The following is a 42500-nucleotide window of genomic DNA, read 5'->3' as shown; positions in this document are numbered from 1 at the left end:
TTTCGGCTAACGCCGACGGCCGGTCGGCCTTGCGAACCCTTCGGGTTCGAGGGTTGCTTGTTGTCTGGGTAAGGGGCCTTAGCTCAGCTGGGAGAGCGGTTGCTTTGCAAGCATCAGGTCATCGGTTCGATCCCGATAGGCTCCACCAGGCAAGTATTTCCAGAGATGAAGAGAAAGCGGATCCCGCCTTGGCGGGTAGGCAACACTGGTTGCCGTCTTTGACATTGTGAATGGGTTTTTAAATCGATGCCGCGAGGTGTCGTCGTGCTGGCAAGGCCTTTGGGTCTGGTCCAGTCGATGGCAAATCGCAAATCAATCAAATTGATTATCTGGCTGAGATAATTCCTCCGCGCCATTGTATCGGCAAGCGTTATGCAGACTTGTCGTTGATGGTGTGGATTCTCAAGCGTGAGGTAAGAGCATTTGGTGGATGCCTTGGCATGTACAGGCTATGAAGGACGTGGCACGCTGCGATAAGCGTCGGGGAGCTGTGAGCAAGCTTCGATCCGGCGATTTCCGAATGGGGAAACCCACCCTCACCATTTCCTCTGTGATCCCTTTGGGGATTGTAGAAGAGGTGGATAGGGTATCACCTTGCTGAATATATAGGCTTGGTGAAGCTAACCCGGGGAACTGAAACATCTCAGTACCTGGAGGAAAAGACATCAACCGAGATTCCCGTAGTAGTGGCGAGCGAACCGGGACCAGGCCAGTGCCTTCATTTCAACTAGCAGAACACTCTGGAAAGTGTGGCCATAGCGGGTGACAGCCCCGTATGCGAAAGTGATGATGAAGGACTTGAGTAGGGCGGGACACGTGAAATCCTGTCTGAACATGGGGGGACCACCCTCCAAGCCTAAATACTCGTACATGACCGATAGCGAACACAGTACCGTGAGGGAAAGGTGAAAAGCACCCCGATTAGGGGAGTGAAACAGTACCTGAAACCGAATGCTTACAATCAGTTGGAGCCCCATAGGGGGTGACAGCGTACCTCTTGCATAATGGGTCAGTGACTTAATCTAGCAAGCAAGCTTAAGCCGTTAGGTGTAGGCGCAGCGAAAGCGAGTCTGAATAGGGCGAATGAGTTTGTTGGATTAGACCCGAACCCCGGCGATCTAGGCATGAGCAGGCTGAAGGTGCGGTAACACGCACTGGAGGGCCGAACCGTTGCACGTTGAAAAGTGCTCGGATGACTTGTGTTTAGGGGTGAAAGGCCAATCAAGCCGGGAAATAGCTGGTTCTCCGCGAAATCTATTGAGGTAGAGCGTCAGATGTATGCCGATGGGGGTAGAGCACTGGATGGGCTAGGGCTGCGCGAGCGGTACCAAACCTAACCAAACTCCGAATACCATCGAGTCTTGTCTGGCAGACAGACGGCGGGTGCTAAGGTCCGTCGTCAAAAGGGAAACAGCCCTAACCTACAGCTAAGGTCCCCAAGTAATACCTAAGTGCGAAAGCATGTGGGAATCCCAAAACAACCAGGAGGTTGGCTTAGAAGCAGCCATCCTTTAAAGAAAGCGTAACAGCTCACTGGTCTAAATAAGGGTTCCTGCGGCGAAGATGTAACGGGACTAAAGGTATTCACCGAAGCTTAGGGTTCAGAACTTTGTTCTGAGCGGTAGCGGAGCGTTCCGTAAGCGAGCGAAGGAGAAGGGTAACCGACTCTGGACGTATCGGAAGTGCGAATGCTGACATGAGTAGCGATAAAGAGGGTGAGATGCCCTCTCGCCGAAAGACCAAGGGTTCCTGCGCAACGCTAATCGGCGCAGGGTAAGCCGGCCCCTAAGACGAGCCCGAAGGGGGTAGTCGATGGGAACCACGTTAATATTCGTGGGCCTGGTGGTGTGTGACGGATGGCGGAAGTAGTTCACTCTTATCGGATTGAGTGGGCTGCCAAGTTGTCCCGGGAAATAGCCCCACCGTATAGACCGTACCCGAAACCGACACAGGTGGTCAGGTAGAGTATACCAAGGCGCTTGAGTGAAGTATCCTGAAGGAACTCGGCAAATTGCCTCCGTACCTTCGGAAGAAGGAGGCCCCATCTTAAGGCAACTTTTGGTGGGGGGCACAGGCCAGGGGGTAGCGACTGTTTATCAAAAACACAGGACTCTGCTAAGTCGGCTTCAAGACGACGTATAGGGTCTGACGCCTGCCCGGTGCTCGAAGGTTAAGAGGAGGAGTGCAAGCTCCGAATTGAAGCCCGAGTAAACGGCGGCCGTAACTATAACGGTCCTAAGGTAGCGAAATTCCTTGTCGGGTAAGTTCCGACCTGCACGAATGGCGTAACGACTTCCCCACTGTCTCCAGGATATGCTCAGCGAAATTGAAGTTCCCGTGAAGATGCGGGATACCCGCGGTTAGACGGAAAGACCCCGTGCACCTTTACTGCAGCTTCAGAGTGGCATTAGGAAAGAGTTGTGTAGCATAGGTGGGAGGCTTTGAAACTTGGGCGCCAGTCCGAGTGGAGCCATAGGTGAAATACCACCCTGCTGTTTTCTGATGTCTAACTAACTACCGTTATCCGGTAGTAGGACCCTCTGTGGCGGGTAGTTTGACTGGGGCGGTCGCCTCCTAAAGAGTAACGGAGGCGCGCGATGGTAGGCTCAGGCCGGTTGGAAACCGGCTGCAAGAGTGCAATGGCATAAGCCTGCCTGACTGCGAGACTGACGAGTCGAGCAGAGACGAAAGTCGGTCATAGTGATCCGGTGGTCCCTCGTGGAAGGGCCATCGCTCAACGGATAAAAGGTACGCCGGGGATAACAGGCTGATACTGCCCAAGAGCTCATATCGACGGCAGTGTTTGGCACCTCGATGTCGGCTCATCACATCCTGGGGCTGGAGCAGGTCCCAAGGGTTTGGCTGTTCGCCAATTAAAGTGGTACGTGAGCTGGGTTCAGAACGTCGCGAGACAGTTTGGTCCCTATCTGCCGTGGGCGTCGATTGTTGAGAGGAGTTGCCCCTAGTACGAGAGGACCGGGGTGAACATACCTCTGGTGTACCTGTCATCGCGCCAGCGGTGCAGCAGGGTAGCTATGTATGGACGGGATAACCGCTGAAAGCATCTAAGCGGGAAGCCTCCCTCAAGATTAGCAATCATCGAACCGTGATAGACCATCACGTTGATAGGCCAGGTGTGGAAGCGCAGTAATGTGTGGAGCTAACTGGTCCTAATCGTTCAGATCATGCTTGGTGAATCCCACCATCAACGTCAGGGCTGCAAAGCTCTGGCCTCGGAGGATCATCCAGCCAGATACGACGCCTAACAAACAACACACCGATTGGTGCATCGATTTAAAAACCTTGTCCCGCCCGCCTGCTTCATTGCTTGGTGGTCATGGCACCTGTGACCCACCCGATCCCATCTCGAACTCGGCCGTGAAACCAGGTAGCGCCGATGGTACTGTGTCTTAAGGCACGGAAGAGTAGGTCGCCGCCAGGCATTGTAGCAGGCGGGAAGGCAAGGTTCATACCCATTCACATAGTCATAGGGCTGTCCCAAAAGGGCGGCCCTTTTGGCGTCTCTGGCGATCCGATGATCTCCTTCGACGCCAAATCCCTCCCGGGGTCATGTCCCGGAAGGTCCGGTTCGCTCTCCTCCCATGGCTGGCGAACCATCGACCCCAAAGGGGTCGCAAGCGCGACCGCGCGCCCGCACCCCGGACTTGTCCGGGGGAGGATAGCCAAGGGGCCGCATGGCCCCGCCGGCGCCTGAGGCAAATCGGTAACGCGGGGTGGAGCAGCCCGGTAGCTCGTCAGGCTCATAACCTGAAGGTCGTTGGTTCAAATCCAACCCCCGCAACCATCTCTACTCGCAAAAAGCCCCGCCCAACAGGCGGGGCTTTTTGCGTTCGGCGCCGCTTCACGGAGCGGACCATCGTCAACCCCGGCAAAATAGGCTATGTGCGTCTCATGGCTGGCCAACACGAAGAGTCCGTCGCAGAGGTTTTGCACTCCTCATCGAGTGCGGCGCAGTCGTTCGTCGCCGCCAGCTGGTGTCGTTCGGGGCTGAAGCACGGGCTTGATGTCAGTGCCGAGCGGGTGCCCGAACTGGTCTCAGGTTGCGATCTCACTCAGCGTCGGCAGCAGCATGAGCTGATGCTGGAGGTGGCGCGTCCGCTGCTCGATCAGCTGTTTCAGACCGTTTCCGCCACCGGCTGTGCGATCATGCTGTCGGACAATGATGGCGTTATCCTCGAAGCGCGGAGCAATGCCGGCGATCGGGCGATGTTCGACCAGATCGGGCTCACCGCCGGTGGGGTCTGGAGCGAGAGCCGCGAGGGAACCAATGGGATCGGCACCTGTCTCGTGGAGGGGCGGGCGGTCATGATCCACCGCGACGAGCATTTCGCCAGTCGCAATATCGGCATCAGCTGTATGGATGCGCCCGTGCGCGATGCCGCGGGGCGGCTTGTCGGGGCGCTCGATATTTCCAACTGCCGCGACGATCACACCGCCGCAACCGGCGCCCTGATCCAGAAGATCGTGCAGGACGCGGCGCGTAGAATCGAGAGCGGCGTCTTTCGCGAGTTCTTCAAACGGCACCGCATCATCGATGCAAACCTTCCCGGCGGCGATACGGCTTTGCTCGCGGTCGATCGGGACGATCTCGTGATCGGTGCCACCCACGCCGCGCGCCATCGCTTCAAGCTTACCGACGCCTGCCTGACCGGTTCGCGCACCGCTGCCGAGATCCTCGGCGGCGAGGCTGCGGTATCGTTTCACGACTCCGAGCGTGCGGTGTTGCGCCGCGCGCTTGCACAGGCCAACGGCAATGCAACTCAGGCGGCAAAGGCGCTCGGGATCGGCCGGGCCACGCTTTATCGCCGCATGGAAAAGGTCGGGCTTTCGCGCGGCTGACACGGCGTGTCTCGATTTGTCTCGATAGTGAGACAGTTCCACGCTCCGATCGGATGCCGCCTCTTTCCTGCGGCACTCTTTCGCGAGACCATCATCCTCAAGACCGGGCGAGTCCGGCGATCGTGAAGAGGATGAACTGATGGATATGCAAACCAATCCGGCTGCGGCCATGACCGCGCCCTTTGCCGAAAAGTACGACAACTTCATTGGCGGCAAGTGGGTCGCGCCCAGGGATGGGCGCTATTTCGACAATATCTCGTCAATCACCGGCAAGTCGGTCGGCAAGGTTGCGCGCAGCCAGGCGGCGGACATCGAGGCCGCGCTCGATGCAGCTCATGCGGCGAAGGACGCCTGGGGTCGCACCAGCGCGGGCGAGCGGGCGCTGATCCTCAACCGGATCGCCGACCGGATGGAGGAGAACCTCGAAAAGATCGCCGTGGCCGAGACCTGGGACAACGGCAAGCCGCTGCGCGAGACCATGGCCGCCGACATTCCGCTCGCGATCGACCACTTTCGCTATTTCGCGGGCTGCATCCGCGCGCAGGAAGGCGGCATTTCGGAAATCGACCACGATACGGTCGCCTACCATTTCCACGAGCCGCTGGGCGTGGTCGGTCAGATCATTCCGTGGAACTTCCCGATCCTGATGGCGGTGTGGAAGCTCGCTCCGGCGCTGGCGGCAGGCAACTGCGTGGTGCTGAAACCTGCCGAGCAGACCCCGGCCTCGATCATGGTGCTGGTCGAGCTGATCGGCGATCTGTTGCCCGCCGGCGTGCTCAACGTGGTCAACGGGTTCGGCGTGGAAGCGGGCAAGCCGCTCGCCAGCAGCAGCCGGATCGCCAAGATCGCCTTTACCGGCGAGACCACCACCGGTCGCCTCATCATGCAATATGCCAGCGAGAACCTGATCCCGGTCACGCTGGAACTGGGCGGCAAGAGCCCGAACATCTTTTTCGAGGACGTGTGCCGCGAGGACGATGACTATCTCGACAAGGCAATCGAGGGCTTCGTGATGTTCGCGCTCAATCAGGGGGAGGTCTGCACCTGCCCCAGCCGCGCGCTGATCCACGAGAGCATCTACGACCGCTTCATGGAACGGGCGATCAGGCGCGTCGAGGCGATCAAGGCCGGTAATCCGCTCGACATCGAGACCATGATCGGGGCGCAGGCCTCGTCCGAGCAACAGCAGAAGATCCTCTCCTATATCGACATCGGCAAACAGGAAGGCGCCGAGCTGCTGACCGGCGGCGAGGCCGCGCGGTTCGAGGGTGAAATCGCAGGCGGCTATTACGTCAAGCCGACCGTGTTCCGGGGCAACAACCGGATGCGCATCTTCCAGGAGGAAATCTTCGGCCCGGTCGTCTCGGTCACCACCTTCAAGGACCATGACGAGGCGTTGGAGATCGCCAACGACACGCTCTATGGCCTGGGCGCAGGCGTGTGGAGCCGCGATGCCAACACCTGCTACCGCTTCGGCCGCGCAATCAAGGCCGGGCGCGTGTGGACCAACTGCTATCACGCCTATCCCGCCCATGCGGCGTTCGGCGGCTACAAGCAGTCGGGCATCGGTCGCGAAAACCATCGCATGATGCTCGATCATTATCAGCAGACCAAGAACATGCTGGTCAGCTACAGCCCGAAGAAGCTCGGCTTCTTCTAAGGCGCGCCCCTCTCCCTCCCCCCCTCGGGCGCTGCGGCGGATGCCCGTTGCAGCGCCCTCCAGAAGTGAAGACTCAGGAGAATTGTCATGAGCAAGACCATGAAAGCCGCGGTCGTCCGCGCCTTTGGCGAGCCGCTACGGATCGAGGAAGTGCCGGTGCCCGAAGTGCAGCCGGGCATGATTCAGGTGGCTATTCAGGCCTCGGGCGTGTGCCACACCGATCTGCATGCCGCCGAAGGCGACTGGCCGGTCAAGCCCGAGCCGCCGTTCATTCCCGGCCACGAAGGCGTGGGCTTCGTCTCCGCCGTGGGCAAGGGCGTCACCCATGTGAAGGAGGGCGACCGGGTCGGCGTGCCCTGGCTCTACACCGCCTGCGGCCACTGCACCCACTGCCTCGGCGGGTGGGAAACGCTGTGCGAGAGCCAGCTCAACACCGGCTATTCGGTCAATGGCGGGTTTGCCGACTATGTGCTGGCTGACCCCAACTATGTCGGCCACCTGCCCGACAATGTGGGCTTCAACGAGATCGCGCCGGTGCTGTGCGCGGGCGTGACGGTCTACAAGGGCCTGAAGATGACCGACACCAAGCCGGGCGATGCGGTGGTCATCTCGGGCATTGGCGGGCTTGGCCACATGGCGGTGCAATATGCGGTGGCCATGGGCATGAACGTGGTCGCGGTCGATGTCGACGATGCCAAGCTCGATCTCGCGCGCAAGCTCGGCGCGGTCGAAACGGTCAATGCCCGCACCGAGGCGGACCCTGCCGCAGTGGTCAAGCGGCTGACCGGCGGCGGCGCGCGCGGCGCGCTGGTGACGGCGGTGAGCGAGAAGGCCTTCGAACAGGCGGTCGGCATGATCGGGCGCGGCGGCACCGTAGCGCTCAATGGCCTGCCGCCGGGCGATTTTCCGCTCAACATCTTCGGCATGGTGCTGAACGGGATCACCGTGCGCGGCTCCATCGTCGGCACGCGCCTCGACCTGCAGGAGTCGCTTGATTTCGCGGGTGACGGCAAGGTCAAGGCGACGATCTCCACCGCGAAGATCGACGACATCAACTCGGTGTTCGACAAGATGCGCCAGGGGCAGATCGAAGGACGCATCGTCCTCGACCTGACGCAGTAATGCAGTGCGCCGCCCCGCAGGCAGGGGCGGTCAGCCCGGAGGCCCTGCCGGTCGACCGGGTGATCGCCACCGATATGGCGGCGGCGCTACTGGCCGAAATCGTGGATCAGCACGGCCCCGTGCTGATCCACCAGTCGGGCGGGTGCTGCGATGGCTCCAGCCCGATGGTTTACCCGCGCGACGAATTTCGGTTGGGCGGGGCCGACGTGCTGCTGGGCACGATCGGCACCACACCGGTCTATATCGGCCAGGCGCAGTTCGCCGCCTGGAAGCACACGCAGCTGATCCTCGACGTGGTGGAGGGGCGTGGAGGCATGTTCAGTCTGGATAATGGAACGGGCAAGCGCTTCCTCGTGAGAAGCCGTGCCTATGGGGAGAGAGAACTTACCATGTTGCACAGGGCAGATCGCCTGCGCGCGATGCAGGCATCGCTGGACCGTGACGCCGATGGCTTCTGGCTGGCGCAGGCGCGCCGCCTCGACTGGAGCGTCTTTCCGACCAGGGCGGACGAGAGCAGCTTTGCCAAGGCCGATTTCGGCATCCGCTGGTTTGCCGATGGCGAACTGAACGTCTCGGTCAATTGCCTCGACCGCCATCTCGAGACGCGCGGCGAGCAAACGGCGATCGTGTTCGAAGGCGACGAGCCCGGCGAAGGGCGCAGCCTCACCTATCGCGCGTTGCACGGCGAGGTCTGTCGCTTCGCCAATGTGTTGAAAGCCCGCGGCATCGGCAAGGGCGACCGGGTGGCCATCTATATGCCGATGGTGCCCGAAGCGGCGATTGCGATGCTGGCCTGCGCCCGGATCGGCGCGGTGCACTCGGTGGTGTTCGGCGGCTTTTCGCCCGATAGTCTGGCGGACCGGATCATCGACTGCGATGCCACCTTGGTTGTCACCGCCGACGAGGGAACGCGCGGCGGCAAGCGCATTGCTCTCAAAGCCAATGTCGATCGCGCGCTGGAGCGGGCGAGCGGCGTCGCGACGGTGGTCGTCATGCGGCGAACCGGCGGCGCGGTGGCGATGCGCGACGGGCGCGACATCTGGTGGGACGAGGCCTGCGCCGCGGCCATCGCCGAGTGCGCACCCGAACCGATGAATGCCGAAGATCCGCTGTTCATTCTCTATACCTCGGGCTCGACCGGGAAGCCGAAGGGCGTGCTGCACACCACCGGCGGCTATCTGCTGTGGTCCGCACTGACCTATGAGCTGCTGTTCGGGCCGGAAGAGGGCAAGGACGTTGCTGACGACCTGTTCTGGTGCACCGCCGATGTGGGCTGGATCACCGGGCACACCTATGTCGTCTATGGCCCGCTTGCCAACGGGGCGAGCACGGTGATGTTCGATGGTGTGCCCAACTATCCCGATCCGGGCCGCTGGTGGGAAACGAGCCAGCGGCTGGGGGTGACGGTGTTCTACACCGCGCCGACGGCGATCCGCGCGCTGATGCGCGAAGGCGATCGGTGGGTGACGCGTCATGACCTGTCGGCGATCCGTCTGCTGGCGACGGTGGGCGAACCGATCAATCCCGAAGCCTGGGAATGGTATCACGATCACGTCGGGCGAGGGGAATGCCCGATCGTCGATACCTGGTGGCAGACGGAAACCGGCGGCGCGCTGATTGCCCCCGTTCCGGGCGTGACCAGAGCCAAGCCCGGCAGCGCGACCTTGCCGCTGCCCGGTGTCAGCCCTGCACTGGTCGATGGCGAAGGGCATGTGCTGGCCGGCGTGGCGGAGGGCAATCTGGTGCTGACGCGCAGCTGGCCGGGCCAGATGCGCACCGTCTATGGCGACCACGAGCGCTTCTTTCAGACCTATTTCAGCACCTTCCCCGGCACCTATTGCACGGGCGACGGCGCGCGCCGCGACGATGATGGCTATTACTGGATCACCGGCCGGGTCGACGATGTGATCAACGTATCGGGCCATCGCATGGGCACGGCCGAGGTGGAAAGCGCGCTCGATGTTCACCCGCTGGTAGCCGAGGCCGCGGTCGTGGGCATGCCGCACGATATCAAGGGGCAGGGCATCTATGCCTTTGTCACGCTCAACGCCGGGGAGGAAGGCAGCGACGCGCTGCGCCGGGAATTGCGCGATCTGGTGCGGAGCGAAATCGGGCCGATTGCCACGCCTGATATCATTCAGTTCGTGGCCAACTTGCCCCAAGACGCGGTCGGGCAAGATCATGCGGCGGGTGCTGCGCAAATTGGCCGAGGGACATCCCGAGCAGATCGGCGATATCTCCACGCTGGCCGATCCGTCGGTGGTGCAGCAGGTGCGCGACGGGATGGTTGCGCTGGATGGGCCGCTTCCGGCCAGATAGCGTTAGCCTCCAAGGCAGGGCGGGTCAGGCACAAGTTGTCGAGAGGTAATGCGGCCCGCAAACCAAATACTTTTCCCGATTGTGATTGAACAGAGTGCTGAGCAAAGGGTATAGACTTTTTGCAATAGCAATTTCTGACGGATCGTATGGCACAAACTACCCATCAGCCTCGCAGGCTCTTGCCGCTATGGGCAGGAATCCAGCGGGGCTGGCGGCCACGGTTCTTGTCATCAACATGAGCGATTTGGGCAGCGGCGCGAACTGCGCCTGGGCAAGGTCTGCGGCAAAAAAGGGGGGCGCCGTTCACGCCAGTGGCGCGGGGCCGTCGCATCCTTATCGCGGCCTGCAGCCCTACCAGTTCTGGAACCGCTCGATCTCGGCGGTCGAGCCGCATCTGGTGGACCCGGTGACCAATCCCCGCTTCACCATCGGTCGCGAGGCGCGTGTCGCCACGGCTGGCAGCTGCTTTGCGCAGCATATCTCCCGCAGCATCAGCCGGTCGGGATACAACTATTTCGTGACCGAGGATGGGGCTGACCTTTCCGAACAGGATAGAACGGCTGGCGGCTACGGGATCTTTCCGGCGCGCTTCGGCAACATCTACACCACGGTGCAGCTGCTGCAGCTGTTCGAGGAGGCGTTCGGGGAAAGAGAACCCGCGGCCCAGGCCTTGCAGCGGCCCGACGGCAGATATGTCGATCCGCTGCGGCAGCAGGTGGACGCCCGCGGTTTCGACAGCCCCGCGGCGGTGCGGGAGGACCGGGCGGGCCATCTTGCCTGCGTTCGGCGCATGTTTGCCGAGACCGATCTGTTCATCTTCACCCTCGGTCTGGCCGAAGCCTGGCAGTTGCGCAGCGATGGCACGGTATTCTCATCGGCTCCCGGCGTGGTCGGCGGTGCCTACGATCCCGAGCTGCACGCCTTCGCCAACTTCTCGCTGGAAGAGACCTATGGCGCGCTGCGTACATTTCTCGAAAAGTTTCATCGGCTTAATCCCGATGCCAAGGTCCTGCTGACCGTATCGCCGGTCCCGCTGATGGCTACCTACGAGGATCGCTCGGTCCTTTCGTCGACCACGCTGAGCAAGTCGGTCCTGCGCGTGGCGGCAGATATGGCGATCCGGGATCACGCATGGGTGGACTACTTTCCCGCCTACGAGATCATCACCGCAAGCGTCACCGGCGGCATGTATTACGAGGACGATCACCGCGGTATCAATGCGCTGGGCGTTGCGCATGCGGTGCGTTGCTTCATGGCCAACTATACCCGGGACGCAGACCGGCTCGATCACGCCGCGATGGACTTGTCCGTCGATCCTTCGGCAAGCCAGCGCGTGCTCTGCGACGAGGACATTCTGGCGATGGCGCGGCGCTGACCTGCATGGAGCGCTGGCTGGTCATGTCGAATTGCCAGACGGTCGGTCTGGCGAATTCTCTTCAGGCGCAGACAGGTGAGGTTGCGGTCGACGGGCTCGATCCCTCGCAGTTCAAGGCCAGGGCCTGGCGGGCAAATGCGCGGATGAAACGCTACGACAGGTTGCTGCTGGCGGATGCCGTCTGGCCCGAAGTGCCGAAAGCCAGACTTGAGCGGATCGGCGCCCATGTCCGGCTGCCGGTCATGACCTTTCGCGGCTATCACCCCGACCTCGTCTACATCTTCAACCGGGGCAAGCCGCTGTCCGGGCCGGTGAGCCATTACCATTCGGCCATCGCTTTCGCCTGCTTCCGCCAGGGTATCGCGCTGGCCGATGTGCCATCCTATTTCACCGGCGCCTTTTTCGAGAAGTGCGGCTATTTCGGTCTATGGGCGGGGGAGAGAGATCGCCTCCTCGCCGAGTTCCGTGGTTGCGGGCTCGAGATTGGGCCCTACTTCCGCAATTGGGGCCGCGGGGCGGCCTTCATGTATTCGTACAACCATCCGCGCATCCAGCCGCTTTACGACATGGCATCCACGATACTGGAAACGCTTGGCGTGACCCCGCAGAGGTCGGATTTGATCCCGCACGACAATCTGGCCAGCAGCGCGATCTTCCCCGTCTACCCCGAAGTCGGCGAGGCTACGGGCGTATCGGGCCAGTACATCTTCCGCACGACGGGCGACTACCGGCCGATCGGCCTGAGCGAATTCCTCGCCCGGTGTTATGACCTTTATGGCAGCATCCCGGCAGAGGATCTCGCACCCTTTCCGGAATTCCGCGATCAGGTGGAGCATATTTCCGGCCTGCTGTGACCGTCGCGGAAGGGTTGCCAAGGAAAAGGGGTGCCCGGCGAATTGCCGGACACCCCTTGCCTTATCGGTGAGCCGAGCGCCGAAAGGAGATTGGGCGCCGACGCTCCGAGCGGCCTAGAAGGTCATCTTCGCGCCGAGGTAGAAGCGCCGCCCGATCAGGTCGAAGAAATAGGGGTTGATCGGGTTCGAGCCGACCGCATTGGCAAGCCCGGTGGTTTCGGCATTGTATTCGACCAGCGGCGGTTTCCGGTTGAACAGGTTGTCGATGCCGAAGCGCAGGGTGACGTTGTCGGTTGCCGCAAGCGAGGCGCTCAGGTTGAACAGGTCGTAGGCCGGCGATCCGACGAAGGGGGTATCCTTGTTGAACGCATAGGTGATCGACTTCGCCGCCGGCTGATGCTGCCATTGCAGCGACACCGTCGCCGGGCCGACCGAATAGCCGATGGTGTTCAGCATCTTCCAGCGGAACGAGCCGGGGTTGAGCCCGTTCTCGGCCACACCGTTGCTGCCGGCCGGACCCAGCGTCCCGGCATATTCGACCAGGTCACCCGCCGGGCCCGCACTCGCCGGAAGCGGGGAGGACTTCATCGTGATCAGGTAGTTGAACACCGAGGTCAGCGACAGATCGCCCGGACCAACCGGCGCGCGCCAGTTGAGTTGCACATCGACCCCCTCGGTGCGGAAGCGGCCGTTGTTGAGGAAGGTCGTCTGCACGTTGCCCAGCGCGCCGTCGCCCGCCACGCGGCCGATGGCCTGACAGAACGGGTTGGCCGCCGCCGCTGCCGGATTGCTGGCGATATCCGGGTTGAAGGTCGGATCGAAACACGAGCGCTGTGCCGAATCCAGCGTTTGCGGGCCAATCGCGTCGTCGACCGCGATATTGTAGTAGTCGACCGACAGCCGCAGGTTGTTGAGCAGATCGCTGCCATGAAACGGCGAATCGATCACCGCGCCGATGGTCCAGGTCTTGGCCGTTTCCGGCTTTACGCTGGCATTGCCGACGAGCGTCGGGAAGGCAAAGGCCGGGCCGAGCGCGTTGTAGAACTGCGGGTTCGAATAGAAGGTATCCGCAGTGCCGGCAATGGACTGGTCCATGAGGATCCGGCACACCGCCTCGACGTTCGCCGCGTTGCTGTTGGTGTTCGGATTGGCCGAATAGGACAGCGTGTTGTTGAGCCGGCAGACATCGCCGCCGCCTGCTGCGGTGAAGGTCTGCTGCGGGGCGAGGAACAGTTCGGCCACGTTCGGCGCGCGTACCGCCTTGTTGAACCCGCCGCGCAGGCGCAGGAAGTCCGTCACCTCCCAGTCGGCCATGATCTTCCAGGTCGTGGCGGTGCCGGTCGTGTTGTAGTCCGAATGGCGCGCGCCCAGCGTCAGTTCGAGGCTCTCGATGGCGGGCAGATCCGACAGCAGCGGAATCAGCACTTCGCCATAGATATCGTGGACCTTGATGAAACCCTCGGAACTGCCCGAGGGATAGATGCCCACGGCCTGATCCTGGAACGAGATGCCCTGCGAGGTCAGGCTGTCATTGATGAACTCGTATTTGTTCTCGCGGTAGCTGGTGCCGAAGGCGGCGCGCACTTCGCCTGCGGGAAGCTCGAACAGCGGGCCCTGAACGTTGGCTTCGAACACGGTCTGACGCATTTTCGACCGGCTCTGCAAGGTGGCCGAAATGGCCTTGATGCAGTCTTCGGAGATCTGCAGGTCGAGATCGAACGGATCGAGGCCGCTGGTGCAGGTGGCGCTCGCCGCGCCGAAGCCGCCGAACGCGGCGTTGCCCTGTGCCGAGAAACCGCGGCCCCAGTCCGGGCTGGTCAGCACTTCGCGCAGGCGCGAGAGCGAGGCGATGCCGGTGATGACGGTCGAGGTCTGCGATTCGCCATGCTGGACGAAGGCTTCCCAGGTCCAGTCGGTGCCCGGTACGCTGCCTTCGAAGCCGCCGGTTACGTTGTAGGTCTGCACGTCGGTGCTGGCCTCGCGGTTGGCGTAGTCGAGGTAGTAGGTCAGCTGCCAGTTACAGCTTGCGCCGGAGCCCGGAACGCCCGGCGTGGCGGTGGGATCGCAGCCCAGCCCTTCGAGCGCGGCCTGCGAGGTGCCGACCGGAATGGTGCGGCTGTCGAGAATGGTGCGCAGCTCGTCGGGCACCGGGTTCGAGGCCGGAACCAGCGCCGACCACCCGTTGACCGAGGGGGAGGGCTGCTGGATCGTGTCGGTCCGCACCGTGGTGAAGTTCATCTGCGCGAAGGCGCCGATCCAGTCGTTGATCTCGTAGTTGCCGCGGGCATAGATGTTGTAGCGCGTCAGCGGCAGCACCACGAGAGCATCCTGGAAGTTCTGGCCGAGCGAACCGTCGTTCAGCAGTTTATACTTGGGATCGCTCAGGTCGCCCTTGAAGCGGGACGAGCCACCCGGAGGGCTCTGGAAAAAGCCGGTGAAGGCCGTGCCGTCCGGGTTGAAGTACAGCCGGCTGCCCGCGCTCACGTTGCCCGCACCGAACAGGCCATCGTAGACGGCCTGCGAAGGGTTGACCCCGCCGAGCGGCTGGAAGCCCGAGAAATCGGGGAAGAACTCGGTCCCGACGAAGCGCGGATCGTTCCAGGCGTCGATCTGATAGTCGCGGTCGCGCGCATAGGCGGATTCGCGGGTGTTGGTGGAAAAGCCGATGGTGACATTGCCGCGCCCGTCGGCAAAGTTCGTGCCCATCAGGCCGCTGAGCGAATATTCGAACCCGTCGCCTTCCTGCGAAATGCCGGCCGAGGCATCCAGTTCGAGGCCCTGAAAGTCCTTCTTCAGGATGAAGTTGACCACGCCGCCGATGGCGTCGGCACCATAGGTGGCCGAAGCGCCGCCGGTGATGATCTCCACCCGTTCGATCGCGGCGGAGGGGATGGTGTTGATGTCGACCACGCCCAGCGCGTTGGCGGGCGTCGCCCGGCGGCCGTCGACCAGCACCAGATTGCGGTTCGTACCCAGACCGCGCAGCGACACGGTGGCCGCGCCCGGCGTGCTGGTGGCGGTCGGCTGGACGTCGCCGCCGAGCGACGGGGTCTGCACCGGGGTGAAGGCGGGCAGTTTGTTGAGGCTGGTCTCGATGGCGGCGGTGGAGCTGTTTTCGAACAGATCCTCGCCCGCGGTCACGATCGGGCTGCTGGCCTCGAAATCGCGGCGCTGGATGCGCGAGCCGGTGACGACGATGCGCGATTCATCCTGGCTCTGCGCGGCCTCCGGCCCCTGCTGCGCGTGGACGATTTGTGTGCCCGCAAAAAGGTAGATCGCACTGGTACAGCCCAATGCGGCACGGACACACTTCGAGTGTCGTGAAGTCATAGCATACCTCCCATTTCGGCGGCCCATCCTTGTGGCGGGCTCACCCCTGTTCCGGGGCCTCTCACCCCGGCTGATAAGACTATGGTGAAATAGTTTGAATGTAAACAACCTTGGAAATCAAATGACCGTTTTAAGGGATTTGACTGAGAATAATGGTTGTAAATTGAACCTAATGCGTGCGGGTTATAGGCCGTGGGCGTGCCTATGCGACCGTTGCTCTCCCCGGATGCGCGGGCTGCGCTGCGCGGTTATGGGAGCGAGCGGGGCCTGGCGGCGGATCATCGGCAATGCGCCTGCGCGCTCCTGCCCACGCAGATCCGGGCGAGCATTCGCGAGAGATCGATGGCGGGGCTGGTGCTCATCTGTGCCTTGCACGGATTGCTTGCTCGCAGCGGCCGTGCCCCTGCGCGAAACGGCTTTCCAGCATCGCGAACTCTCCCGGCTGCGCGATCCGGCCAGACGACCGGAAATGGCGATCACTGTGGTGATTCTGATGCGGATCGTATGTGTAAATATAAACCGGGTCAATGCGGGCAGGTTGTCCAGATCATCCTTTCTGGCGCTACCCCTTCATGCCGAGTTCGCGCAGCAGGCTGTCGAAATCTCCGGCATAGTCGAGGTTGTTGGCCATCCGCGCGAGGTATCCCAGCAGGATCACCTTGTCGGTCTCCGAGAGGCCGTCGAGCAGGCGTTTCTCGCGTGCGAGCGATATCTTCACGATCCTTGCGTTCAGCTCGTAGCCCGCATCGGTGAGGGTGAGTTGTTGCTTGCGGCCCGTGCTGCCGGACTGGATCAGGCCCTTCTCCAGCAGGTCTCTGACGGTGCGGCTGACGATGGACTTGTTCATCACCAATGCCTCGCAAAGCCCTGTTGCGGTTAGGTTCGGGCAGTCGGCCAGCACCGAGATCACGCGAATCTCGTTCACGCCGGTGCCATAGGCTTCCAGGAAGAAGCGCGATTGCGACCAGATGAAATTGTTGGAAAGCACGCCCAGATAGTGCGGCACGAAGGTGTGCCGATTGATCGTCGGTTCCTGCTTGCGATCCTCAAGCGATGTCATTGGCTGCTCACGTCCTTGTTCATGCCATGTGCGCGGCGGCAGCCGAAGGCCGCTGCCCGCCCGCGTCATGGCTCCAAGCCGTCCCTGCCCATGATTGACATGTCAACCATTTTGACGGAGGTTTAGTTTATAAGTAAACGCAATTGACCTTGGCCGCATGTGCTGGCGCTCGTCTCCTGCGCCTGTCCCGGCTCAGTCCCAGCCGCGTTCGAGGAACCGCAGCGCGAAGCCCGCCATCAGCGCCGCGCCCTTGGGCAGCACGGCCTCATCGACGATCATGCGGGTGGAATGGAGGCCGCAGCAGGTCTGCCAGTCGCTGCCCTCTGCCGCCACGCCGAGGAAGAACATCGCGCCCGGCACCTGTTGCAGCACATAGGAGAAGTCTTCCGCCCCCATGGTCGGGTGGCTGCGCTCTTCCCATGCGCCTGCGCCGCCCAGTTCCATCGCCACCTGCTCGCCGAGGCGCGCGGCGCGCGGGTCGTTCACCGTTACCGGGAAGCCCTCGATGATGCGCACCGTGGCCGTGCAGCCATGGGCCAGCGCCACGTGCTCGGCCACTTGCGCGACCGCCGCGTGAAGATCGGCGCGGCGCTCCGCCGAAAGGGTGCGCATCGTGCCCAGCAGGTGCGCACTGTCGGGGATGACATTGTGCGCCGAGCCTGCCTCCATCTTGGCGATGGTAACCACCGTCGCCTCGCCAGCGTTGAAGCGGCGCGTGACCATCGTCTGCAAGGCGAGCACGATCTCCGCCGCGACCGGCACCGGGTCCACCGCATCGTGCGGCATCGAGGCATGGCCGCCCTTGCCCGTCACCGTGATTTCGAGCTGATCGGCCGAGGCCAGCATCGGTCCCGCGCGCCCGATCAGCACCCCGTGCGGCGCATTGGGCCAGACGTGCAGCGCGAAGGCGGCCTCGGGCAGCGGGTCGAGCAGGCCATCGTTGAGCATATGGCGCGCGCCGTGGAAGCCTTCTTCGCCCGGCTGGAACATGAAGCGCACCTCGCCAGCCAGGTCGCTCTGGCGTTCGGCCAGCAGCCGCGCCGCGCCCGCCAGCATCGCGGTGTGCGCATCGTGGCCGCAGGCGTGCATGCGCCCGGCGAGCTGCGAGGCGAAGGGCAGGCCGGTCTGCTCGCCCATCGGCAGCGCGTCCATATCGCCGCGCAGCAGCACACTGCGGCCTTCCCGCGCGCCCTTCAGCACCGCCACCGCGCCGGTGCAGGAGCCTCCCTCGCGCCATTCGAGCGGCAGATCGGCCAGATCGGCCTTGACCTTGGCGAGGGTCAGCGGGGTTTCGAGCCCCAGTTCCGGTTCGGAATGGATGTTTCGTCGCAGGGCCACGATGCGCTCGCGCAGGGCTGCGGCGCTGTCCATCAGGGTGTTGGTGAGCATGGTCTGTCTTTCGGCTGGAGAGCGGCGTTTGCGCCTTGCGGCCATTAAAGCGCAACTGGCGGGGCTGGGCAAATCGGCCGTCTGCGGCCACAGAAAGTCCACAGCGGATCAAACTGTTCGTGGATAAGAATTTGCCCTGAGCTTGTAGGGCGAATCACAGAACTATAACGATCAGAGGCAATCCATGCGTGACGTGCTCATCTCTCCCTCGATCCTCTCGGCTGACTTCGCTCGGCTTGGGGAAGAAGTGCGCGCGGTCGACGCGGCCGGCGCCGACTGGATTCACATCGATGTGATGGACGGGCACTATGTGCCCAACCTCACCATCGGGCCGGGCGTGGTGAAGGCCCTGCGCCCGCACACGCAGAAAACCTTCGATGTCCACCTGATGGTGTCCCCGGTGGACATGTGGATCGACGAGTTCGCGCAAGCTGGCGCCAATATCATCACCGTCCACCCCGAGGCCGGCCCGCATGTGCACCGCAGCGTGCAGGCGATCCGGGCTGCCGGGTGCAAGGCGGGGCTGTCGCTCAATCCGGGCACGCCGGCCAAGATGCTCGACTATCTCTATGAAGAGATCGATCTGGTGCTGGTGATGAGCGTCAACCCCGGTTTCGGCGGGCAGAGCTTCATCTCCAGCCAGCTGCGCAAGATCGAGGCCATCCGCCAGACCATCGACAAGCGGGGGCTTGAGGTGCTGATCGAGGTCGATGGCGGGGTCAACCAAGAGACCGCGCGCCAATGTATCGACGCCGGGGCCGACGTGCTGGTGGCAGGTTCGGCGACGTTCAAGGGTGGGCCAGCGCAATATGCCGCCAACATCCGTGCGCTGAGGGGAGAAACAGCGTGAATGTCCGTCCTGCCGAACTTTCCGATAGCACCAGGGACCGGCAGGCGAGGAACAGTGAGGCGCCAGGCGACAAGGCGCCGGCCCGCGCCATTCCGTTGCGCAACAACAGCAGCGAAGCGCTGGTGAGCAGCGAGAAGCCGGTGATCGAGCCGGCCGCGCAGCGCTCGCTGGTGGTTACGGATATTTCCGCCCCCGCCGTCACCGCGGGCGAGCGGCTGATGCGCATGGCCTACCGGCTCGGCATGTCGGGGCCGACGATCCTGTCGCCCTTCCGCAAGCCTGCCAAGCCGCGCCTGCTGGCGACGGTCGAATGCCCGCTCGATGGCGATCGGGTGGCGGGCATGGCGCTGCGGGCCGGGCACTTCCTCGTTTACGGGGTCAAGGCCCCGATCGCGCAGATCGATTTCTCGCCCGTCGCCAAGTTGACCCCGCCGTTCGAGCGGACCGTGCACGGCTTCTCGTGGCTGCGCGATCTCGAAAGCTGCGGCGCGCGGGCGCAATGCGCGCCGGTGGCCGAACGGGTGCTGGCGGCATGGCTCGACGCCAATGGTCAGTCGGGCAAGGGGGCGGCCTGGAAGGTCGAGAACGCCGGGCTGCGGCTCCTGGCCTGGCTGGTCCATGCGCCGCTGGTGATGAGCGGGCAGGACAAGGCGCTGCGCACCCGCACGCTCGAAGCCTGTGAGGAGACCGCACGCTGGCTTGATCGCCACGTTGGCCGCGCCGACGACCGGCTGGGCGAAGTGGCGGGCTGGTGTGCGATCACGGCGGCGGGGCTGCTGTTGCCCGATGGCAAGCCGCGCCGGTTGTTCGGTGAGGCGGGCCTCGTGCGCGCGCTGGGCGAGATGGTGGGCGACGACGGCGGCGTGCTTTCGCGCAGCCCGCAGGCCCAGATGCAGGCCATCGCCATGCTGATCGACCTGCGCGCCTGCTATCGCGCAACGCGGCGCGATCCGCCCTCGGCGATCGAGGCGATGCTGGCGATGCTGGTGCCGCCGCTGCTGGCGTTGATGCATTCGGACGGCGGGCTCGGCAGCTGGCAGGGCGCGCCTGCGGTTTCGGCGGAGCGGCTGGCCTCGCTGGTCGCGGCCAGCGGGGTGCGCACAAGGCCGCTGCGCGATGTGCGCGGCTGGGGCTATCAGCGCGTTTTTGCCAAGCCCGCCACGCTCCAGCTCGACGCGTCGCCGCCGCCGCTGGCCAAGCATGCCCGTAGCGGTTGCGCCTCGACGCTGGCCTTCGAGTTCTCCTATGGCGCGCATCGCCTGATCGTGAACTGCGGCGGGGCGGGGATCGCGGGCGGTCAGGTGCCGGTGCGGATCGAGCAGGGCCTGCGCGCCACCGCCGCCCATTCGACCATGGTGCTGGGCGATGCCAACTCCACAGCGGTGCTGATCAACGGCAAGCTCGGCGGCGGGGTGAATGAGGTCGAGATCGACCGCCGCACGATCGAGCTGGAATATGGCACGGCGACTCGGCTCGAGGCGAGCCACGATGGCTATGTCGCGCGGTTCGGGCTCGTTCATCGCCGTATCCTCACGCTGCGCGAAGATGGCTCCGAACTGCGCGGCGAAGATCTGCTCGTGCCAGCCGGGCGGCGCGGAAAGCGCGGAAAAGTGCCGTTCGCGATCCGCTTCCACCTCGGACCTCAAGTTGAGTTGAGGCCTTCGAGCAACAACCGCAGCGCGGGGCTGGTGTTGCCCGATGGCAGCTATTGGCAGTTTGTCAGCGCCGATGCCGAGATTGAGGTCGATGAAAGCCTCTGGGTCGATGGCATGGGGCACCTGCATCCTGTACAGCAGCTGGTGATTCAAGGACTCGCCTCGCGCGGCGGCGGCCACTTTGCGTGGCTGCTGAAGAAAATGGGATAGCTTTTCACATGACCGATGTTGCGATCAAACGGGCACTCCTCTCGGTGTCCGACAAGGAAGGCGTGGTTGATCTCGCGCGCAATCTGGCCGGGCGCGGCGTGGAGCTGGTGTCGACCGGCGGCACGGCCAAGGCGATCCGCGATGCGGGCTTGCCGGTGAAGGACATTTCCGAGCTGACCGGCTTTCCCGAGATGATGGATGGCCGCGTGAAGACGCTGCACCCGGTGGTCCACGGCGGGCTGCTGGCCGTGCGCGACAACGCCGAGCATGTCGCCGCGATGGAGGCCCACGGGATCGGCGCGATCGATCTGCTGGTGGTGAACCTCTACCCGTTTGAGCAGACGGTGGCCCGAGGCGGCACCCGCGAGGAGATCGTCGAGAACATCGACATCGGCGGCCCGGCCATGGTCCGCAGCTCGGCCAAGAACCATGATTTCGTCACCATCGTCACCGATCCTGCCGACTATGCCGAACTGCTCGCCGAGCTGGAGGCGCTGGACGGCAAGACCAGCCTCGCCTTCCGCACCCGCATGGCGGGCAAGGCCTATGCCCGCACCGCGGCTTACGATTCGGCGATTGCGACCTGGTTCGCGCAGGGCGATGCCTATACCAACCCGCTTGGGCCCGAGGCGCTGAAGGCCACGCCCTTCCCCGAGAGCATGACGCTCGCCTTCGCCAAGCAAGACGAGCTGCGCTACGGCGAGAACCCGCACCAGAGCGCGGCGGTCTACGTTCCGCGCGGGCCTTCGGCCATGGGCATTCCGCAGGCGCGGCAGGTGCAGGGCAAGGAGCTGTCGTACAACAATTTCAACGATGCCGATGCCGCGCTTGAACTGGTGAGCGAATTTGCCGGTGGCGATCCCGCGATCGCGATCATCAAGCATGCCAACCCCTGCGGCGTGGCCCAGGCACCGAGCCTGCTTGAGGCATGGCAACAGGCCCTCGCCTGCGACAGCGTCTCGGCCTTCGGCGGGATCGTGGCCTGCAACCGCGCGCTCGATGGCGCGACGGCGGAAGCGATCTGCGAGATCTTCACCGAGGTGGTGATTGCGCCCGGTGCCGACGATGCGGCGCTGGCGGCCTTCTCGGCCAAGAAGAACCTGCGGCTGCTGCTCATCGATGCGCTTCCGCAAGCCAATCGCCCCGGCATGCAGATGAAGACCATTGCCGGCGGCATGCTGCTGCAATCGCGCGACAATGGCGATATTGGCCTCGCTGACCTCAAGGTCGTGACCAAGCGCCAGCCGACCGAGCAGGAACTGGCCGACTGCCTGTTTGCCTGGAAGGTGGCCAAGCACGTGAAGTCGAATGCCATCGTCTTCGCGAAGGATGGGGCGACGGCGGGCATCGGGGCCGGGCAGATGAACCGCCGCGATTCGGGCCGCATCGCCAATGTCCGCGCGCAGGAAGCGGCAGAGATCGCGGGCTGGAGCGCCTCGCGCACGCAAGGCAGCGCCATGGCGTCTGACGCCTTCCTGCCCTTTGCCGACGGGATTGAGGTCGCGCTCGATGCCGGGGCGAGCGTGGTGATCCAGCCGGGCGGCGCGATGCGCGACGAAGAGGTGATCGCGGCGGCCGATGCGGCAGGCCTCGCCATGGTGTTCACCGGGATGCGCCATTTCCGCCACTAACAGGCGCTGCGATGAAGCGACGCCCGGTTGCGACCAAAACCGGGCGCGCTTCACCGCGTGGAAAGTTTGTGTGGGTTACACCTGCGGCAACGATTGAACGCAACTGAACCCCACGGACTGACCCATGGCCCTCTTCTCATCCGAACTCTATCGCAGCTTCCTTGCCGGCTTCGGGATTACTGCTATCATACTGGGAGCGCATATCCTGCCGCAGCTTGGAGGAGCCTGATGCACTGGAAAGCCCTGCTGATTGGCGCGGCCCTCGCGATGAGTGCCTGCACCGGCCCGGCGATTGCCGCCGAGCAGGTGTTCGATGCGCCGGTCGCCACCCGGCAGGCCAATGAGCGCGGGCTGCAGACCGCCATTCTCGCGGGCGGCTGTTTCTGGGGTATCGAGGCGGTGTTCAGCCACACGCGCGGGGTGACCAGCGTCATTTCGGGCTATCATGGCGGCAGCGCCGACGATGCGACCTACCGGCGCGTGTCGAGCGGGCGCACCGGCCATGCCGAATCGGTGAAGATCACCTACGACCCGACCGTCATCCGCTACGATCAGCTTCTGCAAATCCTGTTCTCGGTGGGTGCCGATCCGACGCTGTTGAACAATCAGGGGCCGGATCACGGCACCCAGTATCGCACCGCCATCGTGCCGACCACGGCCGAACAGCGCGCCGTCGCCACGTCCTATGTGCGCCAGATGAGCCAGTCGGGCGTGTGGGACGATCCGATCGTGGTGCAGGTCGAGCGCGAGCAGCGCTTCTACCCCGCCGAGGCCTATCATCAGGACTTCGCCGACAAGAACCCCGACAACGCCTATATCAAGCGCTGGGATGCGCCCAAGGTCGAGGCGCTGCGCGAGAACTTCCCCACCTTCTACCGCGCCAGCTTCCGCAAGGGCTGATTGCCGATGGCGCTGCGTGCGCCTATGTATAGCCCCATGGGAAAGCATGCGCACAAGGAACATAGCGGCGACCGGCTGATCGAGGAGGCCGGGCACGCCATCGTGAAAGCGGGCGAGCAGTGGACCGCGATGCGCGAAGACGTGTTCCGCGCACTCGCGGCGCAAAGCCGCCCCGCTTCGGCCTACGACATTGCCGAGCAGGTCGGCGCCATGCGCGGCAAACGGGTGGCGGCCAACAGCGTCTACCGCATTCTCGACCTGTTCGTGCGCACCAACCTTGCCAACCGGATCGAGAGCGCCAACGCCTATATCGTGAACAGCCATCCCGGCTGTCGCCACGATTGCATCTTCCTCATCTGCGACGACTGCGGCCTGGCCGATCACCTCGACGATGACAGCCTGACCGGGGCGCTGCGCGAGGCCGGGACGAGCGCGGGCTTCACGCAGGTGCGCCCGGTGGTGGAGCTGCGCGGCCTGTGCGCCGAGTGTTCCGGCTAAACCCAAGTGTTTGTTTGGTCGACTTGCCTTGTACTAGCAGCTAAGCCGTTTCGATGAGTAATCGTCCGCAAACGCCTCTGCTTGATACGGTCAATTCCCCGGCTGAGCTGCGCCAGCTGAAGCCCGCGCAGTTGCGCCAGCTCGCCGACGAGCTGCGGCTGGAGATGATCGATGCGGTCGGCTCCACCGGCGGGCATCTGGGTTCAGGGCTGGGCGTGGTCGAGCTGACGACGGCGATCCACTACGTGTTCAACACGCCCGAGGATCGGCTGATCTGGGATGTCGGCCATCAGGCCTATCCGCACAAGATCCTGACCGGGCGGCGCGACCGCATCCGCACCTTGCGTCAGGCTGGCGGGTTGTCGGGCTTCACCAAGCGTAGCGAGAGCGAATACGATCCGTTCGGCGCCGCGCACTCGTCGACCTCGATCAGCGCCGGACTGGGCTTTGCCGTGGCCAACAAGCTCTCGGGCCAGCCGGGCCGCGCCATCGCGGTGATTGGCGACGGCGCGATGAGCGCCGGGATGGCCTACGAGGCGATGAACAATGCCGAGCAGGCGGGCAACCGGCTGATCGTGATCCTCAACGATAATGACATGTCGATTGCTCCGCCGGTGGGCGGACTGTCGGCCTATCTCGCGCGGATGGTCTCCTCCAGCGAGTATCTGGGCTTGCGCTCGCTCGCTTCGAAGGTGGCGCGCCGGTTCTCGCGCCGGGTTCATCACGGGCTGGGCAAGGCCGAGGAATACGCGCGCGGCATGGCCACCGGCGGCACCCTGTTCGAGGAACTGGGCTTCTACTATGTCGGCCCCATCGACGGGCATAATCTCGACCACCTGATCCCCGTGCTCGAAAACGTGCGCGATTCGGAGCAGGGGCCGGTGCTGGTCCATGTCGTCACCCAGAAGGGCAAGGGTTACGAGCCCGCCGAAAACGCCGACGACAAGTATCACGGTGTGCCCAGGTTCAACGTCATCACCGGCGAGAAGGCCAAGAGCGCCGAAGGGCCGCCTGCCTACCAGAACGTGTTTGGCGAGACGCTGGCGAAGATCGCCGATAGCGATAAGACCATCGTGGCGATCACCGCCGCCATGCCTTCGGGCACCGGGGTCGACAAGTTTGCCAGGGCGCACCCGAAGCGCACTTTCGATGTCGGCATTGCCGAGCAGCACGCGGTGACCTTCGCCGCCGGCCTCGCTGCGCAGGGGATGCGGCCCTTCGCCGCGATCTATTCCACCTTTCTCCAGCGCGCCTACGATCAGGTGGTGCATGACGTGGCGATCCAGAACCTGCCCGTGCGCTTCGCCATCGACCGTGCCGGGCTGGTCGGCGCGGACGGGGCGACCCATGCCGGTTCGTTCGACGTGACCTATCTCGCCAGCCTGCCCAATTTCGTGGTCATGGCGGCGGCGGACGAGGCCGAGCTGGTCCACATGACCTACACCGCCGCGCTTTATGACGATGGTCCGATTGCCTTCCGCTATCCGCGCGGCAACGGCGTGGGCGTGGAAATGCCGGCGGAGCCGCAGCGGCTCGCAATCGGCAAGGGCCGGGTGGTGCGCGGAGGCGTGGACGGCGGCAAGGTGGCGATCCTGTCGCTCGGGCCGCGTCTGGCCGAGGCGCTCAAGGCAGCCGATCAGCTCGACGCGCGCGGCCTGCCGACCACGGTGGCCGACATGCGCTTCGTGAAGCCGCTGGATGAGGCGCTGATCCGCCAGCTGATCGCCACACACGAGGTGGTGCTGACGGTAGAAGAGGCGGCCTTCGGCGGCCTCGGCGCGCATGTGCTGACCATGGCGAGCGACGAGGGCCTGCTCGACGAGGGGCTGAAGATCCGCACCCTGCGTCTGCCCGATGTGTTCATCGACCATGATGCGCCGGAAAAGCAGTACGACGAGGCAGGGCTAAACGCGCCGCAGATCGTCGATACGGTGCTGAGCGCGCTGCGCCACAACAGCGCGGGTGTCGAAGAGGCGCGGGCTTAGGCGAGGCTTCTGGGTTCAAGATCCGCTCGCCCTGAGCCTGTCGGACTCGAAGAGGGGCCGCAGGCCCAACAGCTGCACTGACTTGCGAAGCGCGCAGACGGAAGAAGAGCAGTCCTTCGACAAGCTCAGGATGAGCGGGCGTGGGTTATAGGGTAGTGGTCGGCAGGTCTAAACCACCCAGCGCCAAATGCCTGCCGCCCAGCCGCTCGGGTGAATATGCGCGTAGGTGAAGGCGAGCCATAGCGCGAGGCCGATCAGCCACCACAGCCAGCCGACCGAAAACAGTCTGCCCAGCTTCGGCCAATAGCTGGTGCGAGCCTCCCACCCGGCCCAGGCCGCGCCCATCAGCGCTTCTTTCTTGCGGTCCTGCAAATGCGCGCCGACCAGCGCGAGAAAGCCCATCGCGCTCGCCACCACCAGTGTGCGCGCGGTGGGCGCGGCGATCAGGTGGGCGAGCGCCCACAGGCCAATCGCCCACATCATCGGATGGCGGGTCACGCGGAACACCCCGTGCGGCTCTTTCGCTGCCGCCTTGGCCGCGCCCGGTGCGGGCAGGGCGGGGTTGCCGACGAACGATCCTGCCAGCAGCACCATCGCCACCAGCGTGAGGAGCGAGGCCAGCGCCCAGCTCACATCGTCGAAACCGGGCCACAGCGGGACCGACGGCGGCACTGCCTTGAAGGCAAAGTAAATCCACACGAAGGCCGCCAAGCTCACCAGCGAATAGACCGCCTGAAAGCCCTTCTCGCCCAGCGCCGCCACCATCGGCGCGCGCAAGGGGTGCGACATGGCGAAGTGGCTGCCGACAAAGGTCACGCAGGCAGCCAGCAGTGAAGTAAGCGGGTCCATGGCCGGGGTCCTCCTGCGCGGACCCTAGCACATGTGACGCGCACCGACCGCTGAAATCAGCCGCGCCCTTCGGGGTGAACGCCTGCCGCCTGCGGCTCGCCGACTTCGCTGCCGCCGAGCAGGTCGTCGCCTGCCTTGTCGTCTACCAGCGTGTCGAGGTGCATCAGCTTCTTCACCAGCGGGCTCAGCAGCAGGACGGCCACGCCCACGCCAATGGCGACCCAGCCGACGTTGGAATAGACATCGAGCACCACCTGCTTGCCCGCTTCCTCGCCCACGCCTTCACCGCCGGTGGCAGCGGCGATCAGGCCAGCGGCGAAGTTGCCGGTGGCCGAGGCGAAGAACCAGGTGCCCATCACCAGCGAGGCCATGTGCGCCGGGCTCAGCCGGTTCATGGCCGAAAGGCCGACCGGCGACAGGCACAGCTCACCGGTGGTGTGCAGCAGATAGATGAGGAAGATGAGGATCACCGGAGTGGCGGCATTCACGCCGAAGGCCTGCGCGCCCCACACCAGCACCAGAAAGCCGAGGCCGACCTGGATCACGGCAAGGCCGAACTTCATCGGTGCCGAAGGCTCGAACCCGCGCCGGCCCAGCCACAGCCACAAGCCGGCGAAGATCGGGGCCAGCGTGACGATGTAGATCGCGTTCAGCGACTGGAACATGGCCGCCGTCGGCTCCCACCCGAAGATCGAACGATCCACATGGCGGTCGGTGAACAGGTTGAGGCTCGACCCGGCCTGTTCGAACAGCGCCCAGAAGATGATCGAGACGATGATGAGGAACAGAGCGGCAAAAATGCGGTCCCGCTCATCAAACGCCTTAACGAGTGACTGCTGGATCAACACACCAATCAACACGGCCAAACCGCCAAGCGCCAGCCAGATAGCCTCCACGCTGCCCGTCGCAGCCCGGACAATACCAAAGATCATTACCAAGGCTGCTAGGATGTAGACCAAGAACGGTCCGCGCGGCGCACGTCCATAAGAACCATAGGGCAGCTTGAAGGTGACGATCGCAAGTACATAGGTGATCAAGGCCCCGCCAAAGCCTCCTAGCATTACGCCGACCAGATCCTGATACTGCACGGCCACCCAGCACAGCGCCACCATGGCAAGCCCGGCTCCGTAGATGGCCCATTCCTTGCCGCCGGTCAGTGCGGCAGGGTCTTTCGGCTCGCCGCGGCCGAGCAGCAGCGGCTTGCCGAGGATGAACACGATCAGGCCCAGCAGCATGCCAACGCCGGCCGCGCCGAAGCCGTAGGACCAGCCATAGTCCGGGTGCATGCCGAGATAACCGCACAGCAGCGAGCCGAGCGCGGCGCCCACGTTAATGCCCATGTAGAAGATGGTGTAGGCCGGATCGCGGCGCACGTCGGTGCGCGGGTAGAGCTGGCCGACCATCACCGAGATGTTGGCCTTGAGGAAGCCCGAGCCCACGATGATCAGCGCCAGCGCCAGCCAGAACACGTTGATCGCCGAACCGGTCTGCCCGCCGTCGCCCTCGACGGCCATGAACGCATGGCCCAGCGTCAGCAGCACCGCGCCGAATAACACGGCCTTGCGCTGGCCGAGATAACGGTCGGCGAGATAGCCGCCCACCACCGGGGCGATATAAACAAGCGCCGTATAGGCGCCGTAAATGACCGATGCTTCGGAATCGGAGAACATCCAGTGCTGGATGAGGTAGAAGATCAGCAGCGCACGCATGCCGTAGTAGGAGAACCGCTCCCACATCTCGGCAAAGAACAGGACAAACAAGCCTTTGGGGTGGCCGAGGATGGTTCCCATCGAATCCCCGTCAGGTAGTGTTTGTGAAGCCATATATGTTCATCCCATCCATGTTCGGCGGCGCAGCCGGCGCCTGGCACAAGCGGACACCCTAGCGGCAGAATGGCGCATGGGAAACGCAAAAGGTTGCAATGGAAACGGATTTCTCGCAGCGCGCTTGACCTGCGCCGCTGTATTATGGCAGTGAGTCACCTGTCATGAGTGACAATCGTCCCGTCTATCTGCGCCTCCGCGATCGCATTGCCGCCGCCATTATCGACGGGGTCTATCGCGAGGGCGAGATGTTGCCGTCGGTGCGCGCTTTCGCCGCCGAACAGGGCGCCAATCCGCTGACCGTGGCCAAGGCCTATCAGCAGTTTCAGGCCGATGGTCTGGTCCGCGTGCAGCGCGGCGTGGGCATTTTCGTATGCGACGGCGCGGCAACCCGGTTGCGTGAGCGCGAGCGGGCGGCCTTCCTGCGCGAAGAGTGGCCAGAGCTGTGCAAACGGCTGAAGCGGCTGGGCCTGCGGATGGAAGATCTGTTAACGCCAGGCTAGGGCTCGCCACGCTGTTCGGTGAACGACATTGCACAAAATCAAGTTCTCTGGCAGTGAAACCGCAAGCCTAGGTGGGAACGCTAACGCGGATCACTGTCGGTAAGAACATAACCCTTCGTTTCGCAACGTCACATACAAGAGGTCCCGATGATCCGGTCTGAACTCCTGCAATCTCTGGCTGAGGATAACCCGGATTTGCGGACGGAAGAGGTCGAGCAGGTGGTAGACCTGTTCTTCGACGAGATCGCCCAGCGCCTGTCCGAGGGCGGCCGGGTTGAACTGCGCGGGTTCGGCACTTTCTCCACGCGCCAGCGTGATGCCCGCAGCGGACGCAATCCGCGCACCGGCGACAGCGTCGATGTTCCGGCCAAGAAGGTGCCCTATTTCAAGCCGGGCAAGGAAATCCGCGAGCGTTTGAACGCGGACTGATCTTTTCGCCTGTTGCAGGCAGAAAAAGGGGCGCGAACCGTATTTGGTTCGCACCCCTTTTTGCGTTGCAGGCAAGGCTGCCCGGTTGGCGCCCCCGCCGTAACGGGGGCGCTCTCTCCCGGTCAGAACTTGCGTCCGACCGACAGCGACCATGTGCGCGGCAAGCCGGGTTGCGCGGTCACAAGGCCGAGCGCGGTGGTCACATCGCTGACGGTCAGATAGTAGTACTTGTCGAACACGTTCTGCACTTCGAGAGCGACGTTCCAGTTCTCGTCTGCGGTGGTGAAGGCGAGCCTGGCATTGCCGAGGAAGTAGCTGTCGATCTTCGACCAAGAGGTGTTGAAGCTGTCGGTGTAGATCTCCGACTGGTAGGCCCCGTCGAAGCGGGCCATCACCGTGCCGGCGTCCATTTCGTAATCGTACTGGATGCCGAAGCTGTAGGTCCATTCGGGCGTGTAGGGGGTCACCTCGTCGCCAACCAGGCCCGAGGCGCCGACGTCTGTGTACTCGAAGTTGATGTAGGACAGGCCGCCGTCGAGCGAGAGACCGTCGACCGGATAGGCCGACATTTCCAGTTCGAAGCCCTTGACGTCCGCCGAGCCGACGTTGTTCGGCTGGAGGCAGGGCGAACCCGGACAGGCCGACAGCTGCAGGATGATGTTGTTGTACTTGTTGAAGAAGGCCGCGCCGTTCAGGCGGAGGCGACGATCCAGCAGGTCGGACTTGAAGCCGATTTCATAGGTGGTGATCGTTTCCGGATCGAACGCCTTGAGCTGGTTGCACGGGGCGGGAATGACGTTCCCGTTGCCATCGGTGGGCAGGTCGGCGCATTCGCCCGCCGACGGGCCGAAGAACGGACGCGGGTTCACGCCGCCGCCCTTGAAGCCGGTCGAGACCGAGCCGTAGACCAGGAATTCATCGGAGAAGCGATAGTCTGCCGCGAGGCGCCAGTCCCACCGATCCCCTTCGAAGGAGTCGGAAACGCCGAACAGGCCGACCAGCAGGCAGTTTGGCGTGTTGCCGACCCCAACCGGGCCCGCCGTTGGCGCTCCGAGGAAGAATTCGCAGGCCGGCGGAAACACGTCCAGCACGCCATCGGCGTTGGTGTCGAAGGGCACGGTGCCGTCCGGGTTCGACCGGAAGTAGGTGTAGACCTTCTTGTCCTTCGTGTAGCGCAAGCCGCCAGTGAAGCTGAGCATCTCGGTCGGGTGGATGGTCAGCGTACCGAACCCGGCCTTGGTGGTGCTCGGCGTCGTATCCGGGCCGTGGATGAAGTCGATACCGGCATAGTTCAGGTCGACCCGGGCGGTGTATTTGCCGTCCTGATCGAGATAGTAGCCGCCCACGGTGCCTTCGATCAGGCCGTCGGCCAGTTCGAAATTGGCGCGGACTTCCTGGCTCCACGCGCGGTGGTTCAGCTGGTTGTCGAGCTGGGCGACCGGGATTGGCGTGCCATCCTGATCTTCACCCCAGTTCGACTGGTATTCGCGCCACGAACCGATCCACACCAGTTGCAGGTTGTCGGTGGCGTCGAAGGTGATGTTGCCGTGCACGCCCCAGCCGACGAGTTCGCTGATCGGGTTCGTCGCATAGGGCTTGTACGGCGCCTGCGAAGTGGGGTCGCGTGCGTCGAGGAAGTTGCCATAGTTGATGAAGCGCGGATCGAGCCCCTGCAGATTGCCGCCGGTGTCGCAGCTGTAGGGGCCGGCAGGCACGAAGGCGCAGGAGCCCGGGACGGCATTGCCATCCTTGCCGATCAGCCAGGGCAGCGCGGGCGGCGGGCCGGCGACGGGCAAGGCCCCGTTGCTGATCGCGGGATTCTGCGAAAACGGATCGAATGCCTCCGGGGTGGCCGATACGGCGCCCATCGCGAGGAGAACCTGCGGTCCGGCTTCGCCCTTGTCGGACGAGTAGTCGCCCGAGACGTTGACCTCCAGCCGATCGGTCGGGACCCAGCGGAGTGCCAGGCGGCCAGCCACGGTCGATTTGCCGCCGAGCGTCTCGTTGTCGGCATTTCCGCGCCCGCGGGCATTGTTGGCCGGCACGTTCGAGTCCGGATGGGACAAGGCATAGTCGAGGCGTGTGACGTAGCCGTCCACACTGCGCCCGATGCCTGAGACACGGGCGAACAGATTGTCGGTGATCGCGAAGTCGGCCATCCCGCGCGCTTCGATCCGGTTGTACGAACCGTAGGTCGCGCGGAACGAGCCGCTGTTGTCGCCTTGCGGTCGGGCGCTGAACAGCTTGATTGCGCCGCCGATGGAGTTCTTGCCCGCGAGCGTGCCCTGCGGGCCGCGCAGCACTTCGATCCGGTCCAGATCCATCAGATCGAGCAGCGAACTCGACAGGGTCGGGATGAAGATATCGTCGATATAGACGCCCACGCCCGGATCGAGCGCATAGTTGAAGTCGACCTGGCCCACGCCGCGGATGAACGCGATCAGGCCGCTGCCGCCGCCCTGCGGTTGTGCCTTGAGGGTGACGTTCGGAGCTTGCGCAGCGACCTGCGCGATGTCGGTCTGGCCGCGCGCTTCGAGCATTTCGGAGTTTACCGCCGTGATCGCGATCGGCGTATCCTGCAAATTGGCTTCGCGAAATTCTGCGGTGACGACGATCGTGTTGGTGCGCGAGCCTTCATTTTCGTCTTGTGCGAAGGCGGGTGTGGCGATCCCGGCCACAACGGCCAGCGACGACACGACGCTGAGCGACTTGAACTTCATCAGGCATCCTCCCCAGGTGCGAGGGCCTGAACGGCCCTCCGATGTGGTGTTCCGCCAGCGGCCGGCATTGTCAGCGGTCCGATGGCAAAAACGAGTGGGAGAAATGCAGGGCGGGTGTTTGTATTATGTCCGCACTCTGGCTGTTTCCGTCATCTCTCCCTCCAATCTACTTAGACGATCTGTAAAGACAATCAAGCCGGTTTGGTAATGTAACAACAGTGAGCGGCAATCTGTCGTAATTTGGCAACAGCCATACCCGACCTGGCTTGTTGACTGTTATACAAGCCGAAGCTTGCTCCGCTGCCCCGGCCGCGTCATGCTGTATTTCGAGGTGGCACCGAAAGCCGCCCATGGGAGAATTCGGATGACGCAGGCAAGCGGTGCCGCGCACGGGCGGCTGGGCGGCTATGAACTGAGAGTTCTGCTGCTGCTCGGGCTGGCCTACGGATTCGCCTATTTCGACCGCATGGCGATGACCTTTCTTGGCCCGCTGGTGAAGGCCGATCTTGGCTTGAGCAACGAGGAACTGGGCTGGCTTGGCTCGGGCCTCTCGCTGACCTGGGCGCTGGGAGCCTATTTCGTGGGCCGCTGGTCCGACCGGATCGGCAAGCGCAAACCGTTCCTGCTGGCGGCGCTGGTGGTCTTTTCGCTGTGCTCGGTGTTCTCGGGACTGGCCTGGAGCTTCGGCTCGCTGCTGGTGAGCCGGATCGTGATGGGTGCGGCGGAGGGGCCGTTCCTGCCGATCTGCCTTGCGATCATGGTCGCCGCCTCGGCCGACAGCCGCAAGGGTCTTAACGCCGGTGTGGTGCAGAATGTGTTCGGCTCGATCATCGGCACGGCGCTGGCGCCGGTGGTGCTGATCGCCATTGCCGAGGCCTTCGACTGGCGCGCGGCCTTCTTCCTGTCGGGCATTCCGGGGCTGGTGCTGGCGCTGCTGATCTGGCGCTTCATCCGTGAACCGATGGACGAACCCGCCATGGCCGTCCCGGTGCAGCGCGAGAGGTTCGGCGCAATGATCGGCTCTGAGCTGCGCGAGATGCGCGGGCTGATGGCGACGCGCAACATTGCGCTGTGTTCGCTGGTGAGCGTGTTCGGGGTGGGGACAGTGGTGATCGGCTCGATTTTCATGCCGCTCTATCTCGATGGCCCGCGCGATATCGAGCCTGCCACGTGGAGCCGGATCATGTCGGTGATCGGATTCTCGCCCGCCGTCGGCGCGGTGAGCGCGGGGCTTCTGTCCGAGCGGATCGGGCGCAAACCGGCGCTGGTGCTGTTCTGCGCGCTGTTCGCGATTTCGCCCGCCGCGCTCCTGTGGCTCGATGCTTCGCCGGTGGTGCTGGCCATGGCGCTGTTCGTCAGCTGGATGGGGCTGGGATCGTTCCCGCTGTTCATGGGGGTGATCCCCGCCGAGACGCTGGGGCAGGCGCGCGCGGCGACCGCGATGGGCGCGGTGGTGGCCGTGGGCGAGATCTTCGGCGGCTTCGCGCTGCCGCCGCTGACCGGGCGGCTGGCCGACAGTTTTTCGCTCGACTTCGCGCTCTATGCGCAGCTCATCTGCGGGGTGCTGGCGGCGCTGGTGGCGCTGTTCGTGGCCGAGACCAACCCGCGCTTTGCATCGAACCGAAACGAGAGGATGGCCCCGCAATGACCAATGAGGCGACGCACCCGCGCGATGTCGAGACCAGCCTGCGCCATGTGAAGCGCGGCGAGAAGGCGACCTTTTACGCCGGAGACCGCGAGCGCAGCTACTGGCCCGGCGAAGATCATCGCGTGACGATCCACGACATGCGCCCGATCCGCGACGAGCTTGCGCTCGACCGCAACGGCTTCGTGCTGCTCGACGAGCCGACCGATGTCACCGCCTTTACCGATCCGGATGAGAAGGCGCGCTATTGCCGCCAGTGCGAAAAGCTGGTGCAGCGGCTGACCGGCGCGGACAAGGTGGTGAGCTTCGGTCCCGTGGTGCGCACCAGCGCGGCGGGCACGCACGGGCATAACCAGCCCGCCTTCGGTGCCCATGTCGATTATGGCGCGCGCACCGTGGCCGACTACACCTTCGATCTGCTTCCACGCGAGGAGGCCGAGGCGCGGCTGGCGCGGCGGCACATCCTGATCAACGTCTGGCGTCCGATCGCGCCGGTCGAATCGACGCCCTTCGCGGTGGCCGATGCCAGCACCATCCGGCGCGAAGACCTGTTCGACAGCGAGGTCGTCGGCGGGCTGGGCGGGATCGACCGCTCGCTCTGGGGCTTCAACCTTGCCCATGCGCCGGGGCAACGCTGGTACTGGGCGCCGCAGATGCAGCCGCACGAGCTGTTCGCCTTCAAGCTGTTCGATAGTGAGGACGATGCCGTGCAGTTCACCGCGCACACCGCATTCGAGGATCCGGGCGCGCCTGCCGACGCCGCCCCGCGCCGGTCGATCGAGCTGCGGACCATCGCCTATCTCTGAGCGCAGGGCGCGATTGCGTCCGCAGCCCATTGCCACGCGGCCTTTGCATCCGTAGCACTAACAATCGTTAGAGTCGCAAGTACTCAACGTGGGAGAGAGAAACCTTGGGCCATTTCGATTTCGAAAAAACCGTCGATGCGCGCGGTGGCAGGGCCACTCTGCGCGGGATCTGTGACGAGAAGTTCGCGCCCGTCTTCGATGCCTTCGTGCAGAATTTCGAACAGGAAGAAGAGCTGGGCGCAGCCTGCTCGGTGGTGATCGACGGCGAAACCGTGGTCGACCTGTGGGGCGGCTGGGCCAATGCCGATCGCAGCCGTGAGTGGGATGCGCAGTCCACCGTCTGCATGATGAGCACGGCCAAGGGCGTGACCGGGATTGCCTTCAATATGCTGGTCGATCAGGGGCTGATCGATATCGACAAGCCGGTGGCGCATTACTGGCCCGAGTTCGCGCAGAACGGGAAAGAGGACATCCTCGTGCGCTGGTGCCTCGATCATCGCGCGGCGATTCCGGTTCTGACCACCGATGTGCTGTGGCCCGGCGCGTTCCTCGAATATGGTCCTTACATCAAGGCGCTGGAAGTGCAGGAGCCGCTGTGGGAGCCGGGCACGCGGGCGGCCTACCATGTGCACAATCAGGGCTTTCTGTTGGGCGAGATCATGCGCCGGGTGTCCGGGCTGACGGTCGGCCCGTTCCTGCGCAAACATGTCACCGGGCGGATCGGGGCGGAATATTACATCGGCGGGATGGACGCCGAGGAGCAGAGCCATGTCGCCGAGGTGCTGCCCAACACCGGCGCGCGGCTGTTCGCGGCGAAGGATACGGCCATGCCCGAAAAGCCCTCCACGCCCGAGGGTTGGCAGGACGGCGCGGTGCTGCGCAAGTTCGCCTTCCTCCAGAACCCGGACGAGCCGTGGCACACCACGATGAACTCACCGAGCTGGCGCACCTGCGAGATCGCCAGTGGCTCGGGCCATGGTAATGCGCGCGGGGTGGCGCGCATCTATGGCGCGGCGACGGGCGAGGTCGATGGGGTGTCGCTGCTGAGCAATGGCGCGCTGGAGGCGATGATCACCGAGCAGCATAACCAGGTCGAGCTGTTGCAGGACCGGCCCTATCATCAGGCGCTGGGCGTGCTGCTGAACACGTCCGAGGCGGTCTACATGGGGCCGAACAGGCGCAGTTTCGGTCACCATGGCCTCGGCGGCTCGATCGGCTTTGGCGACCCCGATGCGAAGCTCGGCTTTTCCTATTGCTGCAACCAGATGCACGCCGTGGGCGACAACGGCCCGCGCGCAAGGCGGCTGATCGACGCGGTTTACGGGGCTTTATAGCCCTCCCCCTTGAGGGGGAGGGTTGGGAGGGGGCTCGCTGCTCTTGCGGAGGCAGAACCCCCACCCCCGGCCCCTCCCCGGTGGGGAGGGGAGAATCAGAGAAGGACAGACGATGACCGACACAAAAAGCGCGCCCGAAATGACCGGACAGGAGATGTTCGACCAGGGCATGGCGATCCGCCGCAAGGTTCTGGGCGACGAGTATGTCGACAAGGCGCTGGCGAAAAGCGGCCCGTTCAACGAGCCGTTGCAGGAGCTGGTCACCACCTATTGCTGGGGCTGGAACTGGGGCCGCGAGGGGCTCCCCTTGCGCGACCGCAGCCTGATCAACCTCGCCATGATCGCCGTGCTGGGCCGCGAGAACGAGCTGAAGATCCATATTCGCGGGGCGCTCAACAACGGGCTCTCGAAGGAGGAAATCCGCGAGGTGCTGCTGCAGGTGGGCATCTATGCTGGCATCCCGGCGGCGGTGGATTCGTTCCGCATCGCCAACGAGGCCTTTGCGGCAATCGAAGCCGAAGGCACCGAGTGATGGACCCCGTCGCCCGCCTTCTGATCGAACACGAATGCGCCAAGCTGCCGCTGCTGTTCGCCAAGTATGCCGACAACGGCGACCACGGCGCACTCGCCGACCTGTTCACACCAGACGGCACCTATGACCGCCCGTTCAGCCCCGGCTACCCGTTCCACGGCCGCGCGCGCATTCAGGCGATCTTCCGCGACCGCCCGCCGATCCTCGTGCGCCATCTGGTGACGAACGTGCTGGTCGAGGTGACGGGCGAGACCACCGCGCGCGGCAGCAGCTACCTCATCATGATGAGCAACCACGATCACGTCACCCCGCCGCAGAAGTCGAACGGCATTTTCGTCGGCGGGTTCGACGATGAATACGTGCTCGACGGCGACACATGGCGCTTCGCCAGCCGCAAGGGCCACCTCGCGCTGCACGAGGGCGGGGCGATACCCAATTTCCCGCCGCCATCGGATGAGGCGCGCGGGCTCAGCTAACCATCCACGGGAGAGGATGCCAATGACGGTCACAGCCGCAAACGCAAACGAACAACTGGTGCTCGATTTCTTTGAGGTGCTGTCCTCGGGCGACCTCGAGAAGCTGCGCACCTTCTATCACGAGCATTCGGTGTGGGAGCCCAAGGTCAAGGAGATCGCGGGCGCTGGCAAGCACATCGGGATGGACATCATCGACAAGTTCCTCGCCCCGGTGCGCGGGATGTTCGAGCCGGGTGATCCAAAGGTTCACGTGCAGACCATGTTCTCCGCCGGGCCCTTCGTCTGCGTGGAGAGCAATTCCACCGGCAAGACGATGGACGGTCTCGTCTACGACAACGACTATTGCTGGGTGTTCGAGGTGTCGAACGGCAAGATCGACGCGATGCGCGAGTATATGGACTCGCACTACACCGCCAAGTTGTTCGGCATGAACTGATGACGCAGCCAGCACATCCTCGTCATTGCGAGCGGAGCGAAGCAATCCATCACGCAGCCGTGCCGTCAGCTGCTGGATTGCCGCGTCGCCTGCGGCTCCTCGCAATGACGGCAAGGGCAGGAGTTTCCGATGCGACGCTTTGAAGGCCAGCCGATCCTGATCTCGGGCGCGGGGCGCGGGTTGGGCGAGGGGATCGCGAAACACCTCGCCGCTGAGGGGGCCACTGTCGGCGTGGCCGATATCAACGGCGACAGCGCACTCGCCGTGGCCGAGGCGATCCTTACCGAGGGCGGCAAGGCCTTCAGCTATGGCGCGGATTGCGGCAGCCGCGCGGCATTCTTCCAGCTCGCCGAGGACTTCGCCGCCGATGCCGGACCGCTGCGCGCGGTGATCAACAACGCCTCGGTGCTGGTTTACGAGCCGATCGAGCAAGTCACCGAAGAGACGCTCGACCGCATGCTGTCGGCGGGGTTGAAAAGCGTGTTCTGGGGCGTGCAGGCCTTCCTCGCCCACCGCGACGAAAGTGCGCCGGGGTCGATCCTCAACTATTCCTCGCCGGTGGCCTATCGCGGGCGGCCCAATACCGGGGCCTATACCACGATCAAGGCGGGCATCGCCGGGCTGACCAAGGTGCTGGCCGGAGAACTCGGGCCGCGCGGGGTGCGGGTCAACGCGATTGCGCCCGGCTCGGTGCCGACGCCCGCGACCGAGGGTTTTGTCACGCCCGAGCAGTACGAGCAGCGCGCCAAGGGCATTCCTTTGCGCCGCAACGGCACCCCGCGTGATGTGGCGCAGGCGGTGTCCTTTCTCCTCAGCGACGAGGCGGAGTTCATCAACGGAGCGATGCTTGCCGTCGACGGCGGCATCATCGCGGCGGGGTGACCAAAATCAACCACCATCCGCTCGCCCTGAGCTTGTCGAAGGGCCGTTCTTTTCTTGTTCCCGAGCGCGAAGGAAAGGCAGTCCTTCGACAAGCTCAGGACGAACGGAGCTTGTTATGACCGCAGTGTGGCAGGACCGCCTCGACCACCTCAAAAGCGTGATCGAGGCCGACATCGCGAACGACGACTATTACGGCGTGGTCCTGCGCGTCGCACGCGGCGGCACCGTCGTGTTCGACGAGGCCATCGGCCACGCCTACTCCGGCGGCAAAAGGCCGCTGAAAAAGGACGACGTATTCTCACTGTTTTCGGTCACCAAGGCCTTCACCAACGTGCTGATCATGCGCGCGATTGAGGAAGGCCGCTTCCAGCTCACCACCAAGGTGAAGGACATCTTGCCCGAGTTCACCGGCAAACCGCGCGAGGACGCGACCTTCTTCCACCTCATCACTCATCAGGCCGGAATGCCCGGCGTGTGGAGCCCAAAACCCGGCATGTTTCTCGACCGCCTGCAGGAGCTGTTCGACGAGAGCATCGCCCATGTCCACGGCACCAGCCAGCCGGGCGAGAAGAGTGACTATTCGCCGCTGGTGAACCACGTGCTGATGGGCATGGCGCTGGTCCGCACCGATCCGAAGGGCCGCAACTACCAGACGCTGCTGCACGAAGACCTGTTCGCGCCGCTCGGCATGGACTCGACCGCGATGGGTCTGCGCCAGGATCTCGATGCGCGCCATGTGCGCCCCGACATGCGCGGCACGGTCCCGATCAAGCACCTGTCGCGCAATATCGAGGGCGATCATGCGCTGTTCGAAGACCCTGAGGTCGAGGCCCCGCATGTCGGCTGCGCGAGCACCTGCGGCGATCTCTGGCGCTTTGCCGAGATGTTGCGGCGCGAGGGTGAGCTTGACGGTGCGCGCATTCTCTCACCCCGCATGGTGCGGCTGGCGCGCAAGGTCCACACCGGCGACAAACCCAACGAGCTGTACAAGGGCGTGGCCCTGCGCGCCGGGTGGGAGGTGCCGCCGGCCAATCAGGGGCTGGGTTTTCAGGTGCGGGGGAGCGGCGTGTTCCAGCACCTGTTCGGCCAGCTCGCCAGCCCCGAGACCTTCGGCAACTACGGCGCGGGCTCGACCATGTTCTGGATCGACCCCGAGGCCGACGTGACCTTCTCGTTCCTCAGCGCGGGGGTGATGACGCAGGCGGCGAACATCGAACGCTGCGGCAAGCTCTCCGACATCGCGCTGAGTGCGATGCTGTGACCTCTTCCGCCCACACAGGCCGTTCGTGTCGAGCGAAGTCGAGACAGGTCCGCGCCACACCACACCCGCTCACCCTGAGCCTGTCGAAGGGCAGGCACGACCTCGGCCCGGCCGTGGGGCGACCCTTCGCGCATATCCTTCGACAGGCTCAGGATGAGCGGAGGCTGGGAGCAAATCTATGAGTGACGCAGACATCATCGTCATCGGCGCAGGCCACAATGGTCTCGTCGCGGCGGCCTATCTGGCGGTGGCGGGCAAGCGGGTGCTGGTGCTCGAACGCAACGCATGGCTCGGCGGCGGGGTGGTCAGCCGCGAGCTGACCGAGCCCGGCTTCCTCCACGATCAGCACTCGATGAGCCACATCTTCATCCAGGGCAATCCGCTGCTGCTGAACGACGACCTCGGCCTCAAGCGCAAGTACGGCCTTAAATACGTCTTCCCCGAAGTGCCGATGATGAGCGTGTGGGAGGATGGCGCTACCCTGCCGCTTCACCGCGACCCGGCGAAAAGTGCCGAGGCCATCGCGCGGTTCAGCCGGAAGGATGCGGACACCTTCCTCGCCATGAGCCAGCAGGCCGCGCAGTGGCTGCCGATGATTCAGGCCGGGCTCTATGCGCCGCCAATGCCGGTGGGTGCGCAGGCGGCGATGATGGACCAGAGCGCCGAGGGGCAGGAGATCATGCGCACCATGGCCGTCTCCACCTTCGACCTGATGGAGGAGCTGTTCGAGCACGACAAGGTCAAGGCGCACTTCGGCCGGGTGGCGGGCGAAAACCTCGTTAGCCCCGACGAGAAGGCGACCGGGATCGGCGCCTATGTCTTCCTCGGCTTCCTCGAAAAATTCGGCTTTGGCGTACCGGTGGGCGGCTCGGGCAGCCTGACGAAGGCGCTGGTCGCCTGCATCGAGGACCACGGCGGCGCGGTCCGCTCCGGCTGCGAGGTGCGTGAGGTGTTCACCGATGGCTCCCGCGCCTCAGGCGTGGTGCTCGACAGCGGCGAGCGGCTCACCTGCGCCGATGGCGTGATCGGCGCGCTGCACCCGCATATTCTGCCCGATGTTGTGCCGAGCCTGCCCGCCGAGGTCGCGCGCAAGGCCAAGCGCACGCATATCACCGATGCCGCCTGTTTCACCGTCCACGCCGCGCTCGATGCGCCGATGCAGTTCAAGGCCAGGAACGCCGACGGCAGTCCACTTTCGGCGGTGATGTACGAGCTGATGCCCGCCAGCTACGAGGACATGCGCCGCGCTTTCGACGAACTGCGCTATGGCAATTTCAGCGAGACCCCGCTGGTGGGCGTGGGCCAGTTGCCGCAGCACGATCCCTCGCGCTGCCCCGAGGGCCGGAGCATTTTTCACGCCTGGGACTATGTGCCCTACAGCCGCAAGGACGGCCGCGACTGGGACGAGGCCAAGGGCGAATTCGCCGAGACCATGATCGCGCGGATGGGCAACTATATCGAGAACGTGCCCGAGGCGGTGCTGAGCTACCACTGCGACTCGCCCGTCGATATGGAGCGCACCAGCCCCAGCTTCCTGCGCGGCGACCTCCACGGCATTGCCACCACCACCTACCAGTCGGGCCGCCACCGGCCCACGCCCGATCTTGGCGGCTACCGCGTGCCGGGGGTCGAGCGGCTCTATCTGGTCGGGCCGTTCCAGCATCCGGGCGGCGGGGTGTTCGGCGCCGGGCGCGCCACAGCCATGGTGATGGCCGAGGATCTCGGCATCGATTTCGACGGGATTTCGGTCGGGTGAGTCCACTGCGCCTCACCGTCACCCCGGACTTGATCCGGGGTCCCGCTGTCATCTGCGATGTCGTAAGAAGCTGGACCCCGGGTCAAGCCCGGGGTGACGAGAATGGAGACGTTGCTCAATGAAAATCCGCGCAGCCGACAAGAGCGAGCTGATGGAAATCAGCAAAATCGAGGTGAAGGGCGACGATCTCGTGCTCAAGGGCAAGGTCTATGGCGCGATGCCGATGACTGCCGTCGTCACCCCCGAGGAAGCCCGCAAGTTCGGCAAGATGCTGACGCCGAAACTGGTATGGTTCCTGCTCACCATGCCGTTTCGAACGTCAAAATAGTCGCGTCATTGCGAGCGAAGCGAAGCAATCCAGCGTCAAGAGTTGGATTGCCGCGCGACCTGCGGTCGCTCGCAATGACGATTTCGGGAGTGAATGTCATGAGCAAACGCCATCAGGACAAGTCCGTCATCGTCACCGGCGCGGCGGGCGCGATCGGCTTTACCACCAGCGAGATCCTCTGCCGTGAGGGGGCCGAGGTGATGCTGGTCGATATCGCTGCCGACAAGCTGGAGCAGTGCGTCGCCGAGTTGCAAGGCAAGGGCTACAAGGCGCACGGCCATGTCGCCGATTGCGCCGACGATACGGCGGTCGAAGCCTATGCCAGAGCGGCCTACCAAAAATTCGGCAAGATCGACGGCTTCTTCAACAACGCCGGGATCGAAGGCGCGCTCGCCCCCACGCACGAGTACGACATCGGCTGGTTCGACAAGGTGCTGCACGTGAACCTGCGCGGGATGTTCCTCGGCCTGCGCTTCGTGCTGCCCTACATGGTCGCGGCGGGCAGCGGGGCGGTGGTGAACACCGCCAGCATCGGCTCCGAGCGGGGGCTGGCGGGAGCCTGCGCCTACAACGCTGCCAAGCATGGCGCGGTCGGCCTCACCCGAACGGCGGCCAGCGAAGTGGCGCAGAAGGGTATTCGGGTGAACTGCGTGATGCCCGGCGTGATCGAGACCCCGCTGCTGGTCGGCATGCTCGAACAGATGTTCGACAGCGTGGAGGCAGGTATGCAGAAGCTCGGCGAGGTGGCGACACTTAACCGCGTGGGCCAGCCGCGTGAGGTGGGCGATGTGGTCTCCTTCCTGCTCAGCGACGAGGCCAGCTACGTCAACGGCGCGAAGTGGGAAATCGACGGCGGGGCACTGGCAACGATCAGGAACGATATCTAAGAGGCAGCGTAGAGACCTGTCGAAGGGAAACGACGCTGCGCAAAGTCCTCAATATTCTCGCCGTGCTGAGTCTGGTGGCGGGATCGCAAGCCCAGGCCCAGGTTCAGGCCGCGCCCGCCCGCCAGGCCGCTCCGG

At 64.1% G+C, this 42500-nt stretch carries 30 protein-coding genes, 2 tRNA genes, 2 rRNA genes and 1 pseudogene; 29 read left to right on the top strand and 6 right to left on the bottom strand.

The window, feature by feature from the left end; all coding sequences use genetic code 11:
* Window positions 1–72 precede the first annotated feature (72 nt).
* The 10 genes and pseudogenes from D2V17_RS15385 (at window position 73) to D2V17_RS15340 (ending at window position 12190) form a co-directional block, all read left to right on the top strand.
* Window positions 73–148, top strand: a tRNA-Ala gene (locus D2V17_RS15385).
* Between the two features lie 255 nt (window positions 149–403).
* A 23S ribosomal RNA gene (locus D2V17_RS15380) occupies window positions 404–3194 on the top strand.
* Window positions 3195–3327: 133 nt separating this feature from the next.
* A 5S ribosomal RNA gene (rrf, locus tag D2V17_RS15375) occupies window positions 3328–3442 on the top strand.
* A gap of 286 nt (window positions 3443–3728) precedes the next feature.
* Window positions 3729–3805, top strand: a tRNA-Met gene (locus D2V17_RS15370).
* A 107-nt stretch (window positions 3806–3912) separates the two neighbouring features.
* Window positions 3913–4860 (top strand): GAF domain-containing protein, encoded by a 948-nt coding sequence (locus tag D2V17_RS15365; protein ID WP_119593691.1) that lies wholly within the window; start codon window positions 3913–3915, stop codon window positions 4858–4860.
* A gap of 139 nt (window positions 4861–4999) precedes the next feature.
* Window positions 5000–6520, top strand: a complete 1521-nt coding sequence (gene adh, locus D2V17_RS15360; RefSeq protein ID WP_119593690.1) for an aldehyde dehydrogenase — start codon at window positions 5000–5002, stop codon at window positions 6518–6520.
* A gap of 87 nt (window positions 6521–6607) precedes the next feature.
* Window positions 6608–7642 (top strand): alcohol dehydrogenase AdhP, encoded by a 1035-nt coding sequence (adhP, locus tag D2V17_RS15355; protein WP_119593689.1) that lies wholly within the window; start codon window positions 6608–6610, stop codon window positions 7640–7642.
* Window positions 7642–9961: pseudogene (acs, locus tag D2V17_RS15350) on the top strand (acetate--CoA ligase). Before adhP ends, acs begins: the two are co-directional and overlap by 1 nt.
* A 235-nt stretch (window positions 9962–10196) precedes the next feature.
* A complete protein-coding gene (locus D2V17_RS15345; protein ID WP_220474130.1) occupies window positions 10197–11336 on the top strand; it encodes a GSCFA domain-containing protein in 1140 nt (379 codons plus the stop codon).
* Window positions 11337–11341: 5 nt separating this feature from the next.
* Complete coding sequence (locus D2V17_RS15340) at window positions 11342–12190, top strand: WcbI family polysaccharide biosynthesis putative acetyltransferase (RefSeq protein ID WP_119593687.1); 849 nt, start codon at window positions 11342–11344, stop codon at window positions 12188–12190.
* 114 nt (window positions 12191–12304) lie between these two features.
* Here D2V17_RS15340 and D2V17_RS15335 read toward each other — a convergent pair whose 3' ends face one another.
* From D2V17_RS15335 to D2V17_RS15325, 3 genes are all read right to left on the bottom strand, one after another.
* Window positions 12305–15520, bottom strand: a complete 3216-nt coding sequence (locus D2V17_RS15335; protein WP_119593686.1) for a TonB-dependent receptor domain-containing protein — start codon at window positions 15518–15520, stop codon at window positions 12305–12307.
* Window positions 15521–16082: 562 nt separating this feature from the next.
* The gene (locus D2V17_RS15330; protein WP_191229231.1) at window positions 16083–16580 is read right to left on the bottom strand and encodes a MarR family winged helix-turn-helix transcriptional regulator; all 498 of its coding nucleotides are present in this window, start codon (window positions 16578–16580) and stop codon (window positions 16083–16085) included.
* Window positions 16581–16772: 192 nt separating this feature from the next.
* Window positions 16773–17969, bottom strand: a complete 1197-nt coding sequence (locus D2V17_RS15325) for a M20 metallopeptidase family protein (protein WP_119593684.1) — start codon at window positions 17967–17969, stop codon at window positions 16773–16775.
* Between the two features lie 184 nt (window positions 17970–18153).
* Between D2V17_RS15325 and rpe the strand changes: the two genes are divergently transcribed.
* From rpe to dxs, 6 genes are all read left to right on the top strand, one after another.
* Window positions 18154–18819, top strand: a complete 666-nt coding sequence (gene rpe, locus D2V17_RS15320) for a ribulose-phosphate 3-epimerase (RefSeq protein ID WP_119593683.1) — start codon at window positions 18154–18156, stop codon at window positions 18817–18819.
* Window positions 18816–20684, top strand: coding sequence for a heparinase II/III family protein (locus tag D2V17_RS15315; RefSeq protein ID WP_425453651.1), 1869 nt, complete (start codon window positions 18816–18818; stop codon window positions 20682–20684). The genes rpe and D2V17_RS15315 overlap by 4 nt, the downstream gene beginning before the upstream one ends.
* Before the next feature lie 8 nt (window positions 20685–20692).
* Window positions 20693–22315, top strand: coding sequence for a bifunctional phosphoribosylaminoimidazolecarboxamide formyltransferase/IMP cyclohydrolase (gene purH, locus D2V17_RS15310; RefSeq protein ID WP_119593681.1), 1623 nt, complete (start codon window positions 20693–20695; stop codon window positions 22313–22315).
* A gap of 228 nt (window positions 22316–22543) precedes the next feature.
* Entirely contained in the window at window positions 22544–23215 is a 672-nt protein-coding gene (msrA, locus tag D2V17_RS15305) for a peptide-methionine (S)-S-oxide reductase MsrA (RefSeq protein ID WP_119593680.1), read from the top strand.
* A 36-nt stretch (window positions 23216–23251) separates the two neighbouring features.
* Window positions 23252–23713 carry a Fur family transcriptional regulator gene (locus tag D2V17_RS15300; RefSeq protein ID WP_119593679.1) on the top strand — a complete coding sequence of 154 codons (462 nt, stop codon included), beginning with the start codon at window positions 23252–23254 and terminating at the stop codon, window positions 23711–23713.
* Window positions 23714–23766: 53 nt separating this feature from the next.
* Entirely contained in the window at window positions 23767–25698 is a 1932-nt protein-coding gene (gene dxs / locus D2V17_RS15295; protein WP_119593678.1) for a 1-deoxy-D-xylulose-5-phosphate synthase, read from the top strand.
* A 168-nt stretch (window positions 25699–25866) separates the two neighbouring features.
* Here the strand turns inward: dxs and D2V17_RS15290 are convergent, their stop codons facing one another.
* On the bottom strand, window positions 25867–26547 hold the full coding sequence (locus D2V17_RS15290) for an NnrU family protein (RefSeq protein ID WP_119593677.1): 681 nt from the start codon (window positions 26545–26547) through the stop codon (window positions 25867–25869).
* Between the two features lie 56 nt (window positions 26548–26603).
* Complete coding sequence (locus D2V17_RS15285) at window positions 26604–28370, bottom strand: peptide MFS transporter (RefSeq protein WP_119593676.1); 1767 nt, start codon at window positions 28368–28370, stop codon at window positions 26604–26606.
* Between the two features lie 164 nt (window positions 28371–28534).
* Here D2V17_RS15285 and D2V17_RS15280 point away from each other — a divergent pair, with 164 nt between their 5' ends.
* Both D2V17_RS15280 and D2V17_RS15275 read left to right on the top strand, forming a co-directional pair.
* On the top strand, window positions 28535–28873 hold the full coding sequence (locus D2V17_RS15280) for a GntR family transcriptional regulator (protein WP_119593675.1): 339 nt from the start codon (window positions 28535–28537) through the stop codon (window positions 28871–28873).
* A 147-nt stretch (window positions 28874–29020) separates the two neighbouring features.
* Window positions 29021–29302, top strand: a complete 282-nt coding sequence (locus D2V17_RS15275) for an integration host factor subunit beta (RefSeq protein ID WP_119593674.1) — start codon at window positions 29021–29023, stop codon at window positions 29300–29302.
* A gap of 122 nt (window positions 29303–29424) precedes the next feature.
* On the opposite strand, the gene D2V17_RS15270 is transcribed toward D2V17_RS15275, so the two are convergent.
* Entirely contained in the window at window positions 29425–32022 is a 2598-nt protein-coding gene (locus tag D2V17_RS15270; RefSeq protein ID WP_119593673.1) for a TonB-dependent receptor, read from the bottom strand.
* A 364-nt stretch (window positions 32023–32386) separates the two neighbouring features.
* Here D2V17_RS15270 and D2V17_RS15265 point away from each other — a divergent pair, with 364 nt between their 5' ends.
* The 11 genes from D2V17_RS15265 (at window position 32387) to D2V17_RS15215 (ending at window position 42365) form a co-directional block, all read left to right on the top strand.
* The gene (locus tag D2V17_RS15265; protein ID WP_191229230.1) at window positions 32387–33670 is read left to right on the top strand and encodes an MFS transporter; all 1284 of its coding nucleotides are present in this window, start codon (window positions 32387–32389) and stop codon (window positions 33668–33670) included.
* Window positions 33667–34473 carry a CmcJ/NvfI family oxidoreductase gene (locus D2V17_RS15260; RefSeq protein ID WP_119593671.1) on the top strand — a complete coding sequence of 269 codons (807 nt, stop codon included), beginning with the start codon at window positions 33667–33669 and terminating at the stop codon, window positions 34471–34473. The genes D2V17_RS15265 and D2V17_RS15260 overlap by 4 nt, the downstream gene beginning before the upstream one ends.
* 104 nt (window positions 34474–34577) lie before the next feature.
* Window positions 34578–35807, top strand: a complete 1230-nt coding sequence (locus tag D2V17_RS15255; protein ID WP_119593670.1) for a serine hydrolase domain-containing protein — start codon at window positions 34578–34580, stop codon at window positions 35805–35807.
* 112 nt (window positions 35808–35919) lie between these two features.
* A complete protein-coding gene (locus D2V17_RS15250; protein WP_245978744.1) occupies window positions 35920–36339 on the top strand; it encodes a carboxymuconolactone decarboxylase family protein in 420 nt (139 codons plus the stop codon).
* Entirely contained in the window at window positions 36339–36815 is a 477-nt protein-coding gene (locus tag D2V17_RS15245) for a nuclear transport factor 2 family protein (RefSeq protein ID WP_119593669.1), read from the top strand. The genes D2V17_RS15250 and D2V17_RS15245 overlap by 1 nt, the downstream gene beginning before the upstream one ends.
* 22 nt (window positions 36816–36837) lie before the next feature.
* Entirely contained in the window at window positions 36838–37251 is a 414-nt protein-coding gene (locus D2V17_RS15240) for a nuclear transport factor 2 family protein (RefSeq protein WP_191229229.1), read from the top strand.
* A 129-nt stretch (window positions 37252–37380) separates the two neighbouring features.
* Window positions 37381–38133: an SDR family NAD(P)-dependent oxidoreductase gene (locus D2V17_RS15235; protein ID WP_119593667.1), complete on the top strand. Its 753-nt coding sequence runs from the start codon at window positions 37381–37383 to the stop codon at window positions 38131–38133.
* 115 nt (window positions 38134–38248) lie between these two features.
* On the top strand, window positions 38249–39394 hold the full coding sequence (locus tag D2V17_RS15230) for a serine hydrolase domain-containing protein (protein ID WP_191229228.1): 1146 nt from the start codon (window positions 38249–38251) through the stop codon (window positions 39392–39394).
* Between the two features lie 178 nt (window positions 39395–39572).
* Window positions 39573–41150: a phytoene desaturase family protein gene (locus D2V17_RS15225; protein ID WP_119593665.1), complete on the top strand. Its 1578-nt coding sequence runs from the start codon at window positions 39573–39575 to the stop codon at window positions 41148–41150.
* Window positions 41151–41268: 118 nt separating this feature from the next.
* Window positions 41269–41478 (top strand): hypothetical protein, encoded by a 210-nt coding sequence (locus D2V17_RS15220; protein ID WP_119593664.1) that lies wholly within the window; start codon window positions 41269–41271, stop codon window positions 41476–41478.
* Between the two features lie 98 nt (window positions 41479–41576).
* The gene (locus tag D2V17_RS15215; RefSeq protein ID WP_191229227.1) at window positions 41577–42365 is read left to right on the top strand and encodes an SDR family NAD(P)-dependent oxidoreductase; all 789 of its coding nucleotides are present in this window, start codon (window positions 41577–41579) and stop codon (window positions 42363–42365) included.
* Window positions 42366–42500: the final 135 nt, after the last annotated feature.

Source organism: Aurantiacibacter xanthus (assembly GCF_003584015.1).
GTDB lineage: Bacteria > Pseudomonadota > Alphaproteobacteria > Sphingomonadales > Sphingomonadaceae > Alteraurantiacibacter > Alteraurantiacibacter xanthus.
The sequence above is the reverse complement of the archived record's forward strand: the minus strand, read 5'-3'. Positions and strand labels throughout refer to the sequence as shown.

Coding starts and splice junctions, on each gene's coding strand:
- D2V17_RS15365 (WP_119593691.1), top strand. CDS start 3,913: ATGGCTGGCCAACACGAAGAGTCCGTCGCAGAGGTTTTGCACTCCTCA.
- adh (WP_119593690.1), top strand. CDS start 5,000: ATGGATATGCAAACCAATCCGGCTGCGGCCATGACCGCGCCCTTTGCC.
- adhP (WP_119593689.1), top strand. CDS start 6,608: ATGAGCAAGACCATGAAAGCCGCGGTCGTCCGCGCCTTTGGCGAGCCG.
- D2V17_RS15345 (WP_220474130.1), top strand. CDS start 10,197: ATGAGCGATTTGGGCAGCGGCGCGAACTGCGCCTGGGCAAGGTCTGCG.
- D2V17_RS15340 (WP_119593687.1), top strand. CDS start 11,342: ATGGAGCGCTGGCTGGTCATGTCGAATTGCCAGACGGTCGGTCTGGCG.
- D2V17_RS15335 (WP_119593686.1), bottom strand. CDS start 15,520: ATGACTTCACGACACTCGAAGTGTGTCCGTGCCGCATTGGGCTGTACC.
- D2V17_RS15330 (WP_191229231.1), bottom strand. CDS start 16,580: ATGACATCGCTTGAGGATCGCAAGCAGGAACCGACGATCAATCGGCAC.
- D2V17_RS15325 (WP_119593684.1), bottom strand. CDS start 17,969: ATGCTCACCAACACCCTGATGGACAGCGCCGCAGCCCTGCGCGAGCGC.
- rpe (WP_119593683.1), top strand. CDS start 18,154: ATGCGTGACGTGCTCATCTCTCCCTCGATCCTCTCGGCTGACTTCGCT.
- purH (WP_119593681.1), top strand. CDS start 20,693: ATGACCGATGTTGCGATCAAACGGGCACTCCTCTCGGTGTCCGACAAG.
- msrA (WP_119593680.1), top strand. CDS start 22,544: ATGCACTGGAAAGCCCTGCTGATTGGCGCGGCCCTCGCGATGAGTGCC.
- D2V17_RS15300 (WP_119593679.1), top strand. CDS start 23,252: ATGGGAAAGCATGCGCACAAGGAACATAGCGGCGACCGGCTGATCGAG.
- dxs (WP_119593678.1), top strand. CDS start 23,767: ATGAGTAATCGTCCGCAAACGCCTCTGCTTGATACGGTCAATTCCCCG.
- D2V17_RS15290 (WP_119593677.1), bottom strand. CDS start 26,547: ATGGACCCGCTTACTTCACTGCTGGCTGCCTGCGTGACCTTTGTCGGC.
- D2V17_RS15285 (WP_119593676.1), bottom strand. CDS start 28,370: ATGGCTTCACAAACACTACCTGACGGGGATTCGATGGGAACCATCCTC.
- D2V17_RS15280 (WP_119593675.1), top strand. CDS start 28,535: ATGAGTGACAATCGTCCCGTCTATCTGCGCCTCCGCGATCGCATTGCC.
- D2V17_RS15275 (WP_119593674.1), top strand. CDS start 29,021: ATGATCCGGTCTGAACTCCTGCAATCTCTGGCTGAGGATAACCCGGAT.
- D2V17_RS15270 (WP_119593673.1), bottom strand. CDS start 32,022: ATGAAGTTCAAGTCGCTCAGCGTCGTGTCGTCGCTGGCCGTTGTGGCC.
- D2V17_RS15265 (WP_191229230.1), top strand. CDS start 32,387: ATGACGCAGGCAAGCGGTGCCGCGCACGGGCGGCTGGGCGGCTATGAA.
- D2V17_RS15260 (WP_119593671.1), top strand. CDS start 33,667: ATGACCAATGAGGCGACGCACCCGCGCGATGTCGAGACCAGCCTGCGC.
- D2V17_RS15250 (WP_245978744.1), top strand. CDS start 35,920: ATGACCGACACAAAAAGCGCGCCCGAAATGACCGGACAGGAGATGTTC.
- D2V17_RS15245 (WP_119593669.1), top strand. CDS start 36,339: ATGGACCCCGTCGCCCGCCTTCTGATCGAACACGAATGCGCCAAGCTG.
- D2V17_RS15240 (WP_191229229.1), top strand. CDS start 36,838: ATGACGGTCACAGCCGCAAACGCAAACGAACAACTGGTGCTCGATTTC.
- D2V17_RS15235 (WP_119593667.1), top strand. CDS start 37,381: ATGCGACGCTTTGAAGGCCAGCCGATCCTGATCTCGGGCGCGGGGCGC.
- D2V17_RS15230 (WP_191229228.1), top strand. CDS start 38,249: ATGACCGCAGTGTGGCAGGACCGCCTCGACCACCTCAAAAGCGTGATC.
- D2V17_RS15225 (WP_119593665.1), top strand. CDS start 39,573: ATGAGTGACGCAGACATCATCGTCATCGGCGCAGGCCACAATGGTCTC.
- D2V17_RS15220 (WP_119593664.1), top strand. CDS start 41,269: ATGAAAATCCGCGCAGCCGACAAGAGCGAGCTGATGGAAATCAGCAAA.
- D2V17_RS15215 (WP_191229227.1), top strand. CDS start 41,577: ATGAGCAAACGCCATCAGGACAAGTCCGTCATCGTCACCGGCGCGGCG.